The sequence below is a fragment of the Streptomyces sp. NPDC050448 genome, assembly GCF_040655295.1.
Classification (GTDB): domain Bacteria; phylum Actinomycetota; class Actinomycetes; order Streptomycetales; family Streptomycetaceae; genus Streptomyces.
This window is the reverse complement of sequence record NZ_JBFAJR010000032.1, coordinates 57,672-100,073: the sequence shown is the minus strand read 5'-3', so window position 1 is coordinate 100,073 and position 42,402 is coordinate 57,672. Positions and strand designations below refer to the sequence as shown.

Annotated in this window: 34 protein-coding genes, 1 tRNA gene and 1 pseudogene (1 of these 36 cut by a window edge); 8 read left to right on the top strand and 28 right to left on the bottom strand. The window is 72.6% G+C overall.

Annotated elements, in window-relative coordinates; all coding sequences use genetic code 11:
* On the bottom strand, positions 1 to 889 hold an 889-nt coding region (locus AB0I68_RS29690), incomplete at its 3' end, for a DUF2510 domain-containing protein (RefSeq protein WP_363180442.1).
* Positions 890 to 1,157: 268 nt separating this feature from the next.
* Here AB0I68_RS29690 and AB0I68_RS29685 point away from each other — a divergent pair.
* The gene (locus AB0I68_RS29685) at positions 1,158 to 1,637 is read left to right on the top strand and encodes an SsgA family sporulation/cell division regulator (protein ID WP_363180441.1); all 480 of its coding nucleotides are present in this window, start codon (positions 1,158 to 1,160) and stop codon (positions 1,635 to 1,637) included.
* A 98-nt stretch (positions 1,638 to 1,735) separates the two neighbouring features.
* Here AB0I68_RS29685 and AB0I68_RS29680 read toward each other — a convergent pair whose 3' ends face one another.
* Complete coding sequence (locus AB0I68_RS29680; RefSeq protein WP_363180446.1) at positions 1,736 to 3,118, bottom strand: FAD-linked oxidase C-terminal domain-containing protein; 1,383 nt, start codon at positions 3,116 to 3,118, stop codon at positions 1,736 to 1,738.
* 132 nt (positions 3,119 to 3,250) lie between these two features.
* Here AB0I68_RS29680 and AB0I68_RS29675 point away from each other — a divergent pair, with 132 nt between their 5' ends.
* Positions 3,251 to 4,816 (top strand): tetratricopeptide repeat protein, encoded by a 1,566-nt coding sequence (locus AB0I68_RS29675; protein ID WP_363180440.1) that lies wholly within the window; start codon positions 3,251 to 3,253, stop codon positions 4,814 to 4,816.
* A gap of 202 nt (positions 4,817 to 5,018) precedes the next feature.
* On the opposite strand, the gene hppD is transcribed toward AB0I68_RS29675, so the two are convergent.
* Positions 5,019 to 6,173: a 4-hydroxyphenylpyruvate dioxygenase gene (hppD, locus tag AB0I68_RS29670; RefSeq protein ID WP_363180439.1), complete on the bottom strand. Its 1,155-nt coding sequence runs from the start codon at positions 6,171 to 6,173 to the stop codon at positions 5,019 to 5,021.
* A gap of 133 nt (positions 6,174 to 6,306) precedes the next feature.
* On the opposite strand from hppD, the gene AB0I68_RS29665 reads away from it, so the two are divergent.
* The 4 genes from AB0I68_RS29665 (at position 6,307) to AB0I68_RS29650 (ending at position 9,020) form a co-directional block, all read left to right on the top strand.
* On the top strand, positions 6,307 to 6,777 hold the full coding sequence (locus AB0I68_RS29665; protein ID WP_363180438.1) for an Lrp/AsnC family transcriptional regulator: 471 nt from the start codon (positions 6,307 to 6,309) through the stop codon (positions 6,775 to 6,777).
* Positions 6,778 to 6,853: 76 nt separating this feature from the next.
* The gene (locus AB0I68_RS29660; protein ID WP_363180437.1) at positions 6,854 to 7,438 is read left to right on the top strand and encodes a helix-turn-helix domain-containing protein; all 585 of its coding nucleotides are present in this window, start codon (positions 6,854 to 6,856) and stop codon (positions 7,436 to 7,438) included.
* A 50-nt stretch (positions 7,439 to 7,488) separates the two neighbouring features.
* Positions 7,489 to 7,710, top strand: coding sequence for a hypothetical protein (locus AB0I68_RS29655; protein ID WP_363180436.1), 222 nt, complete (start codon positions 7,489 to 7,491; stop codon positions 7,708 to 7,710).
* Complete coding sequence (locus AB0I68_RS29650; RefSeq protein WP_363180435.1) at positions 7,707 to 9,020, top strand: MFS transporter; 1,314 nt, start codon at positions 7,707 to 7,709, stop codon at positions 9,018 to 9,020. The genes AB0I68_RS29655 and AB0I68_RS29650 overlap by 4 nt, the downstream gene beginning before the upstream one ends.
* Here the strand turns inward: AB0I68_RS29650 and AB0I68_RS29645 are convergent.
* From AB0I68_RS29645 to AB0I68_RS29625, 5 genes and pseudogenes are all read right to left on the bottom strand, one after another.
* Entirely contained in the window at positions 8,950 to 9,747 is a 798-nt protein-coding gene (locus AB0I68_RS29645) for a S16 family serine protease (protein ID WP_363180434.1), read from the bottom strand. The genes AB0I68_RS29650 and AB0I68_RS29645 overlap by 71 nt on opposite strands.
* Positions 9,748 to 9,906: 159 nt before the next feature.
* Positions 9,907 to 10,548: a helix-turn-helix domain-containing protein gene (locus AB0I68_RS29640; protein ID WP_266628887.1), complete on the bottom strand. Its 642-nt coding sequence runs from the start codon at positions 10,546 to 10,548 to the stop codon at positions 9,907 to 9,909.
* Positions 10,549 to 10,978: 430 nt separating this feature from the next.
* On the bottom strand, positions 10,979 to 12,763 hold the full coding sequence (locus AB0I68_RS29635; protein WP_363180433.1) for a DEAD/DEAH box helicase: 1,785 nt from the start codon (positions 12,761 to 12,763) through the stop codon (positions 10,979 to 10,981).
* 156 nt (positions 12,764 to 12,919) lie between these two features.
* Positions 12,920 to 13,317: pseudogene (locus AB0I68_RS29630) on the bottom strand (Fic family protein).
* The gene (locus AB0I68_RS29625) at positions 13,314 to 14,771 is read right to left on the bottom strand and encodes an MFS transporter (protein WP_363180432.1); all 1,458 of its coding nucleotides are present in this window, start codon (positions 14,769 to 14,771) and stop codon (positions 13,314 to 13,316) included. The pseudogene AB0I68_RS29630 and the gene AB0I68_RS29625 overlap by 4 nt, the downstream one beginning before the upstream one ends.
* A 180-nt stretch (positions 14,772 to 14,951) precedes the next feature.
* Here AB0I68_RS29625 and AB0I68_RS29620 point away from each other — a divergent pair.
* Positions 14,952 to 15,023, top strand: a tRNA-Cys gene (locus tag AB0I68_RS29620).
* A gap of 74 nt (positions 15,024 to 15,097) precedes the next feature.
* On the opposite strand, the gene AB0I68_RS29615 is transcribed toward AB0I68_RS29620, so the two are convergent.
* The 12 genes from AB0I68_RS29615 to AB0I68_RS29560 all read right to left on the bottom strand — a co-directional run bounded on the left by AB0I68_RS29615 (position 15,098) and on the right by AB0I68_RS29560 (position 30,773).
* A complete protein-coding gene (locus AB0I68_RS29615; protein ID WP_363180431.1) occupies positions 15,098 to 15,766 on the bottom strand; it encodes a hypothetical protein in 669 nt (222 codons plus the stop codon).
* 120 nt (positions 15,767 to 15,886) lie between these two features.
* Entirely contained in the window at positions 15,887 to 18,202 is a 2,316-nt protein-coding gene (locus tag AB0I68_RS29610) for a hypothetical protein (protein WP_363180430.1), read from the bottom strand.
* Positions 18,203 to 18,214: 12 nt separating this feature from the next.
* A complete protein-coding gene (locus tag AB0I68_RS29605; protein WP_363180429.1) occupies positions 18,215 to 18,643 on the bottom strand; it encodes a hypothetical protein in 429 nt (142 codons plus the stop codon).
* Positions 18,644 to 18,695: 52 nt separating this feature from the next.
* Entirely contained in the window at positions 18,696 to 19,880 is a 1,185-nt protein-coding gene (mycP, locus tag AB0I68_RS29600; protein ID WP_363180428.1) for a type VII secretion-associated serine protease mycosin, read from the bottom strand.
* Between the two features lie 21 nt (positions 19,881 to 19,901).
* Positions 19,902 to 21,329 carry a hypothetical protein gene (locus tag AB0I68_RS29595; RefSeq protein WP_363180427.1) on the bottom strand — a complete coding sequence of 476 codons (1,428 nt, stop codon included), beginning with the start codon at positions 21,327 to 21,329 and terminating at the stop codon, positions 19,902 to 19,904.
* Complete coding sequence (locus AB0I68_RS29590; protein ID WP_363180426.1) at positions 21,329 to 21,874, bottom strand: hypothetical protein; 546 nt, start codon at positions 21,872 to 21,874, stop codon at positions 21,329 to 21,331. Before AB0I68_RS29590 ends, AB0I68_RS29595 begins: the two co-directional genes overlap by 1 nt.
* 168 nt (positions 21,875 to 22,042) lie before the next feature.
* On the bottom strand, positions 22,043 to 24,391 hold the full coding sequence (locus AB0I68_RS29585) for a xanthine dehydrogenase family protein molybdopterin-binding subunit (protein WP_363180425.1): 2,349 nt from the start codon (positions 24,389 to 24,391) through the stop codon (positions 22,043 to 22,045).
* Positions 24,388 to 26,610 carry a (2Fe-2S)-binding protein gene (locus AB0I68_RS29580; RefSeq protein ID WP_363180424.1) on the bottom strand — a complete coding sequence of 741 codons (2,223 nt, stop codon included), beginning with the start codon at positions 26,608 to 26,610 and terminating at the stop codon, positions 24,388 to 24,390. Before AB0I68_RS29580 ends, AB0I68_RS29585 begins: the two co-directional genes overlap by 4 nt.
* Entirely contained in the window at positions 26,607 to 27,491 is an 885-nt protein-coding gene (locus tag AB0I68_RS29575) for an FAD binding domain-containing protein (RefSeq protein WP_363180423.1), read from the bottom strand. Before AB0I68_RS29575 ends, AB0I68_RS29580 begins: the two co-directional genes overlap by 4 nt.
* A 508-nt stretch (positions 27,492 to 27,999) precedes the next feature.
* Positions 28,000 to 29,652, bottom strand: a complete 1,653-nt coding sequence (locus AB0I68_RS29570) for a beta-N-acetylhexosaminidase (RefSeq protein ID WP_363180422.1) — start codon at positions 29,650 to 29,652, stop codon at positions 28,000 to 28,002.
* Positions 29,653 to 29,898: 246 nt separating this feature from the next.
* On the bottom strand, positions 29,899 to 30,183 hold the full coding sequence (locus tag AB0I68_RS29565) for a DUF3039 domain-containing protein (RefSeq protein WP_030010729.1): 285 nt from the start codon (positions 30,181 to 30,183) through the stop codon (positions 29,899 to 29,901).
* Positions 30,184 to 30,212: 29 nt separating this feature from the next.
* Positions 30,213 to 30,773, bottom strand: a complete 561-nt coding sequence (locus AB0I68_RS29560) for a YqgE/AlgH family protein (protein ID WP_363180421.1) — start codon at positions 30,771 to 30,773, stop codon at positions 30,213 to 30,215.
* Between the two features lie 288 nt (positions 30,774 to 31,061).
* On the opposite strand from AB0I68_RS29560, the gene murA reads away from it, so the two are divergent.
* Positions 31,062 to 32,408 carry a UDP-N-acetylglucosamine 1-carboxyvinyltransferase gene (gene murA, locus AB0I68_RS29555; RefSeq protein WP_363180420.1) on the top strand — a complete coding sequence of 449 codons (1,347 nt, stop codon included), beginning with the start codon at positions 31,062 to 31,064 and terminating at the stop codon, positions 32,406 to 32,408.
* Between the two features lie 183 nt (positions 32,409 to 32,591).
* Here the strand turns inward: murA and AB0I68_RS29550 are convergent, their stop codons facing one another.
* From AB0I68_RS29550 to AB0I68_RS29515, 8 genes are all read right to left on the bottom strand, one after another.
* Entirely contained in the window at positions 32,592 to 32,873 is a 282-nt protein-coding gene (locus AB0I68_RS29550; protein WP_030161324.1) for an HU family DNA-binding protein, read from the bottom strand.
* Between the two features lie 359 nt (positions 32,874 to 33,232).
* Positions 33,233 to 34,636 carry an NAD-dependent malic enzyme gene (locus AB0I68_RS29545; RefSeq protein WP_363180419.1) on the bottom strand — a complete coding sequence of 468 codons (1,404 nt, stop codon included), beginning with the start codon at positions 34,634 to 34,636 and terminating at the stop codon, positions 33,233 to 33,235.
* Positions 34,637 to 35,129: 493 nt separating this feature from the next.
* Positions 35,130 to 37,448, bottom strand: a complete 2,319-nt coding sequence (locus AB0I68_RS29540; RefSeq protein ID WP_363180418.1) for a UvrD-helicase domain-containing protein — start codon at positions 37,446 to 37,448, stop codon at positions 35,130 to 35,132.
* Positions 37,449 to 37,541: 93 nt separating this feature from the next.
* On the bottom strand, positions 37,542 to 38,111 hold the full coding sequence (locus AB0I68_RS29535; protein WP_363180444.1) for a CGNR zinc finger domain-containing protein: 570 nt from the start codon (positions 38,109 to 38,111) through the stop codon (positions 37,542 to 37,544).
* A gap of 128 nt (positions 38,112 to 38,239) precedes the next feature.
* Positions 38,240 to 38,764 carry a GNAT family protein gene (locus tag AB0I68_RS29530; protein WP_363180443.1) on the bottom strand — a complete coding sequence of 175 codons (525 nt, stop codon included), beginning with the start codon at positions 38,762 to 38,764 and terminating at the stop codon, positions 38,240 to 38,242.
* Positions 38,765 to 39,017: 253 nt separating this feature from the next.
* Positions 39,018 to 40,175 carry a uroporphyrinogen-III synthase gene (locus AB0I68_RS29525; protein ID WP_363180417.1) on the bottom strand — a complete coding sequence of 386 codons (1,158 nt, stop codon included), beginning with the start codon at positions 40,173 to 40,175 and terminating at the stop codon, positions 39,018 to 39,020.
* 126 nt (positions 40,176 to 40,301) lie between these two features.
* Positions 40,302 to 41,672 (bottom strand): nitrate/nitrite transporter, encoded by a 1,371-nt coding sequence (locus tag AB0I68_RS29520; protein ID WP_363180416.1) that lies wholly within the window; start codon positions 41,670 to 41,672, stop codon positions 40,302 to 40,304.
* Between the two features lie 97 nt (positions 41,673 to 41,769).
* Positions 41,770 to 42,402, bottom strand: the 3' portion of a protein-coding gene (locus tag AB0I68_RS29515; RefSeq protein WP_363180415.1) for a LysR family transcriptional regulator. Its footprint extends 333 nt past the window's final position; 633 of the gene's 966 nt are visible here — the last part of the coding sequence; its start codon lies beyond the right edge, outside the window; the stop codon is at positions 41,770 to 41,772.

The following is a 42,402-nucleotide window of genomic DNA, read 5'->3' as shown; positions in this document are numbered from 1 at the left end:
CTCGGCCGGCCGCGGCGGGCTCGGCCGGGGCGGGCTCGGCCGGGGCGGGCTCGGCCGGGGCGGGCTCGGCCGGGGCGGGCTCGGCTGCGAAGGGCGAGGCGGCCTCGAGCACCGGGGCACGGTTCGCCGGGGCCGTTGCCGCCGGGCGGCGGTCCGCCGGGGCCGCCGGTTCGGGCCGGACCGCCGGGCCGCGCCGCACCTGCGCCTCGGGCCATGAGGAGGTGAGCCCGGTTCCGGGGCTGCCCCCGGGGGCGGCGGGCCACTCGGCCGGTGCGGGAGCCGGAGCGGGCGGCGGGGCCTGGCCGGCCGGGGAGCGCGCCGACAGGATTCCCACGCCCTCGGCGGAGCCCCGCGCCGCCGAGGCGTGCGCGGGGAACCGCTCCGCGGTCGCCGCCGCGGCGGCCGGCGTACGGGCGAAGGACACCCCCGGCCCGCGCTCCGGCCGTTCGGCCTCGTCCAGCGGCTCCGGGCGCGGCCCGCGGCCCGGCTGGCCCCCCGCCGAAGGGGCGGGCGCCCCCGCTTCGGGCTCCGGCTGCGGCGGGTTGCCCCAGGACACCCGGTGGTCGCGGGGGCCGCCGAAGCCGGACTGGTGGAGCGGGTCGGCCTGCCAGGCGGCCGCAGGCGCGGGTGCCGGCGCGGCGGGCCCGGCGACGGGTTCGGGTTCCGGTTCGGGTTCGCGTACCCGTTCGGGTTCGGGTTCGGGCAGCGCCTCGGTCACGCCGGTCTCGTCCAGGAACACCGGGCCCGTCTCGTCGGTCCGGGCGGCAGGGCGGCTCGTACCCGGAACCCAGTTGAGGCCGTTCCAGTACCGGACGAACCCGGGGATGGACGGATCGGGGTAGTAGCCCTCGCGGGCCGCGTGCTCGCCGTCACCAGGGGAGGCCGTCAATGTCCCCAACTCCGATCGTGGCTTGAGGCTTGTTCAAGGGGAGGACCATAGCCAAGAACCGTGCCCCGACAGGTCCGGTAACGGGAGAATCCAAGCCTTTGAGCGAACGCCACACCCTACGGCCGTTTTCGGTCAGCCGACAGAATCAGGCCAATCTCCGAATCGGTCCGCGAAGTCGCGTCATACCCGGGCACATCGGCGCTCTCTCCGGGCGTGGGGCGCGAACCCGGCCCCGCGTCGCGATCCGGAGAACCGAAGTGAGGCCGCCATGCACCACCCCGTCGTCGAGCGCGAGCTGGAACTCAAGCTGGTCCTGTCCCCCGAGCGCAGCATCGCCGTCCCCGCCCGGCTGGTCTATCTGACGGACGACCCGTACGCCGTGCACATCACCTTCCATGCCGGCTCCAGCACCCCCGTCAACTGGACGTTCGCCCGCGAGCTGCTGGTCGAGGGGGTGTTCCGCCCGTCCGGCCACGGAGACGTCCGGATCTGGCCCACGAAGGTCGACAACAAGGCCGTCCTCTGCATGGCGCTGACCTCCCCCGACGGCGACGCCCTGCTGGAGGCCCCGGCGGGCTCGGTGTCGGCCTGGCTGGAGCGCACGCTGCGCGTGGTCCCGCCCGGCACCGAGGCCGAGCGGCTGGGCCTGGACGACGCGCTGGCGGAGCTGCTCGCGCCGACCCCGGCCGACGACCTGTGGATGCGGGACCCGTGGCCGTCGGACGAGTCGGCGGACGGGGACCTGTGATGCGGGGCCGTCTCCGTCTCGTGCACTCCGTACGCGTCATACCCGGTGCGCCCGGTGCACCGGCCGGGCCCGGGGCACCCGGCGCACCCGGTGTGCGGTCAGAAGAGCTTGCCGGGGTTGAGCAGGCCGAGCGGGTCGAAGGCCTGCTTGACCGCGCGCTGCATCTCCAGCCCCACCGGCCCCAGTTCGCGGGCGAGCCACTCCTTCTTCAGGACCCCGACCCCGTGCTCGCCGGTGATGGTCCCGCCGAGGGCCAGCCCCAGCGCCATGATCGCGTCGAAGGACTCGCGGGCCCGGCGCGTCTCGTCCTCGTCGGCCGGGTCGAAGCAGACCACCGGGTGGGTGTTGCCGTCGCCGGCGTGCGCGCAGACCCCGATGAGCAGGTCGTACGTGCGGGCGATGGCGGCCGTGCCGTCCAGCATCTCGGCGAGCCGCGAGCGCGGTACGCAGACGTCGTCGATCATCGTCGCCGGGCGCAGGGTGTCCAGGGCGGTCAGCGACATCCGGCGGGCCTGGAGCAGCAGTTCGGACTCCGCCTCGTCCTCGGCGGGCACGACGGCGGTGGCCCCGGCGGCCGTGCACAGCTCGCCCACGGCCGCGAGGTCGTCGGGCGCGTGCGGGGTGTCGAACGCGGCGAGCAGCAGGGCCTCGGTGGTGTCCGGCAGGCCCATCTTGCCGAGCGCGTTGACGGCTCGGACGGTCGTACGGTCCATCAGTTCCAGCAGCGAGGGCGTGAGTCCGGCCTCCATGACGGCGCAGACGGCCGCGCAGGCGGCCGCGGCCGAGGGGAACTCGGCGGCCAGCGCGAGCTGCCGGGGCGGCGCCGGACGCAGGGCGAGGACGGCCTGGACGACGACGCCGAGGCTGCCCTCGGAGCCGACGAAGAGCCGGGTGAGGTCGTATCCGGCGACGCCCTTGGCGGTGCGCCGGCCCGTGCGCAGCAGCCGCCCGTCGGCCAGGACCACGTCGAGGCCGAGCACGTACTCGGCGGTGACCCCGTACTTGACGCAGCACAGGCCGCCGGACGCGGTGCCGATGTTGCCGCCGATCGTGCACTGCTCCCAGCTGGAGGGGTCGGGCGGGTAGTACAGGCCCTGTGCGGCGACGGCCCGCGAGAGCACGGCGTTCACGACCCCGGGTTCGACGACGGCGATGCGGTCGACGGTGTTGATCTCCAGGATCCGGTCCATCTTGACGAGGGACAGCAGGATGCAGCCGTCGGAGGCGTTGGCGGCGCCGGACAGGCCGGTGCGGGCGCCCTGGGGGACGACGGGGACCCGTAGGGCGGTGGCGGTGCGCAGGACGTGCTGTACCTGTTCGACGGTGCGGGGCAGGACCACGGCCGCCGGGGTGCCGGCGGCGCAGAAGTTGGCCATGTCGGTGGCGTAGGAGGCGGTCACCTCGGGATCGGTGAGGAGGGCTTCGGCGGGGAGCCCCTCCAGGAGGCTCGCGCGCAGACGTACGGAGAGAGCGTCGTCCATGACATCCATGTGCCCAGCGTGGCATTCGGCGGGGGTACCTCCCAGCGGTACTGGGGGACCATCGGTGTGAACACGGCCGCGACGGGCTTCGGACACCTCGGCGAACTCATCATATTGACGCACAGTTACCCCATGGACCGTATCGACCGTATCGACGAGGAAGCGCAGCAGCCCGCGCCACCCGTGACCTTCACCGGCCGCAAGACCCTCGTGGCGGCCGCGGTCGCGGTGGTCCTGATCGCCGCGGCCCTGCTGGTCCGGCCGGCCCGCCAGGGTGACGACGCCCGCCCGCCGGGGCCCACCGAGCGGGCCGCCTCGGCGGTCGGCATGGGTGCGCCGGCGGCGGCGGTGGACCTGACGGCGCTGGTCGCGGACCGGGAGAAATGGGTCGCGGGGCACGCGAATGACGACGCGTCCTGGGCCGTGCTCGGGGCGGCGTACCTGGAGCAGGCGCGCCGGGCGGCGGAGCCCGCCTGGTATCCGAAGGCGGAGAAGGCGCTGAAGCGGTCGCTGGAGATCCGCCCGGCCGAGAAGGGCAACTTCGACGCGATGACGGGCATGGGCACGCTGGCCAATGCCCGGGGCGACTTCGGTACCGGGAAGAAGTGGGGCGAGCTCGTACGGGCGCAGGCGCCGAAGCGCTGGACGGCGTACCCGGTGCTGGTGGACGCGTACACGGGCCTGGGCGACTACAAGGCCGCCGAGCGGTCGATGGAGCGGCTGCTGGACCTGCGGCCGGGGCTGGCGGCGTTCATCCGGGCCTCGCAGGTCTACCGGGACCGCGGCTGGCGCGAGGACGCGACGATGGCGATGGAGCACGCCGGGGGCGCGGCGAAGTCTCCGGCGGAGAAGGCGTACGTGCTGTTCCGGCTCGGGGAGCTGTCCTGGGAGCGGGGCGAGACGGCCGAGGCGCTGCGCCAGTACGAGGGCGCGCTGCGGGCGGACCCGGCGCAGGCGGAGGCGCTGGGCGGCCGGGCCAGGGCGCTGGCCGGGCTGGGCCGGGGCGGGGAGGCGGTCCGGGACTACCGGATGGCACTGGGCCGGGCGCAGGTGCCGCGGCTGGCGCTGGAGCTGGGCGAGCTGCTGGATGCGCTGGGGCGCGGCGACGAGGCGAAGGCGCCGTACGAGATGGTGCGCGCTGCTGCTGCGCGGGGCGCGGCGGAGGGCGTGAACGAGACGGTGGTTCTCGGCCTGTTCGAGGCGGACCACGGGGATCCGGGGTTGGCCGTGCGGCGGCTGACGCAGGAGTGGTCGCGGCACAAGGGCATGCAGGTGGCGGATGCGCTGGCGTGGGCGCTGCACAAGTCGGGCGATGACACGGGGGCACTGGAGTACGCGAAGAAGTCGACGGAGCGGGGGGTGCGGAGTGCGGACTTCGCGTACCACCGGGCGATGATCGAGCGGAGTCTGGGCGATGACGCCGGGGCCCGCCGCCACTTGCAGGAGGCGCTGCGGACGAACCCGCGGTTCTCCCCCGTCCGGGTTCCGCAGGCGAAGGAGGCCCTCGCCTCGATCGGCCAGCCGCCGGCGGGCGGCCCGGAGAACATGCAGCCGCGCACGCCGTGGGTGGCCCCGGACCTCCCGAAGGCGGCCAAACCGAAGCCCGCGGCGGCGAAACCGAAGCCGTCGCCCAGGAAACCGAAACCGACCCCGACCCCGACCCCGACCCCGCAGCCGAGTCCCCCGGCCAAAACCTGAGACGGCCCGCGCCGAGCCCACCCCCGCCGGGCAATTCCAGCCCCGCCGGCGTTTGAGGCGCGGGGCCCGGGCGCGGAGCCCCGCTCAACCCAGCCCCGCCGGCGTTTGCGGCGCGGGGGCCCGGGGGCGGAGCCCCCGCAGCGGCGCCGCATGCGAAGGCCCCCCGCGCCGGCAGCGGCACAGGGGGCCCGGGAGCCGGGGCCTACAGGTTGCCCCGCTTGGCCTGCTCGCGCTCGATCGCCTCGAACAGGGCCTTGAAGTTGCCCTTGCCGAAGCCCATCGACCCGTGCCGCTCGATGATCTCGAAGAACACCGTCGGGCGGTCCTGCACCGGCTTGGTGAAGATCTGCAGCAGGTAGCCGTCCTCGTCGCGGTCGACGAGGATCTTCAGCTCGCGCAGGGTCTCCACCGGCACGCGGGTCTCGCCGGCCCACTCGCCCAGCGTGTCGTAGTACGAGTCCGGGGTGTCCAGGAAGGCCACGCCCGCCGCCCGCATCGACCGCACGGTCGCCACGATGTCGTTCGAGGCGAGCGCGATGTGCTGGACGCCGGCGCCGCCGTAGAACTCCAGGTACTCGTCGATCTGCGACTTCTTCTTCGCGATCGCCGGCTCGTTGATCGGGAACTTGACCTTCAGGGTGCCGTCCGCGACCACCTTCGACATCAGCGCCGAGTACTCGGTCGCGATGTCGTCGCCCACGAACTCCTTCATGTTCGTGAAGCCCATGACCTTGTTGTAGAACGCGACCCACTCGTTCATCCGGCCGAGCTCGACGTTGCCCACGCAGTGGTCGATGGCCTGGAAGGTGCGCTTGGCCGGGGGCTCGACCATCGGGTCGACGGCGACGTAGCCCGGCAGGTAGGGGCCGGAGTAGCCCTTGCGCTCGACCAGGGTGTGGCGGGTCTGGCCGTACGTGGCGATCGCGGCCAGCACGACCGTGCCGTGCTCGTCCTTGACCTCGTACGGCTCGTCCAGGCCGCGCGCGCCGTGCTCGACGGCGAACGCGTACGCCGCCCGCGCGTCCGGGACCTCGATCGCGAGGTCGACGACGCCGTCGCCGTGGTCGGCGACGTGCTCGGCGAGGAAGCGGCCGTGGTCCGTCGTCGCCTTGATGACCGACGTCAGGACGAAGCGCGCGGCGCCGTTGGTGAGGACGTAGCTGGCCGTCTCGCGGACGCCGTTCTCCGGTCCGGAGTAGGCGACGAGCTTCATGCCGAAGGCGGTGGAGTAGTAGTGCGCGGCCTGCTTGGCGTTGCCTACGGCGAAGACGACCGCGTCCATGCCCTTCACCGGGAAGGGGTCTGCTTCACGCGCGGTGTGGGGCGTGGTTTCGAGGTTCGCCAGAGACTCAGTCATGAACGCAGAGTCCCGCCGATCCACAAGCTGCGCAATAGTTTCCTGTTTGGCTGTACAGACTGACCAGCCGAGGCGGAGTATGGCTGAGAGATCTGTGCAGTATGACCACCCGCGGAGCAGCCCGGAGGCAGCCATGGGGATCGACGAACTCGACGGCCGGCTCATCGTCCTGCTCGCGCGCGAGCCCCGGATCGGGGTCCTGGAGGCCTCGCGCCGGCTCGGCGTGGCCCGCGGCACCGTACAGGCCCGGCTCGACCGGCTCCAGTCGAGCGGGGTCATCCGCGGCTTCGGTCCCCAGGTGGACCCGGCGGCCCTCGGGTACCCGGTGACCGCCTTCGCGACGCTGGAGATCAAACAGGGCCAAGGGGCCGACGTACGGGCGCACTTGAACGGAGTGCCGGAGGTGCTGGAGCTGCACACCACCACCGGGCACGGGGACATGCTGTGCCGGCTCGTGGCCCGGTCCAACGCCGATCTGCAGCGGGTGATCGACCGGGTCGTCGGGCTCGAGGGGATCGTGCGGGCCTCGACGGCGATCGTCATGGAGAACCCGGTACCGCTGCGGGTCATCCCCCTGGTGGAGCAGGCGGCGCACGAGGGCTGAGCCGTCCGGGCGGTTCCAAAGAAGACGTTGCAAAGAAACCCTTGCATAGGAATCTGTGCAACTCTATTGTCGAGCCATGCCCGAAGAGCCGGAAGCCCCGGAACCCAAGGTCCGCATGCTCGACGCCCGCTCCCTGCGCGGCCTCGCCCACCCGCTGCGCATCCGCATGCTCGCCGCCCTGCGCCACGGCGGTCCGGCCACCGCGTCACAGCTGGCGGAGCGGCTCGGGGAGTCGAGCGGTTCCACCAGCTACCACCTGCGCCAGCTCGCCGCGCACGGGTTCGTCGAGGACGCGCCCGGGCACGGCAAGGGCCGCGAGCGCTGGTGGCGGGCCGCCCACGACGGCACCCGGTTCGACGAGAAGCTGCTGTACGACGAGGACCCGACCACGCGCGGCGCGGCGGACCTCTTCCTGCACGAGATCGCGACGATCCACACGCAGGAGATGAGCACCTGGCTCGGCACGGCCCACAGCTGGTCCCAGGACTGGCGGCGCGCCTCGGACATCAGCGACTTCACGCTGCGCCTGACCGCCGACCAGAGCCTCGACCTCATCCGCAAGGTGCACGACTTGATCAACAGCTACCGCGACCTTCCGCCCGCGGAGGGCACCGAGACGGTCCGCTTCCACACGCACGCGTTCCCGCGCGCGGGCGAGTAGCAGCACCCCGCCCCCTCTTCCCTCGTATTTCCCGCAGAAGGAGTCCTGCCATGCACGCCTTCACGCCCGCCGAGATCCACGCCGAGACGCACGCCGCCCGTACCGCCGAACTGGCCGCCGAGGCCGCAGCCTGGCACCTCGCCCGCGAAACCGCCCCGGCCACCCCCGCCCTGCGCAACCGGCTCGGCGAGGCCCTGGTCGGCGCCGGGATCCGGCTGATGCAGCCCGCCCACGTCCACGCCCGGATCGCGCACGCCCCGCACGCCGCATGAGCCGGCGGCCCTTCGCGGCCGTCCTGGCCGCCAACACCATCTCCATAGCCGGGAGTTCACTCACCCTGATCGGCGTCCCGTGGTTCGTGCTCCAGACCACGGGCAGCGCCGGCCGGGCCGGGGTCGTCGCCTTCTGCGCCACCCTGCCCGTCATCGTGGCCGCCCTCGTCGGCGGCCCCGTCATCGACCGGATCGGCCGCCGCCGGGTCTCGGCGGCCTCCGACCTCATCTGCGCCCTGTCCGTCGGCGCGATCCCGCTGCTGCACTACGCGGGCGTGCTGGAGTTCTGGATGCTGTGCGCGCTGATGGCCGTCGGGGGGCTCGTCCACACGCCCGGCCTGACCGCCCGCGGCGTCCTGCTGCCGGACCTCGCCGAGCACGCCGGCACCACCGTGGCCCGGGCGGCGAGCCTCTACGACGCGGTCTCCCGCGGAGCCCGGATGATCGGGGCCGCGCTGGCAGGCGTACTGATCGCGGTCTTCGGGGCCGAGTCCGCCCTGCTGCTGGACGCGGCCACCTTCGCCGCCTCGGCGCTGCTCGTCACCGCCTTCCTGCGCGGGGTCCCGGCCGCGGAGCCGCAGCCCGCCGCCGGGAAGGTCTCCTTCGCCGGCTACCGGGCCGAACTGGCCGAGGGCTGGACCTTCCTGACCCGCTCCCGGCTGCTGGCCGGCATCACCGTCATGGTGATGATGACCAACGGCCTCGACCAGGGCTGGTCCGCGGTCCTGCTGCCCGTGCACGGCCGCGAGGCCCTCGGCGGTGCCACCGCGGTCGGCCTGCTCGTCTCCCTCTTCGGCGGCTTCGCGCTGCTGGGCGCCCTGCTCTACGGGGTGTGGGGCGAGCGGTTCTCCCGCAGGGCCGTGTACACGGCTGCCTTCCTGCTGTGCGGTGCACCCCGGTACGCGGTGGCCGCCTTCACCGACACGCCGCTGCCGCTCGCGGTGACGTTGGCGCTGTCCGGGCTCGGCGCGGGCGTGCTCAACCCGATCCTGACCACCGTGGTCTACGAGAGGGTGCCGGACGAGCTGCGCAGCCGCGTCTCGGGCGTGACCACCGCGGGCTGCGAGCTGACCATGCCGCTGGGCGGGCTCGCGGCGGGCCTGCTGGTCGACGGGCTCGGGGCGGCGCGGACGCTGCTGCTGTTCGGCGGCGCGTACCTGCTGACCACGCTCGCACCGCTGGTCTTCCCGGCCTGGCGCACGATGGAGCGGGTAGGCCCCGCCGACCTCTCCGCCGACGTCAGCAGGACGGAACCGGCTGTCCCCGCGTCAGCGCACGCAGCGCCTGCACCGCGTCCGTCAGCGAGCTGACGGGGACCAGCCGGAGCCCCTCGGGGAGTTCGGACTGCGCGTCGGCGCACTCCGCCTCCGGTACGAGGAACACGCTCGCCCCGTCGCGCTGCGCGGCCTGGGTCTTCAGCGCCACACCGCCGACCGCGCCGACCTTGCCGTCCGCGCTGATGGTGCCCGTACCGGCGATGGTGCGGCCGCCGGTGAGATCGCCGCCGCTGCCGTCGCCGTCGAGCTTGTCGACGATGCCGAGGGAGAAGAGCAGGCCGGCGCTCGGGCCGCCCACATCGGCGAGATTGAGGCCGACCTTCACGTCCTTCGGGTCCTTGTGGAGGTACCCGAGGGCGGCCCGGGTGGCCGCCGACTGCGATTCGGTCATCTGCTCCAGGTTGTGCGCCTCGATCTCCTTGTCGCTTCCGCCCGTGGGGTAGACCGCCTCCTTGGGCATGACCGCCCGGCTGCTGTCGAACCAGTCGTCGACGAGCTCGGGCAGGGTCACGGTGGTGGAGGGACCGGTGGCCTGGATGGTGGTCATCCGGAGCTGGCCCGTGGTCTGCCGGGTCGGGGCGCCCGTCACGGAGATCACGGACTTCCCGTCGCGGGCGCCGAGCACGTCGGCCGTGAGCCCGGGCTGGGCGATCACGAAGGGCAGCGGCGCGAAGGCCGCGGCGGCGAACAGCCCGAGCACGGGCACGGCGCAGACGGCCAGGGCGGCGGGACGCGGCAGACGTGTGAGGCGTGAGAGCACCCGGTCAATCTATCGGGCGCACCCCGCGCCGCCGCGCCCCGGCGGTCGGAACGCGGCTCGGCAGGCTCTCGTACGGCGTCGACGCGTCTCGGCGCGGGGCACGGCAGGTGTGCGCCCGGAGGCCCTGGGCGCCCCTCGGCGCGGGGGCCGTCGGCGGCTTCAGCGCAGGGCGTCGGCCACCTCGCGGGCCGCGTCCACGACGCGCGGGCCGACTCGCTCGGGCACGGCGTCGGCCAGCATCACGACGCCCACGCTGCCCTCCAGCCCCGTGATGCCCACGAGGGGCGCTGCGGCGCCGCTGGCGCCCGCTTCGAGCTCCCCGTGGGTCAGCGTGTAACCGGGCTCGGTGAGCGTGCCCTGACGGGCCGCCAGAATGGCCCGCCCGGCCGCCCCGCGGTCCAGCGGGTGGCGGAAGCCGGGCCGGTAGGCCACGTGGTAGTCGGTCCAGGTCGGCTCGACGACGGCCACGGCGAGCGCCTCGGTGCCGTCGACGAGGGTCAGGTGCGCGGTGGCGCCTATGTCCTCGGCGAGGGACCGCAGCGCGGGCAGGGCCGCCTCGCGCACGAGCGGATGCACCTGCCGCCCGAGCCGCAGCACCCCGAGCCCGACGCGGGCCCGGCCGCCGAGGTCGCGGCGGACCAGGGCGTGCTGCTCGAGGGTGGCCAGCAGGCGGTAGACCACGGTGCGGTTCACACCGAGGCGGTTGGAGAGCTCGGTGACGGTCAGACCGTGGTCGGTGTCGGCGAGCAGTTTGAGGACTCTGAGCCCTCGGTCCAGAGTCTGGGAGGTTTCCGCGGTCACGACGCCTCTCCCTCTCTCGGTGAGCGGCGGTGACTCTCGGGATGGAACGACGCCGGTCCCACGGCGACGCACGGAGAGGCCGCCGGTAGCGGCCATGGCACCGGCTGCGCTCCCGCGGCGGCGCTGCCACGGGGCGTTCGATGCGGGGACAGTAGCGAGCGGGTCCGCTCAGCGGAAGGCCTCGTCCAGAATCCGGGCGCCAACTACCCCTTTGTGCCGGTTCAGGATCGCCCGCGGAGTCGATTCGTGACCTCGGCCGGCCCGGGGAGCCTGTGCGATCCCCCGACGCCGATCCCGGGTCCGCGGGCCCGGCGGCGCCGGGCGCGCGCCCCGGACTGACACGGAACGTGACCGGGGCCCGTGCGAACCTCCGCACGAACCCCGCGTCACAGTCCGTAGGAACGGTGCCCCGGAGGACGGGCCGAGGAGCTCACCGCATCCGGGTGGCCCACTCCTGGACCTTCTTGATCCGCTCCCGCAGCTGACCCGCCGTCGCCTCCGCGCTCGGCGGCCCGCCGCACACGCGCCGCAGCTCGGTGTGGATCACCCCGTGCGGCTTGCCGCTCTGGTGGACGTACGCCCCCACCATCGTGTTCAGCGACTTGCGCAGCTCCAGCAGCTCCTTGTGCGAGACCACCGGCCGCCGGTCGGCCGGCAGCTCCAGCAGGTCCGCCTCCCCGTCCGGCTTGCGGCGGCTGTGCGCGATCTGCCGCGACTGCCGCTTCTGCAGCAGCATCTGCACCTGGTCCGGCTCCAGCAGCCCCGGGATGCCGAGGTAGTCCTGCTCCTCCTCGCTTCCCGGGTGGGCCTGCATGCCGAACTCGGCGCCGTCGTACAGCACCCGGTCGAAGACGGCGTCGGACTCCAGCGCCTCGAAGGACATCTGCTCGTCCTCGCCGGTGTCCTCGTCCTCCTGCCGGTTCGCCTCGTCCATCTCCTTCTCGGACTCGGCGTACGGGTCCTCCTCGCCCTTCTTCTTGGGCTTGTCGAGGACGTGGTCGCGCTCGACCTCCATCTCGTTGGCGAAGCCGAGAAGGTAGGGAATGGTCGGCAGGAACACGGAAGCCGTCTCGCCGCGCCGCCTCGAGCGCACGAAACGTCCGACGGCCTGCGCGAAGAACAGGGGCGTCGAAATGGTCGTGGCATAGACGCCGACGGCGAGGCGCGGTACGTCGACGCCCTCGGACACCATCCGGACCGCGACCATCCAGCGGTCGTCGTTCCCGCTGAAGGTGTCGATGTTCTTCGAGGCGCCGGTGTCGTCGGAGAGCACCAGGGTGGCCTTCGTCCCGGTGATCTCGCGGATCAGCTTGGCGTACGCACGCGCCGAGTCCTGGTCGGAGGCGATGACGAGCCCGCCCGCGTCCGGGATGCCCTTGCGGACCTCCGTCAGCCGCTGGTCGGCGGCGCGCAGCACGTTCGGCATCCAGTCGCCGCGCGCGTCCAGCGCGGTGCGCCAGGCCTGCGAGATGGCGTCCTTGGTCATCGGCTCGCCGAGGCGGGCCGCGATCTCGTCGCCCGCCTTGGTGCGCCAGCGCATGTTGCCGCTGTAGGACAGGAAGATCACGGGCCGCACGACGCCGTCGCCGAGCGCGTTCCCGTATCCGTAGGTGTAGTCGGCGGAGGACCGCCGGATCCCGTCGTTCCCCTCTTCGTACGTCACGAAGGGGATGGGATTGGTGTCGGACCGGAAGGGCGTACCGGTCAGCGCGAGACGCCGGGTCGCCGGGTCGAAGGCCTCGAGGCAGGCCTCACCCCAGGACTTCGAGTCACCGGCGTGGTGGATCTCGTCGAGGATGACCAGGGTCTTGCGCTGCTCGCAGCGGTTGCGGTGCAGCATCGGCCGCACGCCGACGCCCGCGTACGTGACGGCGACCCCGTGGTAGTCCTTGCTCAGCGGCCCGGCGGAGTACTCCGGGTCCAGCCGGATGCCTATCCGGGCGGCGGCCTCGGCCCACTGCTTCTTCAGGTGCTCGGTCGGCGCGACGACGGTCACCTGCTGCACGACGTGGTGGTGCAGCAGCCAGGACGCGAGCGTCAGCGCGAAGGTCGTCTTGCCTGCGCCGGGCGTCGCGACCGCGAGGAAGTCGCGGGGCTGGGTCTGGATGTACCGGTCCAGCGCACCCTGCTGCCAGGCGCGCAGCTTGCTGGCGGTACCCCAGGGGGCACGGCCGGGGAAGGCGGGTGAGAGGTGGTGGGAGGCGGTAGTAGTCACGGTCTCCGGTTCGGGCTCTCGGTGGCGGTGGCGGCGGTCGTACGTAGGACAACCGGGCCACCTTACCGGGGCCGGCCGGCCCCTCGCGGAGGGACAGGCCCGTGACCTCGGCGGGTGCGGCGAGCGTCACACCGGGGCGAGGCTCACACCGGCACGTCAGCCGGCGAATCCGGGCAACTGGGCCGCGATCTTGGGGACATCGAGAGCCCCCGGCACACGTCGAGCACGAGCTGCCCGGCTTCGTCGACGTCGAGAGCGGCGTCGAGCGGATGGCCGTTCAGGTGCAGGAAGACCCACGTCGCGCACCAGGCGATGCGCTTGTTTCCGTCCACGAGGCCGTGGTTTTGGGCAAGCGATTCCGGCGGGGCCGCCGCCTTCTGCCACACGTCCGGACGGGCGTCCCGGCCGAAGACGCTCGCTCGCGGGCGCGCGAGCGCCGAGCCGAGCAGGCCGAAGCCGCGCACCTCGTTCGCCCCGAGACGCTCCGCGAGGTTCAGCAGCCGCGCGGTGCCGGCCGGTACCACCCGGTGCTGCGCGGCACCGGGCGGTGTCATGCGCTGTCCGGGACCGGGTCCAGCCGGGTCGCGACCCAGGCTCCCACCAGCGCCACGCAGGCCATCGGCAGGAAGACCACGACGAACGCGGCGGGGTGCGGGGCCGCCCCGTCGGCGGCGACGGTGTGCGCGGCTCCCACCGCTCCCCCGCCCAGTGCGGCGAACGCCGCGCCCCCCGCCGCCAGCAGCACCACGTTGGCCAGCGCGTCCGAGATCTGCAGCGCGGCGGAATTGGCGCCCGCCTCCTGCGGCGCCGACAGCTTCAGCAGCAGGACGCTGGTCGAACCGATCACCAGACCCATCCCCAGACACCCCACCGCCCAGGCGGCGGCCGGCGTCCACACCGGGACGGACTCGATCAGCACGGCCGGGGCCGTGGCGATGGCGAAGGCCACGAGCACCATCCCGGCGACCATCAGCCGCTCCCGGTACGGCGCCATCCACCCCTTCGACTGCAGCCACGAGCCGCCCGCCCAGGTCACCCCGCCCGCCGCGAGCGAGAACCCGGCCAGCGTCGGGCTCAGCCCCCGCTGGGTGACCAGCATCAGCGGCACGAAGCTCTCCGCCGCGATGAACGACCCCGCGGCCACCCCGCGCAGCAGCACCACCGAAGGCAGCCCGCGCCGGGCGAGGTACGTCCCGCGCGGCAGCAGCCCCCGTACGGCGGGCACCAGCAGCGCAGCACCCGCGACGGCCGGGAGCAGCGACAGCCACCGCAGGTCCTGGGCGGCGTACTGCAACAGCCCCACCCCGACGGAGATCCCGAACGCCAGCCGGATCCGCCGTCCGTCGAGGGCGGTGGGCGGCGCGTCCGGATCCACCGGCCCGGACGCGGTCCGCCGTATCGCCGGCAGGGCCACCACCAAGGGGACGACGACCAGGACCGGTATGCCGAGGAACACCCAGCGCCAGCCGAGGTGCTCGGTCACGCTCCCCGAGGCCAGCGGCCCGACGATGGACGGCACCACCCAGCTCGCGGCGAAGGCGGCCATGATCGCGGGCCGCAGCCGCTCCTCGTACGCACGGCTCACGACGACGTAGAGGGCGACGATGACGAGCCCGCCGCCGAACCCCTGCACGGCCCGCCCCAGAACGAAGACCCACATGTCTCCGGCGGTCCCGGCGAACACCAGCCCGGCGGCGAAGGCCCCGATCCCGACGGTCAGCGGCCGCAGCGGCCCCTGCCGGTCGGCCCACTGCCCGGACAGCACCATCCCGAAGAGGCTGGTGGTGAAGTACGCGGAGAAGGCGAAGGCGTAGAGCCCGACCCCCTCCAGCTCCCGCGCGACGACGGGCATGGCCGTCCCGACGGCGGTCGCCTCGAAAGCGATCAGAAAAATCACGGAGATGACGCCGATGCTGAGCGTCCGGTACGCGGACCCCAGAATCCCGCCCTGCGGCTGGAGCGGGACCGGCACACTGCGCTGTGGCACGCGGGGTTCAAGGGCACTCATCGCCCCAGAGTAAGGCCCTTGGCCCGGTTGCACCCCTGTCAATTTGACGGATCCCGCGATCGTCCGCGAGTCCTAGGACCAGGCCACTGTGAACGCGGCATGGCAGTCGCATTGCAGCCCCCGCGCCCCCCTTCCGACCCGCCGCGACCGCCCGTACGGTCATACGCATCACCACCCCACAGCCGTGTGCCCGAGTGGTTGAGGGACTCGCCTGCAAAGCGAGTTACGCGGGTTCGATCCCCGCCACGGCTTCCCCTGAAGGCCGCCCGGCCCCATCCGGGCGGCCTTCTCTCCGCCGTCCGGTGGCACTCGGCCCGCGCCGTACGTCACGGCTTCGGGAGGGCAGAGGCCCCTTCGGGTAGTCCGCCGTTGTTCTCGCACCCCAGCTCTTTGGCGATCGCAACCGCGCCGGAGTGGGCGAGGACCAGGTAGTCCTCACCCAGCACGCCGTCTCCCCTGCTGCCTTGGTACCGGTCCTTGTAGAAGGCCGTGATCCGCAGCGGCATGTCGCGTGTGGAGCCGACACGGGTACTCACGCAGTCGAAGGCCACGCCTCGCTCTTTGTCGGCGCGCGTCACCCGGACAGCCGTCTGGTCAGCTCCCGGCGCGCCGGCGTTCCGGCTCGCGGCGGCGAGGCGAATTTCCCCGACCCGCTTCCCCCTGCCCACGGTTCCGGTGACGGTGCATGCAGGAGCGGCGAACTCTCCGGCTTTCGGCCCCGCGCGGTAGAACTCCTCCAGAGCCTTGCCCATGGCCGTGACGCCGACGGCCTGAGCATCGTCGTTGACCAGATGCGAGGACTGCAGGACATCCTTCAGGGCCTCACCGGCCGCATCGGTGATCAACCCGGGGCATGCCTTCGTCAGATCCACTTCCGGAGACTTCACCGATGGCGACGCCTTGAACTCGGGATCTGACGTGGTACATCCTGCGACAAGGGTCACGAGCACCGCGAGTGCCGCGACGCGAGCGGTGGAAACCATCAGGGCACGCACTTCAGCTCCTTGTAGGGGAAGTCCTGGTCATCCCTTCATCAACTGAACGCACATCGGCCCGTCCACCTCGCGGCCAGGTGCGGCGTGCCGTCGGCTCCCCAACCAGCCTCGCCACGGGCATCAGGATGTCCCCTTCGAACTGTCCACCAAGTCGCGGCCGACCGAATGAGCGACCGCCGATTCCTTGGACGCCACACCGGCGAGCGTGTTGATCTCCTTCTCGGACAGGCCCGAGCCGGCAGCCGCGTGCAGCACGGCCTTGCTTGCCGCACCGCTTGTCTGGCCCTCGGCCTCTGCGTACATCTTCGCCACAGCCTCTTCGGTGTTGGCGGTCTTCTCCTTGCCCTTCTCCTTGGCGTCTTCGACGAAGAGCTCGGTGACGTCCTCCTGGACCCACTCCGCGACGTCACCGGCGACCGGCACCATTTCGAGGTACTTACCGCCGACGGCCGAAATGCCGCGGTTGATCCACTTGGCGCCGTCCTCGACGCCCTTCACGTACTCCTCGTTCGTGTGGGCGGTCTCGGCGTGCATGCCTTGGGCGCGGGCCTCCGTCATCATGCCTGCGATCTGGCCACCGGGCTGCACGGCGTTCTCCACGGCCGCGTCCAGGAGGCTGTTGTCGCCGTGATGCTGAACCACGTCGGTGATGAGGACCGCCGTGAACGCCTGGTTGGCATTCGTGATGGCGCCATAGGCCTCCGGATCCTGGCCGACCGCGCCGAGGAAACGGGACATCGTCGCCTTGTTGAACTCCGCCATGTCCCCGGTGACCTTGATCTGGTTCCCGCCGTTCTCGGCGGACGCCTGGAGGTCCGGGATGTATTCCGCCGCCATGTTGCCAAAGTGCCCCGACAGGGCGCCCAGCCTCGGCTTCTTGTCCTCGTCGTCCGGGTCCTGCGCCACCAGGGACGGGTCGTCGCCGACCTTCTCGACGACGCGTTCCATGATCGCCGTCATTTCCTTGGTGTGCGGGACGGGCTTCGCGTCCTCGTCGCCCGACACGCGGCCCGAGACGGCCGCTTCGAGGGCGTTGCCGAGTGCGTCCTGGGCCGGGCCTGCTTGGCCGTAGGGGTTGGCGGGAGTCTGGTCGAAGGCGTCGGTCCACGACTCCTTGTCCAGCATGTAGTCGACCATGCCCCGGGCCTTGCCGTGCTGGCCGCCCACCACCTTGTCGGCCGTGGTGACGATGCCGTCGCCGTTGCTGTCCTGGCGGACCGGCTCGTTGAAGAAGGCCGTCGCCGCGTCCGGGTTGTGGGACATCGCGTCCATCAGGCCCGTCAGCGGGTAGAAGCCCCGGCTGCCGTCCTTGCCCTGACTGAGCACCGTCTTCGGGTCGTACGGTGCCCCGTGCTCCCAGGCTTTGAGGTTCTCCCGGTCGAACGCGACCATGTCCCGGCCGACCGAGGTCAGGAAGTCCTTGTCGTACTTACCCTCGTGGAGCAGCGCGCCCAGCGCCTGGTAACCGTAGATCTTGCTGGTCAGATCGCCGGTGACCGGCATCTCCTTGCGACCGTCCTTCATCAGGTCGGTCGTCCACGCCGCATCCAGGTGGTTCGGCGAGCTCTTCTGCGTGGCGAGCCCCAGCATCGCGCCCATGCCGTTCTGGATGTTGCCGACCATCGCCAGACGGTCCTTGCCGGCGTCCCCCAGGGTCGACGCGTCGATGGACAGCTTCGCGTACGCCTCAAGCGTGCCTTCGGGGCCCAGCTTGCGGTAGAAGTCCGTCGAGAAGTCGGCCTCGTTGCGGTTGTCGTCGAGCAGGTCCTCCAGCTCGCGCAGCGCCTCGGGGTTGCGGGCCACGCCGCCCTGCTCCTTGCCGAGCTTCTTCATCAACTCGGCGGCCCTGTCGGCCTGTTCGCCGTCCAGGGTGGTGTACTTCGGCACGGTGAAGTTGTTGTCGTCCGTGACATTGGCGCGCAGTGCGCGGACCAGGGAATCGTCCGCGTCCGCGCAGTCCTCGACGAGCCGGTCCACCCTTGCCTGCCAGGCTTTGCGGTTCTCCTCCTGCTTGCGCTTGAACTCGGGGTAGTCCGGGTCGTGCCGGGCCGCGTACTCGGTCTTCAGGTCCATCGGAACGGCCGAGACCTTGCCGGCCGCGTCCACTCGGAACCCGGCGGCCAGGGCCTCCTCGTCGGCGGCCTTCTTCAGCGCGTCCCGGGCCGTCTTGATGGTGGTGTGACCGTCGCTGAGGAGCTGGTGGACGCCCTTGGCCTCCTTGGCCGCATCCTCGAACTCCTTGGCCGTCTTGTCGACGAACGCCCGCCCGACACCCGCGGAGACCCCGCTCCACTCGGCCTTGTCGGCCTTGGCCTTCATGCCGTTGCGAGCGGCCTCGGCCATCTCGTCCAGTTTGTCGGCCATGGCCTTCCAGTCCGTGACCGCTGTCTGAAGCTTGTCCAAGGGCGCGTTCATCACGTTCTCGTACGTCAGCATGGAGGGCGCCGCCTACTTGAGGTACTTGTCGATCGCGGACGTGGTGAAGTCGGCGTGCAACTGCTCCTCGTCCATGGCGTGGGACTTGAGCGAGTAGTTCAGGCCGTTCGAGATGTTCGCGCAGGCGGCCACGAGGGTCTTCACCTGGCTCTCCCACATGGTGTTGACCTTCAGCAGCGCCGCCCCGCTGGCGAAGCTCTCCTTCGTGAGCGCCCCGGCGGCCTCGCCGGTGGCGGTGGCGGCGTGCTTCCCGTCCGTCTGGAGCCGCGAGTGCAGCTTGTACGCCTCGGTGCCGATGGCGCCGATGTGGTCCTGGTTGAGCTCCAGGTCGCCATCGCCACCGCCGCCGCCACCGGGCTCGACAGGTACGTGGTTGAGCCGCATGGAGACGTTGGTGGCGGCCGTGGCGCGTGCCGCCGACCATTCCTCGTCGAACGACATCGCGTGAACTCCTGCGTGAGGGAGGGGCCGGTCAGCGGTCAGTCGGCACCGGTCAGCGCCGGTTGCGGCTTATGACGACCGCGGCGACGGCTCCGCCGATGATCACGCAAGCGCCCAGACCGAGGGCGATCCAGGGAAGAGTGCTGCCGCTCTTCTTCTCCTCGGCCTGGGGCGCCGGCTTGGCGGCCGCCGAGTCGGTGGCCTTGCCATCGGTGGAGGGCGTGGGGTTCTTGGCCCCGTCCGCGGCAGCCAGGTCGGGCAGCGGGTACACGTCGGCCGGTCCGGGATCGCCGGGGTTGGGGACCGCAATCCTGGGCCGGACGATGCCGTAGCCGATGTAGTCGTTGCGCGGAGCACCGTCGGTCGGCTTGCCGGCGGTGTTCAGGAGGACCCGGAGAACCTGGTTGTTGGTCCAGTCGGGGTGCGCGGACCAGAGGAGGGCGGCGGAGGCGGAGGCGAGGCCCGACGCGTCGCTGGTGCCGTGGGTCTTACAGAGCCCTGTCTTACCGGTACAAGCCATGACGATGTCGATGCCCAGGGCAGACAGGTCCACCTGCGGGCCGTGCTGTGACTCCTTGGTCGTCTCACCCTTGGCATCCACTGCGCCGACGCCCACCACTCCAGGCGTCGCAGCCGGGTATTCGACCTCGTTGAGCGTATCTCCGGAGTTGCCCACGGCGGCGAAAATCAGCTTGCCCTTCGAGAGCGCGTACTTCACCGCCTCGGCACGCTCCCGATCTGCCTCTGGCTTGCCGGACCTACCCATGGAGATATTGACGATCTTGGCGTCCGAGTCCGCCGCGTATCGAATAGCCGCAACCAAAGACGGGGTGTTGTCCCCTTCCAGCAAATTGGGCACACGGATCGGGAGGATCTTGGCGCCGGGTGCAAGTCCGTAGGCACCATCCCCACTCGGGTGCTTTCCGGTACCGGCGATGAGTGCCGCCATGCCGGTGCCGTGGCCGTCGTAATCGTTGTCTTTGTCACCCGCGGAATCGCCAGCAGGAAAGACCGCGCCGGGAAGGACCTGCCCCTCAAGCTCTGGGATGCGATTAACGCCAGAGTCGATCACCGCGACGGTGATCCCCTTACCGGTGCTGATCTTCCAGATGTCGTCGGCCTTCATCGTGTCGAGATGCCATTGCTGCGAGCGAATGGTCTCCGCGTGGGCCGGGGTCGCGGCGACCCCGGCCAGCAGCAGGCCCACCAGGGCCGCGGTCGCCTTGCGCATGTGCATCCCGTATAACGTCCGTTCTGCTCAGTCGATCACCGGCGGAGCAACACGACGGTTGCCCTGCCAGGTCTCTTCGTCCTCGACCAGGTAGTCGGGGCGTTCGCCGCCCTGGTCCTCACTTCGCCTGCCCGGAGCATGTGTACCCGCCCCCGCGTGGCCCATGGCACCGCCGCTGTTGCGTACGAGACCCGAGCCGCCCTGGGTGAACGGCTGACCGCCGGTACCCAGGCGTCCGCCTGCCACAGCCTGGCGGCCGCCCACAATGCCGCCCGGCTCCGAAGCCAGCCGACGTGCCGCAGAGGAACCGCTCACGCCGCCGGCGTGGGCACCGCCACCACCGTGGGGGCCGCCCGTCATGCCGCGGCCGGCCTGCATGCCTTCGGCGCCGATGACCGTACCGCGCGGGATACCCGCGTTGGGGCCGCTGGTCGGCACAGCGCGGCCGCCCATGATGCCGGATTCCCGCGGGAGCAGCCCGGAGGTCGGGTTGACCTTCCCGAGGCTGTTACCGCCGGGACCGAGGTTCGGCAGCTGACCGAGGCCGGGGCCGATGCCGGGAACCGTCTTGCCGGTGATCAGCGGGAGCGCCACGGGCGGGAAGGGAGCGACTGGGCCGGGTCCAGGGCCCACGGGGAGGTTGGGGACCGGCGTGCCCGTCGTCGGAGGCAGGGTCGTAGTGGGCGGCGGCAGGGTCGCAACGTGGTCGAGGTCCACGTCCACGCCACGGTCCGGAACCCCGGGCAGGGGCGTGGGCCCTGTAGTCAGGGGCGGAGTGTCGTCCGCCTTCGGCTGATGGCTCGGCACCCATCCCGGTTCGTTCTCAGAGTGGCTGCCACCAGGGGCAGACGGCGCGTATGCTGCGACACTTCCCGATCCCGCACTGCCCCCCGGGCGAGCCATGTCCTCGCCGCCATACCGGCTCTCTGGCACGAACGCTGCCGGCGGCGGCGGGAACGTCGGAATCTCCGCCTTGTTCATCTCACCGGACGACTGCTCGTACTTCTGCGCCAGATTGTTCATCCGCGTGACGGCATCGTTGTGATCAGCCGTCAGCTTGCCCTGCTCCTGCTGGGCGATCTGCTGCGCATCCGGGTCGTTGTGGGCCTTGCGGGCCGCTGCGAGGTTTTCGGCTGCGCTCGTGTTGTAGACGGGCATCTTCGACGCCTCGGTCATCATCTGAACGGTGTCACCCATCCACTTGGACCCCGTCGCGCTGTACTCGCTCAGCCGGAGCGTCGCGTTGCCCGCCCGGCCCACCCATTCCTGGAAGGCAGTGGCGGCTTGGCCTTCCCAGCCGGTGACCCGGTGGTTCTTGAGCTTCTCGCCGATCTTCGCGATGTCCTCGGACGCCTTCTGCAGCCGGTCGGCCCGTTCCTTGACCGCCGCCGGGTCCAGCGAGGCGATCATCTCGCGCAGGCGCTGGTGCGAGTAGCCGTCAAAATTCGTTGCCATCAGTTGGTACCCCCCGTCGCGTTGCCACCGGTGCTGGGAGTCTCGGAGCCAGTGTGCTTCGAGGCCGCCAGCTTGCGCTGCTCTTCCAGATAGGGGTCTCGCGCCGGAACGTACTGTGCCTCTGCCTGCTTGGCGATGGCCACCATGCGTCGCTGCGTATCCTCGTCCACACCGCCGTAGCCCTTGCCCGCCGTCAGGATCGCGATGCCCAGGGCCTCGATCTGCTCCGCCAGGCCCTTCGAGAGCTTCTGCAGCTCCGTGATGACCGTGCCGTACGACTTGAAGAGGGCGTCCGCCTCCGGGAAGCCGGTGCCGAGCTTGCCCGCCGGGAGGGTGTCGTCCGCCAGCTTCTTGTGGTCCGCGTGCGAGCCGGTGAGGTCGTCCAGCAGGTCCTTCACCATGGTCTGGTATTCCGTCAGCGTGTCGTATTCGACCTTCAGCGCTGCCGCTGCCGCCTGCGACGCGGCCTGCGCCGCGATCGCAGCCGCCATGCCCGTATTGATGCCGCCCAGCCCGAACAGGTCCGGCGCCTTCTCCTCTGCCACGATGGCCTCCCCGACTCCCCGAAATCCCCGTGGGCGCAGCGTTTCCGCCGCTCCCCTTCCCCGTTCGCGCCCGTTCGCACGTGCGCGTACTACGTCTTACCGATCACTCTAGCGACCGGTTCCGACAGTCCCAAGCTCGGGGTTGCACGTGCAATGCGGGTCACACGGTCATGAGTTGGGTGTCGCGACCGCCGCCGAGGGGCGGATCGGGAGCCTGTTCACCGGGCGGCCCGTGGCCGAACGTACCGCCGAGGCCACCGCCGCCGGGGTCGTCACCACAGGGATCGCGCTGGCCGCCTTCGCCCCGAACGGGGCCACCACGTCCCGCTCTTCGACCAGTTTGACGATGCGGACCACCGGGGCGTCCAGCGACGTCGGCAGGGCATAGCCCGTCAGGTCGGGGTGGCGGACCAGGCCCGACACCGAGCGGAGGTTCTCCGTCAGGGCCGCGCCCACGCCCTGCGTGACGCCCGCTTCGATACGGGCCTCCAGCTGGCGGGGGTTGAGGATCCGGCCGACGTCCTGGGCCACCGCCAGCTCCACCACCCGTACCGAGCCGAGCTCGATGTCCACGTCCACCACCGCGCGGATCGCGCAGAAGGCCAGGCCCACGAACGCGTCGCCCTGGCCGTCCCCGTCCAGCGGTTCCGTCGGGTGGGGGCGGCACTGGGCCGTCGCCCAGAGTTCCTTGCCCGCAATGGCTTCCGCGACCGTAGTCGAGAACGCGCCGTCGTACGACGTGATCCGGCCGTCTTGGATTTGAAGGAGTTCCGTCGACATGCCCAGCTTGTGGGCCATCGGCTGGAGGAGCTGGGTGCGGACCATCTTCGCCGCCCGTTCGACGGCGCCCCCGGACACCCATGTGTGGCGGCCGTGCGCGGACGGGCCCGCCGGCGGCTGGTCGGTGTCGACCGGGGCCGTCACCACCTCGTCCACGCCCAGGGTCTCCTGGACGATCTGGCGGGCGAGGGTGGAGAAGCCCTGGCCGGTGTCCACTGCCGCGCAGATGACCGTCGCCGACCCGCCCACGACCTTGACCGTCGCCGTCGAGACCTCGTCCGTTCCCTCCGCGCCGAGCATGTGGACCATGCCCACGCCGTACCCGACCCCGCGCCGCACCGCGCCCGGCTCGCCCGCGCCCTCCGGGCCGCCCGGCAGCAGCCACTCCTCCTCCGGGGTGTCCTTCGGGAGGGAGGGGAGGGGGCAGTCGCGTACCGCGCGCAGGAGTTCGGCCACGGGGGCCGGACAGGTGACCGTCTGGCCCGTGGGCAGGAGGTCGCCCGTCGCCAGGACATTGCGCAGGCGCAGTTCCGCGCCGTCGATGCCGAGTGCCGCGGCCAGTTTGTCCATCTGGCCCTCGTACGCCGCACAGACCTGCATCGCGCCTTCGCCCCGTACGTGGCCCGACGGCGGGTTGTTCGTACGGACCGCCCAGCCCTCGACGAAGGCGTGCGGGACGACGTACGGGCCGCACGAGAACGCCACCGCCGCGGCCAGCGATTCGGAGGACGAGTCCGCGTACGCGCCCGCGTCCATCAGGATCTGGGCCTCGACCTTGACCAGGCGGCCGTCCGCGTCCGCGTGGTGGCGGTAGCGCAGCAGCGTCGGGTGGCGGTGGGTGTGGCCGAGGAAGGACTCCTCGCGGGTGGCGGCCAGCTTGACCGGGTGGCCGGTGCGCAGGGCCAGCAGGCCCAGGGGGAGCTGGAAGGCCGCGTCCTCGCGGTCGGCCGTGGCGCCCGGGACTCCGGTGACGACGACGCGGACGCGGTCCGGTTCGAGGCCGAAGCACGCCGCCGCCAGGTCGCGGTCCAGATGCGGGTCGGTGGAGGCGGTGTAGATCTCCACGCCGCCGTCGGGCCGCGGCACGGCCAGCCCGGCCTCGGCGCCGATGGGCGCGGGGTCCTGGCGGCCGATCCGGTACAGGCCCTCGACGACGACCTCGCCGGTGGCCTCCGGGTCGCCGTAGCGGAGCGGGATGTGCCGGATCAGGTTGCCGTCGGGGTGCAGGGCGGGGGCCCCGAAGGACTGCTCGGGGTCCGTGACCGCGTCGAGGAGCTCGTACTCGACGGCGATCGCGGCGGCCGCGAGGCGGGCGGTGTCCGGGTGGTCGGCGGCGACGGCGGCGATGGGCTCGCCGTGGTGGCGTACGACGTCGTGCGCGAAGACCGGCCGGTCCGCGATCCTGCGGCCGTGCGTGGTCGCGCCGGGGACGTCGGCGTGGGTGACGACGGCGCGCACGCCGGGCATCGCGGCGGCCGCGGAGGTGTCGACGGAGAGGATGCGGGCGTGTGCGTGCGGGGAGCGGAGCACGGCGGCCCAGAGCAGGCCCTCGGCCCACAGGTCGGCGGCGTACGGGAAGGTGCCCTCGCTCTTGGCGCGCGTGTCGGCGGACGGTACGGAGGCCCCGATTCCGCGCGGAACCTCCTGCTCACCCGCCTCGGGCGGGGCGGCGGCCGCAGCGCCCGTGGAGACCGTTACCGTCGTCGTCGTCGCCGTGGCCGCGTCGTGCCCGCTCACGCCATGCCTCCGTTGTGGTGGATCCCGCCCTCGCCGGGCGGCGCCTGGTGCGGGATGCGCGCCTCCGAGGCGTTCCCGGGCCCGGGCCCGGAAACGAGACCGGGACCTGTACCCGGACCGAGACCTGTACCCGGACCGGTCCCGGGTTCCGGCGCAGGCGCGTCGGCCACGGCCGCCGTCGCCTCACGCTCGGCGACGACCTCGCGGACGGCCTCGATGACGCCCTTGTAGCCGGAGCAACGGCAGAGGTTCCCGCACAGGGCCTGCCGGGTCTCCAGCTCGCTGGGGGCGTGGTTGCCCTCCAGCAGGTCATGGATGGTCATGGCCATGCCGGGCACGCAGAACCCGCACTGCACCGCGCCCGACCTGCACAACGCCTGCTGCACGTCCGAGAGTTCCCCGCCGCTGGCGAGCCCCTCCACCGTGCGGACCTCGCTGCTCGCCGCCGTCGCGGCCGGGACCAGGCAGGAGGCGACGAGCCGGCCGTCGACCTGCACCGCGCACGCGCCGCATTCGCCCTGCGAGCAGCCGTCCTTGGCGCCGGCGAGGCCGAGGCGCTCGCGCAGCACGTAGAGCAGGGACTCGCCGATCCACGCACCGGTGACGGGCCGGTCGGCGCCGTTGACGCGCAGGACGTAGGAAGCCAGCGGGTGCTCGTGATGGGCGACGGCCTCGGCAGTCGGTTCGTCTTCGTACGCCGGCCCCTCGAGCGGGAAACCTTCGGCCGTCCCCGCATCCGGCGTTGCCACAGCACTGTCGGCGGTGTCCGCACCCGGCACGGCCGCAGCCCCGGCTTCGCCCGAGCCTGCAACCGCATCGGGATCCGCACCCGCGCCGGGACCGTGCCCGGAACCGGCACCGTGCCCGGAGCCGGCACCGTGACCAGGACCGTGACCCGAAACGGGCCCGGCGGCTTCGGCGAAGCCGTGCCCCTCAGCGTCGGCGGGCTCCGCCGTGAACCCGTGCTCACCGGCCGGCCCGGGCTCCGCCCCGGCCGCGCCGTGGCCGGATGCCGTGAAACCGTGCCCGTTCGTGTCCCCGGGCTCCGCGAAGCCGCCGGTGCCGCTGGTGCCGCCGATGTCGCCGGCGCCGGGACCACCCGCGAGGGCGTACTCCGCGGCCGCGACGGCGCTCGTCTCACGCACCGGCTCCGCGACGACGGCCGCGTCCGCAGCCACCGCCGGCGGCTCCGAGGCCTCCGCCCCCGGATGCGGCCGGTCCGCCGTGACCGCCGTCGCCGCCGGGCCGTGGGCGGCCTCGATGTCATGTGGAGCCGGATGCACCGGCTCCCCCTCCGGGAGCGTGCCCACGCCGGGTCCGCCCAGCACCCTCGGGCCGCGCCCGGGGCCGCCGACCCCGGGTCCGCCGAGCCGCCGCAGGCCCGCGCCCGAGGTGCCCGCGTCACCCGCGTCCGGCCGCGCCTCGGGCAGCACGCCCGAGCTCATCACGGCATCCGGACGCGCGGCCTCGAAGTCGGGGTGGGTCGCCCAGGGGGCCGCGGCGCCGCCCGGCAGCGTCGCCGGGGCCTGGCTCCAGTCGGCCGCCGGCGCGCTCGGCCGGAACTCGCCGGTCTCCTCGCGGAGTTCCGGGAGGGTCCATTGGCCGGTGGTCACGGGCTCGGAGTCCTGCACCGCCTCCGGGAACCGCCACTCGGCGGTCGCACCGGGATCGTGCGCGGCCTCGGCCGACGCCGACGCCGGAGCCGACGCCTGGGCCTGCCCCTGAGCCTGGCCCGAGACCTGGACCGGAGCCTGCCCCTGCCCGTGCCCGTGCCCGTGCCCCGGATCCGCGAACGCCGCCGCCACCGACGCCGGAATCGGGATCGAGGCCGGGATCGGCCCGCCGACCGGCGCGGGCGCAGCCGCGCCGCCGGCAGCGGCATCCCCCGTGCCGGCCTGAGGCGTCGTTCCCGCCTCCGGCCACTGCACCGGAATCGTCCACGTCCCCGTCGCCGCCGGATCCGCGCTGCCGGAGCCCAGCGGCACGATCATCGGCGGCGGCGCGTAGCCGTGCCCGGGCGCCGCGAGCGGCTCACCGGTGCCGAGCGCGTCCAGCATGTCCTGCGGCAGCTTCACGAAGGCCGTCGCGTCGGAGTCGTACTCGCCGCCCTGCGGCACCGGCTCCCAGCCCCAGCCGGCGCCGGTCCGGCCCGCAGGCCCGGCGTGTCCCGCGGGACCCGCTTCCCCCGTCGTTCCGCTCACGTTCTCGTTCTCACTCATGAGGTCAGCGCCCTCCCCAGGGCCCTCCGTGCCAGTACGGCCACCGTCCGCCGCAGATGCAGTACACCGGGAGCCACCGGTTCCCCCTGATCGGGCACGCAGGCGGCCGCGACGTACTCGCCGAAGGCCTCCAGCGCCTCGGGGGCCAGGGTCCGCTCCCCGTCCCAGTCGATCAGCGAGGCCACCCACTGCTCGGCCTCCAGCGGCCGCAGCGGCATGGGGGCGACCGCGCCGATCGCACAGCGCACTCCCCGGCGCGCGGGGTCCAGTACGAGCCCCACGGACGCCACGGCACGCCCGGGCCCCGTACGCCCCGTGGCCTTCAGGAAGACCTGCGGCGCGTGCAGCAGCGGCACCCGTACGAAGCCGATCAGTTCGCCGGGGCGCAGCATCTCGCGGCCGGCCAGCAGGTGTGAGACCGGGATCTCCCGCCGCGACCCGCCGGGGCCGTGGATGACGAGGATCGCCTCCAGCGCGGCCAGTACGGGCAGCGCGTCGCCCGTCGGCGCGGCGGTGGCGATGTTGCCGCCGAGGGTGCCGGCGTTGCGGATCTGCGGGGGCCCGGCGGCCCGTGCGGCCGCGGCCAGCGCGGGGATCAGAGCGGCGAAATCCGGCCGTCCCATCCGCGCGTGGGTGAGCCCGGCGCCGAGCAGTGCATGCCCGTCCTGGTACTGCCAGCCGCGGATCTCGTTGATCCGGCCCAGGCCCACCAGCGCGGCGGGCCGCAGCAGCCCGGCGTTGACGGCCGCCATGAGGTCGGTGCCGCCGGCGACGGGCACGGCGGCGGGCATGGCGGCGAGTGCCGCCACGGCCTCGTCGAGCGAGGCCGGCAGCGTCACGGACTGCGCCGCCTGCGGTGTATGCGGTGCGTGCGTGGTCAACCCAGCTGCCCCTTCCCGATGTCCCGGTCACGGCGCTCACGCCTGTCCGCCGTACGGTACGTGCTCACCGCCGGGACGTGGCAACTCTGGCACATCTTCCCCACCGCCCGGCGCGAGGGTCCGGCGGGCGCCCCCTGGAGCTCCCGGCCGTCCGGTTTCCCCCGTATTCGCCGAATCATCCGAATCAGAAGAATTCGCTGAATACGCCGAAATCGAGCAAGAGTTCCCGACAACCCCCAAGGACGAAGGACGTCCCGGAAGCCTCAAGAGTTCCGCAGAAGTCCGAAGGATTCCGAACAGTGCCGAAGCGTCCCGATGCCCGCCGCGACCACCGGGCCCCGCGGCCACCGCGCCCGCCACGAGCACCGAACGGCGCGGCCGGGCCCGCAAGGCCGCACGAAGGCCGTACGAAGGCGGGGCAAAGCCGCGCAAAGCCGCGCAAGGGCGTGCGAGGGCACGGGTAAGGCGCGGAAGGGGCGCAGGAAGGGGCCGGCCGCCGCCACCCGCATCACACGTTCGGGGGCTCCCCTTCGATCGGGCGTCCGAGCACCCCGGGCCGCCGCTGCCACGGCAACGGCCCGCCCGGCGGCCGGTAGTCGACGCCCAGCGCGTCCAGCCGCCGGTAGTGCCCGCCCATCCGGGCCTCGAAGCCCGCGAAGTCCCGCTCCCCGGGCTCCGGCAGCCGCGACCACACCACCTCCGCGAAGGCCGCCAGCCGCGGGAACACCTGGTAGTCGACCCGGCTCCGGTTCTCCATCACCTCGGTCCACACGTTGGCCTGCGCGCCCAGCACATGGGCCGCGGCCTCCGCCGACAGCTTCGGCGGCACGGGCTCGAAGCGGTACACGTCCTCCAGCGAACGCACGTACCCGATCGGCATCGGCTCGTCGGGCCCGTCCGCCTGACGGTGGTCCAGGTACACCTGCTGCTCCGGGCACATCACCACGTCGTGCCCGGCCTCGGCGGCGGCGATCCCGCCCGCGTACCCGCGCCACGAGGAGACCGCGGCCCCCGGCGCGAGCCCGCCCTCCAGGATCTCGTCCCACCCGATCAGCCGCCGCCCGCGCTCCGCGAGCCAGCCGTCGAAGTGGCGGATGAACCAGGACTGCAGCCCGTCCTCCCCGTCCACCCCCAGCTCGCGGATCCGCTCCTGGGCGGCCGCCGACGCGCGCCACTGCCCCTTGGGGCACTCGTCGCCGCCCACGTGCACGAACGGCGAGACGTCGGCGGGGAACAGCTCCAGCAGTTCCTCGAAGACCCCCTCGTAGAAGCGCAGTACGGCCTCGGTCGGCGCGAGCACGTTCTCGTTGACGCCCCAGTCGTCCCACACCGCCAGCGCGGCGGTGTCCACCACATCGGTGTTCCCCAGCTCGGGGTACGCCGCGATCGCGGCCTGCGAATGCCCGGGCACGTCGATCTCCGGAACCACCCGGACGTGCCGCTCGGCGGCGTACGCGACGATCTCGCGGATGTCGTCCTGCGTGTAGAAGCCGCCGTGCGGGGTCTCGTTCCACAGCGGCGAGGCCCGGTGCCCCCAGCGGCTGCGCGGCCGCCACGCGCCGACCTCGGTGAGCCGCGGGTGACGCTTGATCTCGACCCGCCAGCCCTGGTCGTCCGTCAGGTGCAGGTGCAGCACGTTGAGCTTGTGCGCGGCGAGCAGGTCGACGTACCGCAGCACGCCGTCCTTCGGCATGAAGTGCCGGGCCACGTCGAGCATCATCCCGCGCCAGCCGAAGCGGGGACCGTCCTGGACGCCTCCCACGGGCAGCCGCCAGGCGTGGCCCGGCGCCGCGGGCGCGCGCCGGCAGGCCTCGGGCCCGAGCAGCTGACGCAGCGTCTGCGCGGCGTAGAAGAGGCCGGCCGGGTCGGCGCCTTCGAGCAGCACCCCCCGCTGCGCGACGTGCAGCTCGTACGACTGCGCACCGGCGCTCCGGGCGAGCTCGGGGCGGAGCACCAGCCGGATCACCGTGCGCCCGCCGTACACCTCCCCCGCAGCCGGCGGGGGCAGCTCCCAGCCGGTGGCGCCGCCGAGCTCCCGGCGCAGCCAGCGGGCGGTGCCCTCGGCGCCGGGGCCGACGTCGAGCAGCGGATCGTCCAGCGCGCACTCTCCAGCGCCGCGGTCGAATCGCGCGTACCGCGGCTCCGGAATCAACTCGGGCATGGCCTCGACCCCTCCACCGTCCGGGCGTTGCAACATGCGCAACGCACGTTTCACATGACGCCTGGCACCTGCGCTGCGCCGGACACCCCCTACCCCGCCCCCCGCGCACGGCAAAGGCCCCCGGGCGCGCACCAGCGCATCCGGGGGCCTCGGTCCTGCCGGGACCGGGCGGACGGGCGGGCCGGACCGAGCGGGCCCGGACCCGGCGAGCGGGACCGGACAGGGCCCGGACCGAACCCGGCCGGACTACTTGTCCTTGCCGCCCTTGTCCTTGTCCCCGCCGGGGCCCATCGACTCGTAGATCTCCTTGCACATGGGGCAGACCGGGTACTTCTTCGGGTCCCGGCCCGGCACCCAGACCTTGCCGCAGAGCGCGACGACGGGAGTCCCGTCGAGCGCGCTCGCCATGATCTTGTCCTTCTGGACGTAGTGGGCGAAGCGCTCGTGGTCGCCGTCGCCGTGGGACACCTGCGGCGTCGGCTCTACGAGGGTCCCCGTACCAGTCCCGCGCTCGGGCTCAAGAGTGCTCATAAAAGCCAGGGTACCGACCCCCGCGCGGGTCAGTTGAGCAACGGGTCGTCCGGATAGGTGGCGACCATCGCGAGCTCGCTGCGCTGGCGGCGCAGCACCGCCCGCCACAGCCTTTCCGGGTCCGGGAAGGACACGTCCCCGGGTTCCGACTCCACGACGTACCAGGCGCCGTCGCCGAGCTCGACCTCCAGCTGGCCCGGACCCCAGCCCGAGTAGCCGGCGAAGATCCGCAGCGAGCCCAGCGCCGCGGCCAGCAGCTCCGGCGGGGCCTCCAGGTCGACCAGGCCGATCGCCCCGTACACGCGGCGCCATCCCAGTGGCCCCTCCTCGCCCGGGATGACCGCCACCCCGAGAGCCGAGTCCAGGCCGACCGGGCCTCCCTGGAAGACGACCCCGGGATCGCCGGCCAGCGTCGCCCAGGGCAGCAGGATGTCGCCCACGCCCACGGGCGTGGGCCGGTTGAGGACCACGCCGAGCGAGCCCTGCTCGTCGTGGTCGAGCAGGAGCACCACCGCGCGGTCGAAGTTCGGATCCGCGAGGGCGGGGGTGGCCACGAGCAGCCGCCCTGTGAGGGAGGACACCTCGGTCATGCCGACATGATCCCGCACATTCGCCCTCGAGGGGGAGCGGGCGGAGGGATCGGATCGCACGCAGCTCAGGGCGCACGGCAGCAGGAAGGAGCGCGCTGGGCCGGCACGGGCGGAATGCGACACTCCGCCACGGCGCGGGCACTGAGGGTGTTGTGGCTGATTCATGACAGTCCTACGGCCGCGTTGGCCTTACGAACAAGGGGGTGGTGCCCCTTACCCTTTTCCCTGGCCCCCTGCCCACCCTCCTCTGGCCTCGCCGGGGGAGCCCCTCTCCGGAACGCGAGATTCATGACCGGCACAGACAGAGACGACGTACTACTTGTCCATGGCGGTACCCCGCTCGAGGGCGAGATCCGTGTCCGCGGTGCGAAGAACCTCGTGCCCAAGGCCATGGTCGCCGCTCTGCTCGGCAGCGGACCCAGCCGGCTCCGCAACGTTCCCGACATCCGCGACGTCCGGGTCGTGCGCGGGCTGCTCCAGCTGCACGGCGTGACCGTGCGCCCCGGCGAGGAGCCGGGCGAGCTGGTGCTCGACCCGACGCACGTCGAAAGCGCGAACGTTGCGGACATCGACGCGCACGCGGGCTCGTCGCGCATCCCGATCCTGTTCTGCGGCCCGCTGCTGCACCGCCTCGGCCACGCCTTCATCCCGGGCCTCGGCGGCTGCGACATCGGCGGCCGGCCGATCGACTTCCACTTCGACGTGCTCCGCCAGTTCGGCGCGACCATCGAGAAGCGCGAGGGCGGCCAGTACCTGGAGGCCCCGCAGCGCCTTCGCGGCTGCAAGATCCGCCTGCCCTACCCCTCGGTCGGCTCGACCGAACAGGTACTGCTGACGGCCGTCCTGGCCGAGGGCGTCACCGAGCTCAGCAACGCCGCGGTGGAACCGGAGATCGAGGACCTCATCTGCGTCCTGCAGAAGATGGGCGCCATCATCTCCCTCGACACCGACCGGACCATCCGGATCACCGGTGTGGACCGTCTCGGCGGCTACAACCACAAGGCGATCCCGGACCGTCTGGAGGCCGCGTCCTGGGCTTCCGCGGCGCTGGCGACCGGCGGAGACATCTACGTGCGCGGCGCCCAGCAGCGCTCGATGATGACCTTCCTCAACACGTACCGCCGCGTCGGCGGCGCGTTCGAGATCGACGACGAGGGCATCCGCTTCTGGCACCCGGGCGGCCCGCTCAACGCGATCGCGCTCGAGACGGACGTGCACCCCGGTTTCCAGACCGACTGGCAGCAGCCGCTGGTGGTGGCCCTGACCCAGGCCGCCGGCCTCTCGATCGTCCACGAGACGGTCTACGAGTCCCGGCTGGGATTCACCTCGGCCCTCAACCAGATGGGTGCACACATCCAGCTGTACCGGGAGTGCCTGGGCGGCAGCGCCTGCCGCTTCGGCCAGCGCAACTTCCTGCACTCGGCGGTCGTCTCCGGCCCCACCAAGCTGCAGGGCGCCGACCTGGTCATCCCCGACCTGCGCGGCGGGTTCTCGTACCTGATCGCGGCCCTGGCGGCCGAGGGCACCTCGCGGGTCCACGGCATCGACCTCATCAACCGCGGCTACGAGAACTTCATGGAGAAGCTCGTGGAGCTGGGAGCCAAGGTCGAGCTCCCGGGCGGCGACCTCGTCTGAGGAACCGTGAGGCGGGCGCCCCCGAGGGAGGCGCCCGCCGGCCCCGCCAAGGCCCCGCCAAGGCCCTGCAAGGGCCCCTGGACAGGCCGAAGGGCGGCCACCCACCCGGGTGGCCGCCCTTCGGCGTTCTCTGCGTACTGCTGCCGTCCCGAGAGCCTGCGCGGCCCTCGGCACAAGGGCGGACTACTTGCCCTTGGCGGCTTCCTTGAGCTTGGAGCCCGCGGAGACCTTCACGCTGAAGCCGGCCGGGATCTGGATGGGGTCGCCGGTCTGCGGGTTGCGCGCGGTGCGAGCGGCACGGTGGGTGCGCTCGAAGGTCAGGAAGCCGGGGATGGTGACCTTCTCGTCGCCCTTGGCGACAATCTCGCCGACGGTCTCGGCGAGCGCGGCCAGAACGGCGTCGGCGTCCTTGCGGGTCACCTCGGCGCGCTCGGACAGAGCGGCCACCAGCTCACTGCGGTTCATGTTGTACTCCCGTGTTCAACTTGCCTTAGAGGCGTGAGATCGAAGCCGATGCTGCCAGGGCCCTCGGACAGTCCCCGGACCCGGGTCTGAACGTCAGACCCTCTCGCCCGGTTACGCATCCTGCCCCCACCAGCGGCGGGAAAGCCAATCCGGCACCCGCCAGGGTCACACGAAAAGCGCCACAGTCACGCCGCGGTGACGCTCCGTCCGCACTCGGTGGATGCGGACCGCGGGCATCGCGGGCATCCCCGCAACCCTAGAGGCGGCCCGGCGGGCCCGCATCCCGCGACGCGCCGGGAGCGGGAAGCCGTGAGGGCCGTCACAGCGGCCTTCCGACCCCGCGTCAGCCGGACCCCGCGTCAGGTCGCCGAGGCGGCCTTGCGGACGGCTCCGGCGACCGCGCCGGCCACCTTGTCGTTGAAGACGGACGGGATGATGTAGTTGGCGTTGAGCTCGTCCTCGCCGACGACGTCCGCGAGCGCGCTCGCGGCGGCCAGCATCATGTCCGTGTTCACCGTGCGGGACTGAGCGTCCAGCAGGCCGCGGAAGACACCCGGGAACACCAGCACGTTGTTGATCTGGTTCGGGAAGTCGGAACGGCCGGTGGCCACGACGGCGGCGGTCTGGCGGGCGACGGCCGGGTCCACCTCGGGGTCCGGGTTCGCGAGCGCGAACACGATCGCCCCTTCCGCCATGGCGGCCACGTCCTCGCCGGACAGGACGTTGGGGGCCGAGACGCCCACGAACACGTCCGCGCCGACCACGGCCTCCTTCAGAGTGCCCGTGTAGCCCTCGGGGTTGGTGTTGTCGGCGATCCAGCGCAGCGGGGAGTCGTGGTCCGCGTCGACCAGGTCGGGGCGGTCCGCGTGCACGACGCCGTGGATGTCGGCGCTGACGACGTTCTTGACGCCGGCCGCGAGGAGCAGCTTGAGGATGGCCGTGCCGGCCGCGCCGGCGCCCGACATGACGACCTTGACATCGCCAACTGCCTTGCCCACCACGCGAAGTGCGTTGGTGAGGGCGGCGAGGACGACGATGGCGGTGCCGTGCTGGTCGTCGTGGAAGACGGGGATGTCGAGGGCCTCGCGCAGGCGGGCCTCGATCTCGAAGCAGCGCGGCGCGGAGATGTCCTCGAGGTTGATGCCGGCGAAGCCCGGGGCGATCGCCTTGACGATGGCGACGATCTCGTCGCTGTCCTGGGTGTCCAGGCAGATCGGCCAGGCGTCGATACCGGCGAAACGCTTGAAGAGGGCCGCCTTGCCCTCCATGACGGGCAGTGCGGCCATGGGGCCGATGTTGCCGAGGCCCAGGACGGCGGAGCCGTCCGTCACGACTGCGACGGAGTTGCGCTTGATGGTGAGGCGGCGCGCGTCCTCGGGGTTCTCGGCAATGGCCATGCACACGCGGGCGACGCCCGGGGTGTAGATCATCGAGAGGTCGTCGCGGTTGCGGATGGGGTGCTTGGACGCCATCTCGATCTTGCCGCCGAGGTGCATCAGGAAGGTTCGGTCGGAGACCTTGCCGAGGCTGACGCCCTCGATCTCGCGGAGCTTGCCGACGATCTCGTCGGCGTGCGCGGTGGAGGTCGCGGCGATGGTGACGTCAATACGGAGCTTCTCGTGACCGGAGGCGGTCACGTCGAGGCCGGTGACCGACCCACCGGAAGACTCCACGGCGGTGGTGAGCTGGGAGACCGCGGTTCCGCTCGCGGGCACTTCCAGGCGGACCGTCATCGAGTACGAGACGCTGGGCGCCGTTGCCATGGCCGTGTTCCTCTTCTGTCCCTGGTTCTTCTGTACACACAGGGTCCCGCGCGGCACCACCCATTGCTGGCAGGTGTGGCAGGACCTGTTGTCCGATCGTCCCACCTACCAGCCAGTACAAGGTAACCAGCTACAAATTCCGGAAGAACATTTCCACCATACGAGATAGATGGAGTGCGGGGAAGCGTAGCCCCTACGAAAAAGGTCCGCGCCCCTCGATACCCGAGGGGCGCGGACCTGTATGAACGTCTATGACACCGACCCGCCATGCTCGCCTCGCGGCAAGTGGTCGCTCTAAGCGACGAAGGTTGGGCCCGGGGGCTTGGATCGAGCCGGTGCCGTACCCAGGCTAACAAAGGATCGCCGGAAGCGATCCCCCTCCAGGGGCTTGGCCTCGCCTCACCACGCCGTTGGCTGCGATCCATCCGGTCGTACGAGGCCCTGAGCGGGCCGGGACCCCGGTGGTGAACCGCCCCCGCGGGCCGGACACCCCCTAGGGCTTCAGCAGCGCGGGCACGCCGGCCGCATCGGGCTCGTCGCGGCCGGCCGACACCACCGTCAGCTGCTGCGTGGCGCGGGTCAGGGCCACGTACAGGACCCGCAGGCCCGCCGGGGACTCGTCCGCGATCTCCGCCGGGGAGACGACCACCGTGGCGTCGTACTCCAGGCCCTTGGCCTCGAGGCTGCCGAGCGCCACCGCCCGCTCCCCCAGGTCCGCCAGCCAGCCCGCGGCCTCCGCACGCCGGTCCATGGCCACGACGACGCCGACCGTGCCGTCCACCTGCTCGAGCAGCCGCCGGGTCTCCTCCCGGACCGCCGGGCCCAGATCGCCCCCGGCGGCCGTGAAGCGGGGCTCCAGGCCCGTGGAGCGGACCGCCGTCGGCGGCTCCATGCCCGGCATCGCCAGCCGCAGCACCCGGGCCGCGACCTCCGCGACCTCCGCCGGGTTGCGGTAGTTCACCGTGAGGGTGAACCGCCGGCGCGGCCGGGACCCCAGGGCCTCGTCACGCGCCGCGGCCGCCTCCTGCGGGTCCGTCCACGAGGACTGCGCCGGGTCGCCGACCACCGTCCAGGTGCCGTGCCGGCCGCGGCGGCCCACCATCCGCCACTGCATCGGCGTCAGGTCCTGGGCCTCGTCCACGATCACGTGCGCGTACTCGGTGCGCTCCGCCGCGATCCGCTCCGCCCGCTCCCACTGGGTCTCCTCGCGGGTCGGCATCAGCTCCTCCAGCCCGCTGAGCTGGTCCAGCGGGTCGAGCTGCCGCTTGCGCTTGGGCCGTGCCGGCGCCCCGAGCAGCAGCTGCAGCTCGTCCAGCAGCGCCACGTCGTGCACCGACAGCGGACCCTTGCCGTCCGTGCCCACCCGGCGCAGCGAGCGCGCCAGCTGGCGGGTCTCGCGCGGGTTCAGGACCCGCCGCGACCAGCGCCCGAGTCTGCGCTCGTCGGCCATCGCGGCCAGTACCCCGCGCGGGGTCAGCTCGGGCCACCAGGCGTTCAGGAAGTCGATGAACGCGTCCTCGGTGGAGATGTCCTCGTCGAACGCGGAGCGCAGCTCGGCGGCCAGCTCGGGATCGCTGTGCCGGCCGGCCCCGCCGGACCTCGCGTACAGCGCGTCGAGGAGCAGCTTGCGGGCGCGCGGGCGCAGCAGGTTCACCGGCGCGGTGCCGCTGAGGACGTTCTGCCGGATCCGGTTTAGCTCGTCGGCCTCCAGCTCCTGGCGCCGCCCGAAGGCCACGACCCGCAGCCGCTCCGGGGCGCAGCCACTGGCACCGCCGAGCTCCAGTGCGCCCCGTACGGCCTTGTGGAGCACCTTGCGCATCCGGGAGGAGCCCTTGATCCGGGCCACGGCCGGTTCGTCGTACGTCGTCGCCTCCGCGCCGTCGACCAGCGAGCCGAGCGCCCGGATGGCGACCTGGCCCTCCTCGCCGAGGGAGGGCAGCACGCCCTCGGTGTACGCGACGAGCAGCGGGGTCGGCGAGACGATCAGGATGCCGCCGGAGTAGCGGCGCCGGTCCTGGTAGAGCAGGTAGGCGGCGCGGTGCAGGGCGACGGCGGTCTTGCCGGTGCCGGGCCCGCCCGCGACCTCGGCGACCGAGGCGGCGGGGGCCCGGATCACCATGTCCTGCTCGGCCTGGATGGAGGAGACGATGTCCCGCATCGAGTGGGTACGGGCCCGCCCGAGCGCGGCCATCAGGGCGCCGTCGCCGATGGCGGGCAGCTCCCGGCCGTCGAGGAAGGCGGTGATCTCGGGGCGCATCAGGTCGTCCTCGACGCCGAGCACCTTGCGGCCCTTGGAGCGGATGACGCGGCGCCGCACGACCCGGCCGGGGTCCTTGGGCGTGGACCGGTAGAACGGCGCGGCGGCCGGCGCGCGCCAGTCGATGACCAGCGGCGCGTAGTCGGCGTCGAGCACGCCGATGCGCCCGATGTGGAGCGTCTCGGCGATGTCGGCGGTGAGGTTCTCGCGGATCGCGTCGTCGGCCGGCGCGACGGAGGTGTACGCGCCGTCCGGGCCGCGCTCCCCGTCCTTGCCGAGGACCAGGTCGATCCGGCCGAAGAGGAAGTCCTCGAACTCGTTGTTCAGCCGGTTCAGGTGGATGCCCGCCCGGAAGACCTGCGCGTCGCGCTCGGCGAGCGCGCCGGGCGTGCCGACCTGACCGCGCTTGGCCGCGTCGTTCATCAGGAACTCGGCCTCGTCGATCTTCTCCTCGAGGCGGCGGTACACCTGGTCCAGATGCGTCTGCTCGACCGCGATCTCCCGATCGCGGACGGAATCCGCCGTGCTGTCGACAGCGGCATTCTGCGCGGCCACCAAGGCCCCCTTCTGACGTGCATGGGCGACCGTCAACCGTACGCGAATCCACACCCTGTCCGCACGCCCGTTCCGGTGACCGGGCGAACATCACTACCCGGGGCGGGCCGCGAGGACCCTGCGGCGGTGCCGGGCGACCCGCTCGCGGTTGCCGCAGAGCTCGCTGGAGCACCAGCGCCGCCGGTGGCCGCGCGAAGTGTCCAGGTAGACGCGGGTGCAGCCGTCCCCCTCGCAGGACCGCAGCAGGGCCCGCTCGCCGGGGTCGGTGAGCAGTACCACCGCGTCCCGGGCTACGGCGGCGAGCAGCGCACCGCACTCCACCCCGCCGCACAACTCGCGTACGAGGTGACCCTCTTGGTCCTGTACGGCACACAGTCCCGGGGGTGGACCGGCGGCCAGCGCGTTGACCCGGGCCAGCGCGCCCTCGTCGGGACCGGCCCCGGCGAGCTCGGCCCGTACGAGGCTCCCCACATCGGAGCGCAGCGCCCGGAAGGCGTCCACCCAGTCGGGGCCCACCCGGGCGATCGGCGTCCGGTCGGGCACGAGCCCGGCTCCGGCGAGCCACAGCCGCAGCTCGTCGCCGTCTTGGATCTCCTCGGCGCCCGCGGGGGCGGCGAAGGTGGCCACCAGGTCCAGGCAGACCCGCCCGGAGTCGAACCACATGCCCGTCACCGCCTCTTGCCTAGGGGCGTGCCTCTCAGAGTGCCGCGCGCCGGGGCGATGCGGAACCCCCCGTACGGGGGCCGCGGCTGCCCGCTGGTGCCGGCAGGTGAACCGTTCCGGCCGCAGCGCTAGAGGGGCGGGTCGTCGTGCAGGAGGCGCTGGAAGAGGCGGTGGTCGCGCCAGGCGCCGTTGATGTGCAGGTAGCGGGGCGCGAGCCCGTACTGCTCGAACCCGGCCTTGGCCAGGACGCGCTGCGAGGCCACGTTGTCGACCAGGGTCCCGGCCTCCACGCGGTGCAGCCCGAGGTCGTCGCGGGCGATCCGGCAGACCTCCTCCAGGGCGGCGGTGGCCAGCCCCCTGCCGGTCCAGGCCCGGTCGACCCAGTAGCCGACGCCGCCGCTGCGGAAGGGTCCGAGGGCGATGCTGCCGAGGTTGATCATTCCGATGGGCGCGCCGGTGGCGGCCTCGACGAGCACGTACGGCGCGAGGCGCCCGCCGTCGCGCTCGGCGAGCAGCGCCTCGATACGGGCGACCTGGCCCTCCTTGGTGAAGAACACCTCGGACCGCCACGGCTCGAAGGGCGCCATGTACGCCCGGTTCCGCGTCAGAACGTCGGCCAGCCCCCCGGCGTCCCCGACCTCGACGCCCCGCATCTCCACCCCGTCAATGATCACCAGGGCACGCTAACGAACCCCGGCCGCCACATCCAGCCCCGTCGGCCAACCCCGCGGCCGGCCAAGCCCCGCCGGCCACCCCAGCCACGCCGGCGTTCGAGGCGCGGGGCCCGGGGCGGAGCCCGGCAGCGGCGGCGCACCCGGCCGGCCCACCCGCACCGGGTCGAGCCTCGCTGAAGTCACGGGCTCCGGCGGGGCGGAGCCCCGGCAGCGGCGGCGCACCGGCATCCGTTCAGCCGGCGGAGTCAGTGGCGCACTCCCCGGCGTCCAGCGCCAGCCGGTACCCCCTCTTCACCACCGTCTGAATGAGATTCGGCACGCCCAGCGCCCCCCGCAGCCGCGCCATCGCCGTCTCCACGGCATGCTCGTCCCGCCCCGCCCCCGGCAGCACCCGCAGCAGCTCCGGCCGCGCCACCACCCACCCGGGCCGGCGTGCCAGCGCCCGCAGCAGGGCCATCCCCGCCGGCGGCACCGGCCGCAGCTCCGCGCCCACGAGCACCGCGTGCCCCCGGATCTCCACCCGGTGTCCCGCCACCGGCAGCACCCGGGCCCGCCCCGGCAGCTCCTGGCACATCAGCTGCACCAGCGGACCCAGCCGGAACCGCTCCGGCTGCACGGTGTCCACCCCGTGCGCCTGCAGCGGCAGCGCCGTCACCGGCCCCACGCACGCCGACAGCACGTCCCCCCGCAGCCCCGCGAGCACCGCGTCCCGCATCCCCCGCTGCTCCGCCCGGGACAGCAGCGAGGCGGCCGCCGGAGCCGAGGTGAAGCTCACCGCGTCGACCCCGCCGCAGGCCACCGCGTCCAGCAGCCGGTCCAGCGGCCCGAGGTCCTCCGGGGCCATCCACCGGTACACCGGGACCACGACCACCTCGGCCCCGCCGGCCCGCAGCGCCTCGACGAACCCGGGCAGGGGTTCCCCGTGCAGCTGGAGCGCGATGCGCCGTCCGGCGACCCCGGCGGCGAGCATCCGGTCGAGCACCTCGGCGAGGGACTCCGACTGCGGGGACCAGGTCTCCACCAGCCCGGCGGCCCGGATGGCGCCCTTCACCTTCGGTCCGCGCGCCAGCAGTTCGGCGGCCCGCAGCCGCGCGAGCAGTTCCTCGCCGATCCCCCACCCGTCGGCGGCCTCGATCCACCCGCGGAAGCCGATGGCGGTGGTGGCGACCACCGTGTCCGGCGCGCAGTGGATCAGATCCTTCGTGGCGGCGAGCAGTTCGCTGTCGTCGGCCAGCGGCACGATCCGCAGGGCCGGGGCGTGCAGGACGGTGGCGCCCCGTCGGCGCAGCAGGGCGATGAGCTCGTCCGCCCGCCGGGCTGCGGTGACCCCCACGGTGAATCCCGCCAGCGGGCCCGCCGCCCTGGCGGTGCCGGTGTGCGTGTCGTCCATGGTGACCTGCCTTGCCCAGTGGGTCGTTATCACATCGCGCGATCACGTGTCGTGTGAACGGCACCGAGCCTGTCAAGTCGGCGTGTCAGGCTCGGTTCCGCCGTATTTCGTGTCCGTTAACCGCCGTTACACCGACGTGAGCTGCGGCTTCGCCTCGCTCCCGGCCGCCGGGAGCGCCGCGGGGGCGGGCCGGCGAAGGTATACCGCCCAGGTCACCGCGCAGCACGCCGCGTAGAAGCCGAGGAAGGTGACGAAGGCGGCCGTCCCGGACCCGGAGGTCGAGAACGCCTCCCGGAAGACCAGGTTGATGCCGAGTCCGCCGAGCGCGCCCACCGCGCCGATGAGCCCCATGGAGGCCCCCGACAGCCGGCGCCCGTACGCGGCCGCGGCCTCGGCGTCCATGCCCCGCGCCAGCCCCTTGGCCTGGAAGATGCCGGGGATCATCTTGTACGTGGAGCCGTTCCCGAGCCCGCTCAGCACGAACAGCGCCACGAATCCGACGAGGAAGACGGGCAGCGACTTCTGGCCGGAGGCGTAGACGACGACGCCGGCCGCGGCGGCCATCGCCACGAAGGTCGCGAGGGTGATCCGCGCCCCGCCGAAGCGGTCCGCGAGGGCGCCGCCGACGGGCCGGATCAGCGAGCCGAGCAGGGGCCCGATGAAGGTGAGCGAGGCGGCCTGCAGCGGGGTGCGGCCGAACTGCGTCTGGAGCACGAGCCCGAAGGCGAAGCTGTAGCCGATGAAGGACCCGAAGGTGCCGATGTAGAGGAAGGCCATGATCCAGGTGTGGGCGTCCCGGGCGGCCTCGCGGACGGCGCCCGCGTCGCCCCGTACGGGCGCCAGGTTGTCCATGCGCAGCAGGGCCAGCGCGGCCGCGGCCACGATCAGCGGCAGGTAGATCCCGAGCAGCAGCCTCGGGTGCCCGGCCCCGGCGGTCCCGATGACCAGCAGGGCGACGAGCTGCACGACGGGCACGCCGATGTTGCCGCCGCCCGCGTTCAGGCCGAGCGCCCATCCCTTCTTGCGCAGCGGGAAGAAGGCGTTGATGTTGGTCATGGAGGAGGCGAAGTTCCCGCCGCCCACGCCCGTCAGGGCGGCGACGGCCAGGAAGGTCCCGTACGAGGTCCCCGGCTCCATGACGACCAGTGCGGCCGTGGTGGGAGCGAGCAGGAGCAGGGCGCTGACGACGGTCCAGTTGCGGCCGCCGAACCGGGCGACGGCGAAGGTGTACGGCACCCGGACGAGGGCGCCGACGAAGGTCGCCGTCGCGATGAGGAAGAACTTTCCGGCCGGGTCGATCCCGTAGGCGGGGCCCATGAAGAGGACCATCACCGACCACAGGGACCAGATGGAGAACCCGATGTGCTCGGAGAGCACGGAGTAGAGCAGGTTCCGGCGGGCGATGCGCTCCCCGGACTCCTTCCAGAACGTCTCGTCCTCGGGTTCCCACCGCTCGATCCAGCGGCCCCCCTTGTGCGGTGCGGTCGTACCGGTCATCACAGGCCTCCACAGCTGTCGCGTCCGTGGTGACGACCGTAGGAACGGCGCGTTTCCGCCCCGGTCCCCGCCGGATGACCGGCGGGAAACCTTGCACTCACCCGCCGCCGGGGGCGCCTGTGAGCGCGGCGGGGCGCCAGCTCGCCGGGGGCACGTCCAGCCAGCCGCGCTCGGCGGCGATCCCGGCCGCGGCCTGGTGCAGTGCGTCGAGCCCGGGGTGGCCGAAACCCTTCCTCCACACCATCGACAGCGGGGACAGCGGCACCGGCTCGACCAGGGGCCGCTTCACGCACCCGGGCAGGTCGAGGAAGTCGACGGTGACCAGCACCGGATTGCGGGTCTTGGCCATGACCCGGCGGAACTCGTCCTTCCCCACGGCCACGGGCGCGGGCGGCGCCAGCGCGATCCCGCGCCCGGCGAACAGTTCGCGGGCGAGCCCGGTCCACTCCAGGGTGCGCGGATTGCCGGCCCCCGCGTACACGGTCTCCCCGGCCAGCGCGTCGAGCGGTACCTCGGCCCGCGCGGCCAGCGGATGCCCGTCGGGCAGCAGCACCGCGAGCGGCTCGTACCGCACGGGCCGGTACGCGAGGCGGGCCCGCAGCGCCGGGTCCAGCCCGTCGGCGTAGCCGAAGGACACGTCGAGGCGCCCGGCGGCGACCTCGGCGGCGGCGTGCGTCAGCCCGCTCTCGAAGCGGGCCATCAGCTCGCAGTCCGGGGCGAGTTCCCGGGC

What these genes read in the sequence shown, in the direction of transcription:
- AB0I68_RS29685 (WP_363180441.1), top strand. Translation starts at nt 1,158, where the DNA reads ATGCACCACCCCGTCGTCGAGCGCGAGCTGGAACTCAAGCTGGTCCTG.
- AB0I68_RS29680 (WP_363180446.1), bottom strand. Translation starts at nt 3,118, where the DNA reads ATGGACGACGCTCTCTCCGTACGTCTGCGCGCGAGCCTCCTGGAGGGG.
- AB0I68_RS29675 (WP_363180440.1), top strand. Translation starts at nt 3,251, where the DNA reads ATGGACCGTATCGACCGTATCGACGAGGAAGCGCAGCAGCCCGCGCCA.
- hppD (WP_363180439.1), bottom strand. Translation starts at nt 6,173, where the DNA reads ATGACTGAGTCTCTGGCGAACCTCGAAACCACGCCCCACACCGCGCGT.
- AB0I68_RS29665 (WP_363180438.1), top strand. Translation starts at nt 6,307, where the DNA reads ATGGGGATCGACGAACTCGACGGCCGGCTCATCGTCCTGCTCGCGCGC.
- AB0I68_RS29660 (WP_363180437.1), top strand. Translation starts at nt 6,854, where the DNA reads ATGCCCGAAGAGCCGGAAGCCCCGGAACCCAAGGTCCGCATGCTCGAC.
- AB0I68_RS29655 (WP_363180436.1), top strand. Translation starts at nt 7,489, where the DNA reads ATGCACGCCTTCACGCCCGCCGAGATCCACGCCGAGACGCACGCCGCC.
- AB0I68_RS29650 (WP_363180435.1), top strand. Translation starts at nt 7,707, where the DNA reads ATGAGCCGGCGGCCCTTCGCGGCCGTCCTGGCCGCCAACACCATCTCC.
- AB0I68_RS29625 (WP_363180432.1), bottom strand. Translation starts at nt 14,771, where the DNA reads ATGAGTGCCCTTGAACCCCGCGTGCCACAGCGCAGTGTGCCGGTCCCG.
- AB0I68_RS29610 (WP_363180430.1), bottom strand. Translation starts at nt 18,202, where the DNA reads ATGCTGACGTACGAGAACGTGATGAACGCGCCCTTGGACAAGCTTCAG.
- AB0I68_RS29605 (WP_363180429.1), bottom strand. Translation starts at nt 18,643, where the DNA reads ATGTCGTTCGACGAGGAATGGTCGGCGGCACGCGCCACGGCCGCCACC.
- mycP (WP_363180428.1), bottom strand. Translation starts at nt 19,880, where the DNA reads ATGCACATGCGCAAGGCGACCGCGGCCCTGGTGGGCCTGCTGCTGGCC.
- AB0I68_RS29595 (WP_363180427.1), bottom strand. Translation starts at nt 21,329, where the DNA reads ATGGCAACGAATTTTGACGGCTACTCGCACCAGCGCCTGCGCGAGATG.
- AB0I68_RS29580 (WP_363180424.1), bottom strand. Translation starts at nt 26,610, where the DNA reads ATGAGTGAGAACGAGAACGTGAGCGGAACGACGGGGGAAGCGGGTCCC.
- AB0I68_RS29570 (WP_363180422.1), bottom strand. Translation starts at nt 29,652, where the DNA reads ATGCCCGAGTTGATTCCGGAGCCGCGGTACGCGCGATTCGACCGCGGC.
- AB0I68_RS29565 (WP_030010729.1), bottom strand. Translation starts at nt 30,183, where the DNA reads ATGAGCACTCTTGAGCCCGAGCGCGGGACTGGTACGGGGACCCTCGTA.
- AB0I68_RS29560 (WP_363180421.1), bottom strand. Translation starts at nt 30,773, where the DNA reads ATGACCGAGGTGTCCTCCCTCACAGGGCGGCTGCTCGTGGCCACCCCC.
- murA (WP_363180420.1), top strand. Translation starts at nt 31,062, where the DNA reads ATGACCGGCACAGACAGAGACGACGTACTACTTGTCCATGGCGGTACC.
- AB0I68_RS29550 (WP_030161324.1), bottom strand. Translation starts at nt 32,873, where the DNA reads ATGAACCGCAGTGAGCTGGTGGCCGCTCTGTCCGAGCGCGCCGAGGTG.
- AB0I68_RS29545 (WP_363180419.1), bottom strand. Translation starts at nt 34,636, where the DNA reads ATGGCAACGGCGCCCAGCGTCTCGTACTCGATGACGGTCCGCCTGGAA.
- AB0I68_RS29535 (WP_363180444.1), bottom strand. Translation starts at nt 38,111, where the DNA reads ATGTGGTTCGACTCCGGGCGGGTCTGCCTGGACCTGGTGGCCACCTTC.
- AB0I68_RS29530 (WP_363180443.1), bottom strand. Translation starts at nt 38,764, where the DNA reads ATGCGGGGCGTCGAGGTCGGGGACGCCGGGGGGCTGGCCGACGTTCTG.
- AB0I68_RS29525 (WP_363180417.1), bottom strand. Translation starts at nt 40,175, where the DNA reads ATGGACGACACGCACACCGGCACCGCCAGGGCGGCGGGCCCGCTGGCG.
- AB0I68_RS29520 (WP_363180416.1), bottom strand. Translation starts at nt 41,672, where the DNA reads ATGACCGGTACGACCGCACCGCACAAGGGGGGCCGCTGGATCGAGCGG.